This is a genomic window from Mycobacterium genavense ATCC 51234, assembly GCF_000526915.1.
Classification (GTDB): domain Bacteria; phylum Actinomycetota; class Actinomycetes; order Mycobacteriales; family Mycobacteriaceae; genus Mycobacterium; species Mycobacterium genavense.
In genome coordinates, this window is the sequence record NZ_JAGZ01000017.1 from 1 (window position 1) to 57671 (window position 57671).

Annotated in this window: 47 protein-coding genes and 10 pseudogenes (1 of these 57 running past the window's edge); 43 read left to right on the forward strand and 14 right to left on the reverse strand. The window is 67.2% G+C overall.

Going from position 1 to position 57671, the window contains the following annotated elements; genetic code table 11:
• From mmaA2 to T428_RS0123215, 5 genes and pseudogenes are all read right to left on the reverse strand, one after another.
• Positions 1–442: pseudogene (mmaA2, locus tag T428_RS0123190) on the reverse strand (cyclopropane mycolic acid synthase MmaA2); the annotation flags it as partial.
• A gap of 143 nt (positions 443–585) precedes the next feature.
• Positions 586–1446, reverse strand: a pseudogene (locus tag T428_RS0123200) (cyclopropane mycolic acid synthase family methyltransferase); the annotation flags it as partial.
• 93 nt (positions 1447–1539) lie between these two features.
• A complete protein-coding gene (locus tag T428_RS0123205; RefSeq protein ID WP_025738330.1) occupies positions 1540–2439 on the reverse strand; it encodes an alpha/beta fold hydrolase in 900 nt (299 codons plus the stop codon).
• Positions 2439–3785: an ABC1 kinase family protein gene (locus T428_RS0123210; protein ID WP_211244004.1), complete on the reverse strand. Its 1347-nt coding sequence runs from the start codon at positions 3783–3785 to the stop codon at positions 2439–2441. Before T428_RS0123210 ends, T428_RS0123205 begins: the two co-directional genes overlap by 1 nt.
• 61 nt (positions 3786–3846) lie before the next feature.
• Entirely contained in the window at positions 3847–4491 is a 645-nt protein-coding gene (locus T428_RS0123215) for a DinB family protein (RefSeq protein ID WP_025738332.1), read from the reverse strand.
• Between the two features lie 40 nt (positions 4492–4531).
• On the opposite strand from T428_RS0123215, the pseudogene T428_RS32425 reads away from it, so the two are divergent.
• From T428_RS32425 to rplL, 5 genes and pseudogenes are all read left to right on the forward strand, one after another.
• Positions 4532–8685: pseudogene (locus T428_RS32425) on the forward strand (glycoside hydrolase family 38 N-terminal domain-containing protein).
• Positions 8682–9299 carry a DUF7158 domain-containing protein gene (locus T428_RS0123245; RefSeq protein ID WP_025738337.1) on the forward strand — a complete coding sequence of 206 codons (618 nt, stop codon included), beginning with the start codon at positions 8682–8684 and terminating at the stop codon, positions 9297–9299. Before T428_RS32425 ends, T428_RS0123245 begins: the two are co-directional and overlap by 4 nt.
• 5 nt (positions 9300–9304) lie before the next feature.
• A pseudogene (locus tag T428_RS30505) lies at positions 9305–10207 on the forward strand (ROK family protein).
• 254 nt (positions 10208–10461) lie between these two features.
• On the forward strand, positions 10462–11085 hold the full coding sequence (gene rplJ, locus T428_RS0123260) for a 50S ribosomal protein L10 (protein ID WP_025738340.1): 624 nt from the start codon (positions 10462–10464) through the stop codon (positions 11083–11085).
• A 33-nt stretch (positions 11086–11118) separates the two neighbouring features.
• Positions 11119–11517: a 50S ribosomal protein L7/L12 gene (gene rplL / locus T428_RS0123265; protein ID WP_025738341.1), complete on the forward strand. Its 399-nt coding sequence runs from the start codon at positions 11119–11121 to the stop codon at positions 11515–11517.
• A 58-nt stretch (positions 11518–11575) separates the two neighbouring features.
• Here rplL and T428_RS0123270 read toward each other — a convergent pair whose 3' ends face one another.
• On the reverse strand, positions 11576–12259 hold the full coding sequence (locus T428_RS0123270) for a TetR/AcrR family transcriptional regulator (protein ID WP_025738342.1): 684 nt from the start codon (positions 12257–12259) through the stop codon (positions 11576–11578).
• Between the two features lie 94 nt (positions 12260–12353).
• On the opposite strand from T428_RS0123270, the pseudogene T428_RS30510 reads away from it, so the two are divergent.
• The 4 genes and pseudogenes from T428_RS30510 (at position 12354) to T428_RS0123290 (ending at position 22975) form a co-directional block, all read left to right on the forward strand.
• Positions 12354–13866 (forward strand): annotated as a pseudogene (locus T428_RS30510) (carotenoid oxygenase family protein).
• A gap of 173 nt (positions 13867–14039) precedes the next feature.
• The gene (locus tag T428_RS0123280) at positions 14040–15050 is read left to right on the forward strand and encodes an ABC transporter ATP-binding protein (protein WP_025738343.1); all 1011 of its coding nucleotides are present in this window, start codon (positions 14040–14042) and stop codon (positions 15048–15050) included.
• A 443-nt stretch (positions 15051–15493) separates the two neighbouring features.
• Entirely contained in the window at positions 15494–18979 is a 3486-nt protein-coding gene (gene rpoB / locus T428_RS0123285; RefSeq protein ID WP_425412074.1) for a DNA-directed RNA polymerase subunit beta, read from the forward strand.
• Between the two features lie 45 nt (positions 18980–19024).
• Positions 19025–22975 (forward strand): DNA-directed RNA polymerase subunit beta', encoded by a 3951-nt coding sequence (locus tag T428_RS0123290; protein WP_025738345.1) that lies wholly within the window; start codon positions 19025–19027, stop codon positions 22973–22975.
• Between the two features lie 24 nt (positions 22976–22999).
• Here the strand turns inward: T428_RS0123290 and T428_RS0123295 are convergent, their stop codons facing one another.
• Both T428_RS0123295 and T428_RS0123300 read right to left on the reverse strand, forming a co-directional pair.
• Entirely contained in the window at positions 23000–24391 is a 1392-nt protein-coding gene (locus tag T428_RS0123295; RefSeq protein ID WP_025738346.1) for a hypothetical protein, read from the reverse strand.
• Positions 24379–24843 (reverse strand): hypothetical protein, encoded by a 465-nt coding sequence (locus T428_RS0123300; RefSeq protein WP_156943042.1) that lies wholly within the window; start codon positions 24841–24843, stop codon positions 24379–24381. The genes T428_RS0123295 and T428_RS0123300 overlap by 13 nt, the downstream gene beginning before the upstream one ends.
• A gap of 262 nt (positions 24844–25105) precedes the next feature.
• On the opposite strand from T428_RS0123300, the gene T428_RS0123305 reads away from it, so the two are divergent.
• The 6 genes from T428_RS0123305 to T428_RS0123330 all read left to right on the forward strand — a co-directional run bounded on the left by T428_RS0123305 (position 25106) and on the right by T428_RS0123330 (position 30899).
• The gene (locus T428_RS0123305) at positions 25106–25864 is read left to right on the forward strand and encodes a deoxyribonuclease IV (protein WP_025738348.1); all 759 of its coding nucleotides are present in this window, start codon (positions 25106–25108) and stop codon (positions 25862–25864) included.
• Between the two features lie 23 nt (positions 25865–25887).
• Positions 25888–26709: an extracellular catalytic domain type 1 short-chain-length polyhydroxyalkanoate depolymerase gene (locus tag T428_RS0123310; RefSeq protein ID WP_036468765.1), complete on the forward strand. Its 822-nt coding sequence runs from the start codon at positions 25888–25890 to the stop codon at positions 26707–26709.
• Between the two features lie 47 nt (positions 26710–26756).
• Positions 26757–28385 (forward strand): acyl-CoA dehydrogenase family protein, encoded by a 1629-nt coding sequence (locus T428_RS0123315; protein WP_025738350.1) that lies wholly within the window; start codon positions 26757–26759, stop codon positions 28383–28385.
• Between the two features lie 86 nt (positions 28386–28471).
• Positions 28472–29410: a crotonase/enoyl-CoA hydratase family protein gene (locus tag T428_RS0123320; RefSeq protein ID WP_025738351.1), complete on the forward strand. Its 939-nt coding sequence runs from the start codon at positions 28472–28474 to the stop codon at positions 29408–29410.
• Between the two features lie 2 nt (positions 29411–29412).
• Entirely contained in the window at positions 29413–30135 is a 723-nt protein-coding gene (locus tag T428_RS0123325) for a PaaX family transcriptional regulator C-terminal domain-containing protein (RefSeq protein ID WP_025738352.1), read from the forward strand.
• A complete protein-coding gene (locus T428_RS0123330) occupies positions 30132–30899 on the forward strand; it encodes a crotonase/enoyl-CoA hydratase family protein (RefSeq protein WP_025738353.1) in 768 nt (255 codons plus the stop codon). The genes T428_RS0123325 and T428_RS0123330 overlap by 4 nt, the downstream gene beginning before the upstream one ends.
• 4 nt (positions 30900–30903) lie before the next feature.
• Here T428_RS0123330 and T428_RS0123335 read toward each other — a convergent pair whose 3' ends face one another.
• Entirely contained in the window at positions 30904–31383 is a 480-nt protein-coding gene (locus tag T428_RS0123335; protein WP_025738354.1) for a DUF3060 domain-containing protein, read from the reverse strand.
• A 29-nt stretch (positions 31384–31412) separates the two neighbouring features.
• Positions 31413–31778 (reverse strand): DUF3060 domain-containing protein, encoded by a 366-nt coding sequence (locus T428_RS0123340; RefSeq protein WP_025738355.1) that lies wholly within the window; start codon positions 31776–31778, stop codon positions 31413–31415.
• A gap of 196 nt (positions 31779–31974) precedes the next feature.
• Here T428_RS0123340 and T428_RS0123345 point away from each other — a divergent pair, with 196 nt between their 5' ends.
• The 11 genes and pseudogenes from T428_RS0123345 (at position 31975) to T428_RS30520 (ending at position 41765) form a co-directional block, all read left to right on the forward strand.
• Positions 31975–32622, forward strand: coding sequence for a TetR/AcrR family transcriptional regulator (locus T428_RS0123345; protein WP_025738356.1), 648 nt, complete (start codon positions 31975–31977; stop codon positions 32620–32622).
• A 249-nt stretch (positions 32623–32871) separates the two neighbouring features.
• Positions 32872–33246: a 30S ribosomal protein S12 gene (gene rpsL / locus T428_RS0123350; RefSeq protein ID WP_007167812.1), complete on the forward strand. Its 375-nt coding sequence runs from the start codon at positions 32872–32874 to the stop codon at positions 33244–33246.
• Complete coding sequence (gene rpsG, locus T428_RS0123355) at positions 33246–33716, forward strand: 30S ribosomal protein S7 (protein ID WP_025738357.1); 471 nt, start codon at positions 33246–33248, stop codon at positions 33714–33716. Before rpsL ends, rpsG begins: the two co-directional genes overlap by 1 nt.
• A gap of 88 nt (positions 33717–33804) precedes the next feature.
• A complete protein-coding gene (gene fusA / locus T428_RS0123360; protein ID WP_025738358.1) occupies positions 33805–35910 on the forward strand; it encodes an elongation factor G in 2106 nt (701 codons plus the stop codon).
• Positions 35911–36010: 100 nt separating this feature from the next.
• Entirely contained in the window at positions 36011–37201 is a 1191-nt protein-coding gene (tuf, locus tag T428_RS0123365) for an elongation factor Tu (RefSeq protein ID WP_025738359.1), read from the forward strand.
• A gap of 171 nt (positions 37202–37372) precedes the next feature.
• Positions 37373–37528, forward strand: a pseudogene (locus tag T428_RS35135) (PE family protein); the annotation flags it as partial.
• Between the two features lie 82 nt (positions 37529–37610).
• Positions 37611–38117 carry a hypothetical protein gene (locus T428_RS35575; protein WP_051465337.1) on the forward strand — a complete coding sequence of 169 codons (507 nt, stop codon included), beginning with the start codon at positions 37611–37613 and terminating at the stop codon, positions 38115–38117.
• 221 nt (positions 38118–38338) lie between these two features.
• Positions 38339–38635 (forward strand): annotated as a pseudogene (locus tag T428_RS0123380) (SHOCT domain-containing protein); the annotation flags it as partial.
• Between the two features lie 64 nt (positions 38636–38699).
• Positions 38700–39527, forward strand: a complete 828-nt coding sequence (locus T428_RS0123385) for a mycofactocin-coupled SDR family oxidoreductase (protein ID WP_025738361.1) — start codon at positions 38700–38702, stop codon at positions 39525–39527.
• Positions 39528–39552: 25 nt separating this feature from the next.
• A complete protein-coding gene (locus T428_RS0123390) occupies positions 39553–40734 on the forward strand; it encodes an NAD(P)/FAD-dependent oxidoreductase (protein WP_025738362.1) in 1182 nt (393 codons plus the stop codon).
• Positions 40735–40739: 5 nt separating this feature from the next.
• Positions 40740–41765, forward strand: coding sequence for a D-2-hydroxyacid dehydrogenase family protein (locus T428_RS30520; protein WP_051465338.1), 1026 nt, complete (start codon positions 40740–40742; stop codon positions 41763–41765).
• Here the strand turns inward: T428_RS30520 and T428_RS30525 are convergent.
• A pseudogene (locus T428_RS30525) lies at positions 41713–42765 on the reverse strand (DUF2332 domain-containing protein). The gene T428_RS30520 and the pseudogene T428_RS30525 sit on opposite strands and share 53 nt — an antisense overlap.
• Positions 42762–43358, reverse strand: coding sequence for a mycofactocin system transcriptional regulator (gene mftR, locus T428_RS0123405; protein WP_025738364.1), 597 nt, complete (start codon positions 43356–43358; stop codon positions 42762–42764). Before mftR ends, T428_RS30525 begins: the two are co-directional and overlap by 4 nt.
• 98 nt (positions 43359–43456) lie before the next feature.
• Between mftR and mftA the strand changes: the two genes are divergently transcribed.
• The 7 genes from mftA to mftG all read left to right on the forward strand — a co-directional run bounded on the left by mftA (position 43457) and on the right by mftG (position 50085).
• Complete coding sequence (gene mftA / locus T428_RS30530; protein WP_036466690.1) at positions 43457–43546, forward strand: mycofactocin precursor MftA; 90 nt, start codon at positions 43457–43459, stop codon at positions 43544–43546.
• Entirely contained in the window at positions 43531–43860 is a 330-nt protein-coding gene (mftB, locus tag T428_RS0123415) for a mycofactocin biosynthesis chaperone MftB (RefSeq protein WP_211244005.1), read from the forward strand. The genes mftA and mftB overlap by 16 nt, the downstream gene beginning before the upstream one ends.
• A complete protein-coding gene (mftC, locus tag T428_RS0123420; protein WP_025738366.1) occupies positions 43857–45056 on the forward strand; it encodes a mycofactocin radical SAM maturase in 1200 nt (399 codons plus the stop codon). The genes mftB and mftC overlap by 4 nt, the downstream gene beginning before the upstream one ends.
• Positions 45057–45058: 2 nt before the next feature.
• Positions 45059–46249 carry a pre-mycofactocin synthase MftD gene (gene mftD / locus T428_RS0123425; protein ID WP_025738367.1) on the forward strand — a complete coding sequence of 397 codons (1191 nt, stop codon included), beginning with the start codon at positions 45059–45061 and terminating at the stop codon, positions 46247–46249.
• Positions 46250–46502: 253 nt separating this feature from the next.
• Positions 46503–47234, forward strand: coding sequence for a mycofactocin biosynthesis peptidyl-dipeptidase MftE (gene mftE, locus T428_RS0123430; RefSeq protein WP_025738368.1), 732 nt, complete (start codon positions 46503–46505; stop codon positions 47232–47234).
• Complete coding sequence (mftF, locus tag T428_RS0123435) at positions 47231–48643, forward strand: mycofactocin biosynthesis glycosyltransferase MftF (protein ID WP_025738369.1); 1413 nt, start codon at positions 47231–47233, stop codon at positions 48641–48643. The genes mftE and mftF overlap by 4 nt, the downstream gene beginning before the upstream one ends.
• Before the next feature lie 8 nt (positions 48644–48651).
• On the forward strand, positions 48652–50085 hold the full coding sequence (gene mftG / locus T428_RS0123440; protein WP_025738370.1) for a mycofactocin dehydrogenase MftG: 1434 nt from the start codon (positions 48652–48654) through the stop codon (positions 50083–50085).
• Here the strand turns inward: mftG and T428_RS0123445 are convergent.
• The gene (locus T428_RS0123445; protein ID WP_245605054.1) at positions 50058–51635 is read right to left on the reverse strand and encodes an MFS transporter; all 1578 of its coding nucleotides are present in this window, start codon (positions 51633–51635) and stop codon (positions 50058–50060) included. The genes mftG and T428_RS0123445 overlap by 28 nt on opposite strands.
• Before the next feature lie 234 nt (positions 51636–51869).
• Here T428_RS0123445 and T428_RS30535 point away from each other — a divergent pair.
• Positions 51870–52429 (forward strand): annotated as a pseudogene (locus tag T428_RS30535) (TetR/AcrR family transcriptional regulator).
• On the opposite strand, the pseudogene T428_RS32430 reads toward T428_RS30535, so the two are convergent.
• Positions 52395–52584 (reverse strand): annotated as a pseudogene (locus T428_RS32430) (cytochrome P450); the annotation flags it as partial. The pseudogenes T428_RS30535 and T428_RS32430 overlap by 35 nt on opposite strands.
• A gap of 371 nt (positions 52585–52955) precedes the next feature.
• Between T428_RS32430 and rpsJ the strand changes: the two are divergent.
• The 9 genes in view from rpsJ to rplP are tightly spaced (at most 29 nt apart) and all read left to right on the forward strand, a layout consistent with a single transcriptional unit that may run on beyond the window.
• Positions 52956–53261: a 30S ribosomal protein S10 gene (gene rpsJ / locus T428_RS0123460; protein WP_003873519.1), complete on the forward strand. Its 306-nt coding sequence runs from the start codon at positions 52956–52958 to the stop codon at positions 53259–53261.
• 15 nt (positions 53262–53276) lie between these two features.
• Positions 53277–53930, forward strand: coding sequence for a 50S ribosomal protein L3 (gene rplC, locus T428_RS0123465; protein ID WP_025738372.1), 654 nt, complete (start codon positions 53277–53279; stop codon positions 53928–53930).
• Positions 53930–54586 carry a 50S ribosomal protein L4 gene (gene rplD, locus T428_RS0123470; protein WP_025738373.1) on the forward strand — a complete coding sequence of 219 codons (657 nt, stop codon included), beginning with the start codon at positions 53930–53932 and terminating at the stop codon, positions 54584–54586. Before rplC ends, rplD begins: the two co-directional genes overlap by 1 nt.
• Positions 54586–54888, forward strand: a complete 303-nt coding sequence (gene rplW, locus T428_RS0123475) for a 50S ribosomal protein L23 (protein ID WP_025738374.1) — start codon at positions 54586–54588, stop codon at positions 54886–54888. Before rplD ends, rplW begins: the two co-directional genes overlap by 1 nt.
• A 29-nt stretch (positions 54889–54917) precedes the next feature.
• Positions 54918–55760: a 50S ribosomal protein L2 gene (gene rplB / locus T428_RS0123480; RefSeq protein WP_025738375.1), complete on the forward strand. Its 843-nt coding sequence runs from the start codon at positions 54918–54920 to the stop codon at positions 55758–55760.
• Positions 55761–55778: 18 nt separating this feature from the next.
• Positions 55779–56060 (forward strand): 30S ribosomal protein S19, encoded by a 282-nt coding sequence (rpsS, locus tag T428_RS0123485; protein ID WP_025738376.1) that lies wholly within the window; start codon positions 55779–55781, stop codon positions 56058–56060.
• The gene (rplV, locus tag T428_RS0123490) at positions 56057–56590 is read left to right on the forward strand and encodes a 50S ribosomal protein L22 (RefSeq protein ID WP_025738377.1); all 534 of its coding nucleotides are present in this window, start codon (positions 56057–56059) and stop codon (positions 56588–56590) included. The genes rpsS and rplV overlap by 4 nt, the downstream gene beginning before the upstream one ends.
• Entirely contained in the window at positions 56590–57414 is an 825-nt protein-coding gene (gene rpsC / locus T428_RS0123495; RefSeq protein WP_025738378.1) for a 30S ribosomal protein S3, read from the forward strand. Before rplV ends, rpsC begins: the two co-directional genes overlap by 1 nt.
• A 3-nt stretch (positions 57415–57417) precedes the next feature.
• On the forward strand, positions 57418–57671 hold the 5' portion of the coding sequence (rplP, locus tag T428_RS0123500) for a 50S ribosomal protein L16 (protein WP_025738379.1). Its footprint extends 163 nt past the window's final position; the window shows 254 of its 417 coding nt (coding positions 1–254); the start codon lies at positions 57418–57420; its stop codon lies off the right edge, out of view.

Consider the following 57671-nt stretch of genomic DNA (forward strand, 5'->3'; position numbering starts at 1 on the left):
CGTAGCGGTCGTGGCCGAAGTGTTCGAACGCCCCGATCGACACGATGCGGTCGACGGGCTCGTCGAACTGCTCCCAGCCGGCCAGCAGCACCCGCTTGCTGCGTGGGCTGTCCATCTCGTCGAACGATTTCTGCACGTGGGCGGCCTGGTTCTTGGACAGCGTCAACCCGATCACGTTCACGTCGTATTTCTCCACCGCCCGGCGCATGGTGGCACCCCAGCCGCAGCCGACGTCGAGCAGTGTCATGCCGGGGCGCAGACCGAGCTTGCCCAGTGCCAGGTCGATCTTGGCGAGCTGCGCTTCTTCCAGCGTCATGTCGTCGCGCTCGAAGTACGCGCAACTGTAGGTCTGACTGGGATCCAAAAACAGGCGATAGAAGTCGTCGGACAGGTCGTAGTGGGCCTGCACGTCTTTGAAATGTGGTTCCAGTTTTTGAGCCATCAGTGTTGCGCCTTCCCCGCGAAACGCACCGATCATCCCCCGAGCCCGTGTGGGGCAAATTTTATTACTGAGCATCTGCCCGCATTGACGAACGGCGAAACCTCGCAGTTCAACCCGGCTGTCAGGTCGGGCGTGTCGCGCTGCTTGGTGAAGGTGAACTGCCCGACGTTGCAGATGCCCTTGCGGAACAGGGCCGCGCACCCGGTGAGGTAGCGCATGAAACGGTCGTAGACCTCTTCGGACTGAATCGCGATGGCTCGTTCGCGATTGCTTTCCAGGTTGGCCGCCCACATGTCCAGCGTGCGGGCGTAATGCGGCTGCAGATATTGAGTTTGCTCCAGCGAGAAGCCACTGGCCTGCGCGTTGTCGACGATGTCGGGTTCACCGCACATCTGGCCGCCGGGGAAGATCTCCTTGCCGAGGAAACGGAGAAAGCGCAGATCGCTCATCGTGATCGGGATGCCGTGCTCTTTCCAGTACGACTGCGGATGCGTGAAGATGCTGTGCATCAGCAACCGGCTGTCGTTGGGGAGCACCTCGTAAGCCCAGTCCCAGAACGCCGGCCACCGTTCTTTCTTGAACGCGTCGAAGGCCTCGAAGCTGATGATCCGGTCGGTGTGCTCGTCGAACTCTTCCCAGCCCTGCAGCCGGGCCTCGGCCCGGCGCTTGGTCGGGATAGCGGCCAGTCGGGACTTGCTGCGCTCGTAGTGATTTCGGCTGAGCGTGATGCCGATGACGTTCACGTCGTACTTCTCCACCGCGCGGACCAGCGCCCCGCCCCAGCCGCAGCCGACGTCCAGCACCGTCATGCCCGGCTCGAGATTCAGCTTGTCCAACCCCAGGTCCAGCTTGGCGAGCTGTGCCTCTTCCAGCGTCATGTCGTCGTTCTTGAAATACGCACAGGTGTAGACCATGTTGGGGTCCAAAAACAACCCGAAGAAGTCGTCCGAAATGTCGTAAGTCGCCTGCGACTCTTCGTAATACGGCTTCAGTTTGGTTACCATCACGTCCTCCCAAGCATCAACGCTACAACGCTGTGACACTCCGTGCGAAGTCGTGACGAATTTGAACGCCGAAGCCGCTCTGTTCGACTTGGCTCAGCTGGCCTCGGCAAAATTACCCGTCAACACGCCGATCACCGGATCCCACAGTTGCTGTGGCAGATCATGTCCCATTCCGTCGAATAACACCAATCGGGCTCCGGTTATTGCCCGCGCGATCGCACGTCCGCCGAAGGGCCGCATCAGCTTGTCGGACCGGCCGTGGATGACAACGGTCGGTGCCGTGATGCGCCGGTCGTGGTGCCGCAGGCTGCCGCTGCCCAGGATCGCGCCGAACTGCCCGGCGATGCCTTGTGGGTAGTAATTGCGGTCGTAGCCTTCCGCGGCCTCGGCGCGCACCTGCTCGTCGGGAATGCGGTAACGCGGGCTGCCGATGATCCTGCTCACCCGGACCGCGTTGTCCAGGATCACCTCGCGGGGCGAGTCCGGCGGCGGCCCCTTGAGCAGCGCCAGCAATGCGCGGGGCGTCGGGGGCGGCAGGAACGCCGAATTGTTGCTGGAGAACAGAACGCCGAGAGTCCTTGTCCGATAAGCGAATTGCGCCGCGAACACCTGGGCGATCATCCCGCCCATCGATGCGCCGACGACGTGGGCCGCCTCGATACCCAGATGGTCCAGCACGGCCGCGGCGTCGTCGGCCATGTCCTCGAGCGTGTAGGTTGCCTTGCTGCGCAGGCCGACCCAGGAGCGCCCCAACCGGGTGACCAACGGCTGACCGACACTGCGGTGCTCGGTCTTGCTGGACAGGCCGACATCCCGGTTGTCGTAACGGATTACGCGTAGGCCGTGGCGGACCATCCGCTCGCAGAACTCCGTTCGCCACAACAGCAGCTGGGCGCCGAGGCCCATGATCAGCAGCACGGGCGGGTCCGCGATGTCGCCCATGTCCTCGTAGTAGAGCTTCAGGTCGCCGGCGTAGCCGGTGCGGATGTCCATCAGACCTCCACGTCGGAGGAATGCTCGCGGCCGACCTCGACCATGAAGTTGGCAAAGTACCCGGTCAGCTGCGGGTCGGACATCATCTGCCACTTCGGTGCGAGCAACTTCATGTACCGCTCGACGTAGAGGAACTGCTTACCGATCAACACCAGCTCGCGCGGCAGCTTGACGTCGTAGGCGTCGGCCAGCGCCGACAGCTGCCGGCCGATGTCGGCATACGACATGTCGCCCAGCGTCGACATGGTCAACGGGGTGGCGAAGCGCTCCAGGTCCTTGGCGGCCTGGGCTTGGGGCTTGACCGTTCCGACGGCACCCATCAGCACGACGATCTTGCCGGCCGCGGCGTGATCCTTCTTAACCAGCAACGCGTACACCAGTTCGCGCAGCAGCCAGCGGGTCCGCGGGTCGATGCGGCCCATGATCCCGAAGTCGAAGAACACGATGCGGCCCTGATCGTCGACGTAAAGGTTGCCCGCGTGCAGGTCGCCGTGGAACAGCCCGTGCCGCAGCCCGCCTTCGAACAGCGAGAACAGCAGCGCCTTGACCAGTTCGACGCCGTCGAACCCGGCCTTGCGGATGGCGGCCACGTCGTCGATGCGGATGCCCTGCACCCGCTCCATCGTCAGCACCCGGTCGCTGGTGAAGTCCCAGTGCACCGTCGGCACCCGGATGTTGCGGCCCAGCGGCGACACGTGGAGGTGCGAGACCCACGCCTCCATCGACTGCGCCTCGAGGCGGAAGTTGAGCTCCTCGGCCAGGTTCGCGGCGAAGTCGGCGACCACGTCCTGCGCCGAGAGCCGGCGGCCCAGCTTGGCCAGCTCGACGGCCTGGGTGAACCGTTTGAGGATCTGCAGGTCGGCGGCGACCCGGCGGCGGATACCCGGGCGCTGCATCTTGACCACGACGTCCTCGCCACTGTGCAACGTGGCGTAGTGCACCTGGGCGATGGACGCCGAGGCGAACGGCGTCTCATCCCACTTGGCGAACAGCTCGGCCGGGTCGGCGCCGAGCTCCTCGACGAACAGCTTGTGCACTTGCTCGGAGTCGGCCGGCGGCACCCGGTCGAGCAGGCCGCGGAATTCGCGGGACAGCGATTCGCCGAACGCACCCGGGCTGGAGGCGATGATCTGGCCGAACTTCACGTACGTCGGACCCAGATCGGCGAAGGTTTGGGGGAGCTGCTTGATCACCTTCTGCTGCCACGGCCCCTTGCCCGGCAGCGCGGCGAGAACGCGAGCGGCGGAGCGAGTGACCTGCCAACCGGTGGCCGCGACCCGCGCCGCTTCGACCGGCAGTGGCACCCGGTCCAGCCTGGCCACCTCACGGTGTTTGGTAGAACTCATCCCAGCAGTCTGCCAAACCAGGGGTGCGGAGGCCCAAATCGTCGGGAGGTGAGCAGGCTTTTTACCGGCCCGTGTCTGGTTTCACGGTCCACGGTGTGACCCGGCCCTCGATGTGCCAGCCTTCCAGCCCGGCGATCAGGTCGTACATGGTGGCTCCGTCGATGGTTTCCCGGACGATGTCGGCGTGCCCCGCGTGACGGGCCAACTCGTTGATGACGTGCAGGATCACCCAGCGCACCGACCACGCGTCCAGGTCTTTCGGGAACCACGGAACGTCGCGGGGCACCGGCACCGCCGCGTCGAGGTCCGCGGTCTCCACCAGCCGCAGCGATGTCGCGTTCTGTTCGGCGAACGCCCGCAGCAGCCCGTCCAGCGTCTCGTCGGGCCGCATCACGTGCTGGTCGGCGAACGCTTCGGGGTCGAACGGCCGGGGGTCGGTGGGTGCCGCCTTCGGCGCGGCCGCGACCCGTGCCATCCAGCTGTGTTGCATTCGCGTCACGTGCTTGACCAGCCCGCCGACCGACAGCGCGCTCGCCGACGGCGACGACCGGGCCTGCTCGTCGGTCAGGCCGTAGCACACCGCGAAGTAGGAGCTTTGGTGGAAGGCCAGATATTCGCGCCGCGCGCTGCGTTCGTCGGTTACCGGTGGGGCGAGGCTGGCATGATCAATCCTCCTGGTTGACGGTCCCGACCAGCTTTGCAGCATGAGGCGATACGGTTGTAGTCGAGCCACGTAAGGTGCGGGCATGCAGCTGATTTCGGCGCAGTCGACCGAACTGTTCGTGGGGCCGCCGGACACGCCGCTGCAACTGGTCCGTGTTGTCGTCGGCGGGGTCACCGAGCCGACGCCGCTGCGCATCGACGGCGACGGGCTGCGGGGGGAGGCGTCGCCGAGGAGGCCGACGAGGCCGTGGAGGTCGCGGTGACGGTGCGGCGACCGGTCGTCGGTGAGCGCCGCGCCGCCCGGGTGCGCGCCGGCGAGCAGAGTGTGCGGTTCGAGTTCACCGTGGCCGAGCCCGGCTGGACGATGTTCATGGTCAGCCATTTCCACTACGACCCGGTCTGGTGGAACACCCAGGGCGCCTACACCAGCGAGTGGCGAGAGGACCCGCCGGGGAAAGGGCGGCAGACCAACGGGTTCGAATTGGTGCACGCACATCTGGAAATGGCCCGCCGCGAGCCCGAGTACAAATTCGTGCTGGCCGAGGTGGATTACCTCAAGCCGTATTGGGACACCCACCCCGAGGACCGCGCCGACCTGCGCCGCTTCATCGCCGAAGGGCGGGTCGAAATCATGGGCGGCACCTACAACGAACCCAACACCAATCTCACCAGCCCGGAGACGACGATCCGAAACCTGGTGCACGGCATTGGTTTTCAGCGCGACGTGCTGGGCGCCGATCCGGCCACCGCCTGGCAGCTCGACGTGTTCGGCCACGACCCGCAGTTTCCCGGGATGGCCGCCGACGCTGGGCTGACGTCGACTCGTGGGCCCGTGGCCCGCACCACCAATGGGGTCCGACCCACTCCGGCGGTGTCGAGGGCATGCAGTTCTGCAGTGAGTTCGAATGGATCTCGCCGTCCGGGCGCGGTCTGCTCACCCACTACATGCCGGCGCATTACGGGGCGGGCTGGGGGATGGACTCGGCGGCGTCGCTGGCCGAGGCGCGGGATGCCACGTACGCGGTGTTCGATCAGCTCAAGAGGGTCGCCCTGACGCGCAACGTGCTGCTGCCGGTGGGCACCGACTACACCCCGCCGAACAAGTGGGTCACCGAGATCCACCGCGACTGGGCGGCGCGCTACACCTGGCCGCGCTTCGTGTGCGCGGTGCCGAAGGAGTTCTTTCGCCGCGGTGCGCGCCGAGCTGGACGAGCGGAAAGCGGTGCCGTCGCCGCAGACGCGCGACATGAACCCGATCTACACCGGCAAGGACGTGTCCTACATCGACACCAAACAGGCCAACCGCGCCGCCGAAAACGCGGTGCTGGACGCCGAGCGCTACGCGGTGTTCGCCGCGCTGGCCACCGGCGCCGACTACCCGCACGCCGCGCTGGCCAAGGCGTGGGTGCAGCTGGCCTACGGCGCACACCACGACGCGATCACCGGCTCCGAGTCCGACCTAGGTCTACCTCGACCTGCTGACCGGCTGGCGCGACGCCTGGGAGCTGGGCCGCGCGGCCCGCGACAACTCGCTGGCGTTGCTGTCCGGCGCGATCGGCGGTGAGGTGGTCGTCTGGAATCCGCTGACGCAGCAGCGCACCGACGTCGTCACGGCGCGGGTCGACCCGCCGCTGCCCGCGGGGGTGCGGCTGCGCGACGCCGACGGTGCCGAGCTGCCGCGATGGTCGAGCACGAGGGGCGGTCGGTCACCTGGCTGGCCCGCGACGTCGGATCGCTGGGCTGGCGCAGCTACCGCCTGGTTCCCACGGGCGAGCGGACCGGCTGGGAGCCGCTGCCCGGGCACCAGATCCAAAACGAGCACTACCGGTTGACGGTCGACCCGGCCCGTGGCGGGGCGGTGGTGTCGTTGGTGCACGACGGACGTGAACTGATCGCGGACGGGCGGGTGGGCAACGAACTCGCCGTCTACGACGAATACCCGGCCCACCCCACACAGGGCGAGGGCCCTTGGCATCTGCTGCCCATGGGTCCGGTGGTGGGCTCGTCGGAATCGCCGGCGCAGGTGCGGGCGTACCGCGGACCGTTGGGCCAACGGCTGGTCGCACGGGGCCGAATCGGCGAAATACTGTGCTACACACAGACATTGACGCTGTGGAACGGCGTGGGCAGGGTGGACTGCCGCACCACCGTCGATGAGTTCACCGGCTAGGATCGGCTGCTGCGGCTGCGCTGGCCTGGTGCCGGGCGCCATGCCGGTCAGCGAGGTGGGCGACGCCGTCGTCGGCCGCGGTTTCGCGTTGCTGCACGACGGGCCCCGCTCCATGGACACCGAGCACCTGCCGTGGACGCTGGACAACCCGGCCTACGGCTGGTTCGGTCTCTCCACTGCTGTGCGGATTAGATTGGGCGACAAAGATATTCGCGCGGTGTCCGTGGCCGAGGTGGTATCGCCGTCGGAAGCGTCGTCCGGGCCGCTGGCGCGCGAGCTGATGGTCGCGCTGGCCCGCGCCGGCGTGACCGCCACCTGCAGCGGCGCCGACAAGCCGCGCTACGGCAACCTCGCGGTCGACTCCAACCTGCCGGACACGCGCATCGCGCTGGGCGGTCCCGATCGCAACGCCTTCACCAAAGCGGTACTGGCCGAGACTGATCCGGAGTACGCGAACGAACTCGAACGTCAGCTGTCCGAGCGGGGCCGGGCCAGGGTGTGGGTGCCCGTGGCGACGTCGTTAGCGGCGGCCTGGCTGTCCGGGGCCGATCTGAGCGGGGTGCGCGCGCTGCCGGTGCTGGTGATCGACGGCGCCGGCGAGAAGCGTCTCGACGCCGAAATCGCCGCGCTGGCAGACGATCTCGACGACGCCGAGATCGTCGTCGAACAGCGGGCCGCATCGGGTGCCGCACCCTTCGAATCCCGCACCGTCGCGCTGCTCAACCGCGGCGTCCCGAGCTTGGCCGTCGACACCGACGGCACGCTGCACACCGCGCTGTTGCGGTCGTGCACCGGCTGGCCGTCCGGCACCTGGATCGACGAACCGCGCCGCACCGCGCCCGACGGCTCGAACTTCCAACTCCAGCACTGGACACACCATTTCGACTACGCGCTTGTCGGCGGCGACGGCGACTGGCGCCACGCCCAGATCCCGGCCCGCAGCGCGCAGTTCTCCCATCCGCTGCAGGCCGTCTTGCCGGATCGGCGGCGAGGCGACCTGCCGCCCACCGGGTCGCTGCTACACGTCGAGCCGGCCGGCACGGTGCAGCTCGGGGCGTGCAAGGCGGCCGGTAACTCGCTGGCGGCCGGTCGCGCCGCGCCCGTCGACCCCGGCGCGGTGGCGCTGCGGCTGGTCGAATCGACGGGCACCCGCACCCGGGTGAAGATCGGCTCCAGCCTGGGCAAGCTGGGCGCGCTGCGGCTCGCCGACCTGCTGGAGACACCGGCGGCCCGCAAGCGATCGATCGAGCTGCACGGCTACCAGGTCGCAACCGTGCGGGCTCGGCTCGAGGTCCCAAAAGCATTCGACGAGCCCACGCCGCTGGGCCCGGAAGCCGAGACCGCCCAACCGCTCTACGCGCGCTACTGGCTGCACAACCGCGGCCCGGCGCGGCTGGGCGGGCTGCCGGCCGTCGCGCACCTGCGCCCGCAGCGCGCGACCGCCGAACCGGGCGGCCAGCTGAGCATGCGGCTCACCGCGGCCAGCGACTGCACCGACGCCGAGCTGCACGGCGTCGTCGTGCTGGCCTGTCCGGACGGCTGGGCCGCGACCCCCGCCGAGCGCCGTTCACGCTGGGCAGCGGCGAGCACCGGGAGGCCGACGTGGTGCTCGCGGTCCCGGCCGCTGCCGAGCCCGGCCAGTACCCGATCCGGGCGCAGCTGCGCGTCACCGGCGACCGGGTCCCGGCCGCTTGGTGCCAGACCGTCGAGGACGTCAGCATCGTCGCGGTCGGTGCGGACCAGGACGCCGAGCTGATCTATCTGGTCGACGGGCCCGAGGAGGTCGCGCTGCGCGCCGGCCAGACGGCCCGGATGACCGTGACGATCGGCAGCCATGCCGCCGCGGAGCTGTCCGCCGAGGCCCACCTGATCAGCCCCTGGGGCACCTGGGAGTGGATCGGTCCGGCGTCGGTGGGCGCGGTGGTGCAGGCCCGCTGCAGCGTCGAGTTCGGCTTCGACGTCAGCCCACCCGCCTGGCTGGAGCCCGGCCAGTGGTGGGCCCTGATTTGGGTCGGTTGCGCCGGGCGGCTGGTGTACTCGCCGGCGGTGCGGGTGACCGTGACATGAGCGCACCCCCGGTCGCAACCGTCGCGGGTGCGCCCGTCGCGGTCGCCGAGGTCGACGCGGCCGAGGCGCGATTGCGCAGCGGCCCCCACGCCGCAGCGCTGCCGGCCCGCGGCACCGGCGAGGGCCGCCAACTGCGGCGCTGGCTGGTACAACTGCTGGTGACCGAACGCGTGGTCGCCGCGGAGGTGGCCGCCCGCGGATTGACCGTGTGCGACGTGCCGACCGAGGCGCAGCTGCTGCCCGACGTGACGGCCCGGCTGGAGATCGGCAGCGTGGCCGCGGCGGCGCTGGCCGACCCGCGGGCCCGGGCGCTGTTTGTCGACGTGACCGCGACGGTGCGGGTCAGCGATCAGGAGGTGGCCGATTATCACGCCCGCAACCCGCTGCGGTTCGCCGCGCCGCGTCCCGACCGGAACGGTTGGCGCGCCCCGGCGTGCGTCGAGCCGCCGCTGGCACAGGTGCGCGCCGCGATCAGCGAGCATCTGCGCGGCGCCGCGCGCCGCCGCGCCTTCCGGCTGTGGCTGGACGAGCGGCGGGCGGCGCTGGTCGAGCTCGCCGTCGGCTACGAGCATCCCGGCGACCCACGCCAACCCGACAACACCCACCGGCACTGATCGCCATGCTGACCCTCTGTCTTGACATCGGCGGCACGAAAATCGCTGCGGGCCTTGTTGATTCCGACGGGGCGCTGGTCTACACCGGCACCCGGCCCACGCCGCCGAACGGCTCGGCCGAACAGGTGTGGGACGCGGTCGCCGCGATGATCGCCGAGGCCTTGGGCAAGGCCGGCGGTGCGGTGCGTGCGGTGGGGATCGCTTCGGCCGGGCCCATCGACCTGCTTAGCGGAACGGTCAGCCCGATCAACATCAAAAGCTGGCAAGGCTTTCCGTTGCGGACCGCGTCGCGGCCGCCGTGCCCGGCGTGCCGGTGCGCCTCGGTGGTGACGGCGTGTGCATGGCGCTGGGGGAGCAGTGGCAGGGCGCGGGGCGGGGTGCGGGCTTCCTGCTGGCCATGGTGGTGTCCACCGGCGTGGGCGGCGGACTGGTGCTCAACGGTGTGCCCTACACCGGGCGCACCGGCAACGCCGGACACGTCGGTCATGTGGTCGTCGACGAGGGCGGCGAGCGGTGTGCGTGTGGCGGTCGCGGCTGCGTCGAGACGGTGGCGGCCGGGCCGTGGCTGGTGCGCTGGGCGCGGGCCGACGGTTGGTCCGCACCGCCCGGCGCCGGCGCGCGGGAGCTGGCCGCCGCGGCGGTCGCCGAGGATGTGGTCGCGCTGCGCGCGTTTCACCGGGGCCACCGGGCTCGCCGCCATGATCGCCTCGGTGGCCGCGGTCTGCGACCTGGACCTCGTCGTCATCGGGGGAGGCGTGGCGCAATCCGGTGCCCTGCTGTTCGACCCGCTGCGCGCGGCGCTGGCCGACTATGCCGGGCTGGACTTTTTGGCCGGGCTGCGCGTGGTGCCCGCCGAGTTGGGCGGCCAGGCCGGCTTGGTCGGCGCGGCCCGGCTCGCGGGGGCTTAGCTGTTGTGATCCGTCGTTTTGGCTGACCACGCGTCGTCACGCTATCCTTGGTCCCGATCCACCGAAGACCGTCGGTCACCGAGCAATCGGTCGAAGGTCCGGGAACATCCCGGCGGCCCACGCAGGAGGACGAGGCATCATCGCCGGCGCGTGCGCCGGTGTACCCCAACGCCCCGTGCCGCTTCCTGCGCCGGGGCGTTCGTCGTTCCTCGGGTGATCACCGACGACACGAACTTTCAACCGAGGAGGCATGCATGGCCAGAGCCGACAAGGCCACCGCCGTGGCGGACATTGTCGAGCAGTTCAGCGCCTCGACCGCGACGGTCATCACCGAATACCGCGGTCTGACCGTGGCCAACCTGGCCGAGCTGCGCCGCTCGCTGGCGGGGTCGGCCACCTACACCGTGGCCAAGAACACGCTGATCAAGCGGGCGGCTTCGGAAGCGGGCATCGAGGGTCTCGACGAGCTGTTCGCGGGGCCGACGGCCATCGCGTTCGTCAGCGGCGAGCCGGTCGACGCCGCCAAGGCCATCAAGACCTTCGCTAAGGCGAACAAGGCGCTGGTCATCAAGGGTGGCTACATGGACGGCCACCCGTTGACGGTGGCCGAGGTCGAGCGCATCGCGGACCTGGAATCCCGGGAGGTGCTGCTGGCCAAGCTGGCCGGTGCCATGAAGGGCAACCTCGCCAAGGCTGCCGGCCTGTTCAACGCGCCGGTTTCGCAGTTCGCCCGCCTCGCGGCCGCCCTGCAGGAGAAGAAGGCCGCCGACCCGGCTGCCGCGGCCGCCCCGGCCGCAGAACCCGCTCCCGAAGCAGCCGCTGCGGAAGCACCCGCCGAGGCGGCAGCACCCGCCGAAACACCGGCTGACGCCGAATAACCCAAAAACCCACATTAGGTAAGGACCCACACCATGGCAAAAATCTCTACCAATGACCTGCTCGACGTCTTCAAGGAAATGACGCTGGTCGAGCTGTCGGACTTCGTGAAGAAGTTCGAGGAGACCTTCGAGGTCACCGCGGCCGCCCCGGTTGCGGTCGCCGCTGCCGGCGGGGGTGCCGCCGCCGGTGGCGCGTCCGCCGAGGCCGCCGAGGAGCAGTCGGAGTTCGACGTCATCCTCGAAGCCGCCGGCGACAAGAAGATCGGCGTCATCAAAGTGGTCCGCGAGATCGTCTCCGGCCTGGGCCTGAAGGAAGCCAAGGACCTGGTCGACGGCGCACCCAAGCCGCTGCTGGAGAAGGTCGCCCAGGAAGCCGCCGACGAGGCCAAGGCCAAGCTCGAGGCCGCCGGCGCGACCGTCACCGTCAAGTAGTTCGACTCACGCGAACCCCCGGGGCCCCAGTCAATCGGGCCCCAGGGGTTTCGTGTGTTCAGCCGGAAAACGCCGCCTGTACCGACTGGGCTACCCTCTCCGCCGTATCTCCCAGGGCGACAAGCAGATTCGAGATCATCGCGGTGAGCACCGGGGCGACGGCCGAGCCGTCGTCGCCGTAATAGCCGGCCAGCTCCAGCATCACGAACCCGTGAATCAGCGCCCAGAACTGCGCCGCGGTGGCCACCACGGACGCGTCGTCGTCCGCGCCGCCGGCGGTGATCCGGCCAGCCAGCATGCACCGGCGCACCACGCGCACCACGTGCGTGAAGCTGGGGTGGTGCTGCTCGATCTCGGCCACCGTGAGCGTCAGGACGTTACCGGCCGGCGCGTTGATGCCGTGCGCGCTGGTGCTGCCGAACATCAGCCGGTACATGTGCGGCCGCTCGATCGCGTAGCGGCGATAGGCGGCGCCGGTGACGAACAGGTCGGCGACCGGGTCGTCGGTCCGCGGCACGGTCTGGGCCTCGTCGAACTGCCGTAACCCCTCCTCGGCGACCGCCGCGATCAGCCCCCGCATGCCGCCGAAGTGGGTGTACACGGCCATTGTCGAGGTCCCCGCGGCCCCGGCCACCTTGCGGGTCTGCAGGGCATCGGGCCCGTCGCTGTCGAGCAGGCCGACCGCGGCGTGCAGCATCTCATGACGAACACTGCGCACATTGCGCTGAACTTCCGAAGTCATCGCTCCCACTATCTCCGATGAGGCCTTGCCATCTATTCATCGCCGGCGTACGGTCGCAATAACGCTGAAATATCAATGTTATAGGAGCTCAGCGATGACTTTCACACAGACGGCCAAATCCGCCAACCCGTATCTCGAAGGCTTCCTGGCGCCCGTGGGCGCCGAGGTGACCGCAACCGATTTGCGCGTCAGCGGGCAGATCCCCGCGCACCTGGACAGGCGCTACCTGCGCAACGGGCCCAACCCGGCCGCGGAGGTCGACCCGGCCACCTACCACTGGTTCACCGGCGATGCGATGGTGCACGGGGTCGCGCTGCGCGACGGCAAGGCCTGCTGGTATCGCAACCGCTGGGTCCGCATGCCGCCGACGTGCGCCGCGCTCGGCGAGCCGGAGCCCCGGGGGCTCAACCCGCGCGCCGGGATGCTGTCGGTCGGGCCCAACACCAACGTGCTGACCCACGCCGGGCGGACGCTGGCGCTCGTCGAGGGCGGCGGGGCCAACTACGAGCTCACCGACGACCTGGACACCGTCGGGACCTGCGACTTCGACGGCACCCTGGTCGGCGGCTACACCGCCCACACGCACCGCGACCCGCACACCGGTGAGCTGCACGCGGTGTCCTATTGCTTCGCGCGCGGGCGCAGCGTGCAGTACTCGGTGATCGACACCGAAGGCCGCGCCCGGCGCACCGTCGACATCGACGTGACCGGATCGCCGATGATGCACGACTTCTCGCTGACCGACAAGTACGTGGTGATCTACGACCTGCCGGTGACGTTCGACCCCATGCAGGTCGTGCCGGCCAACGTGCCCGGCTGGCTGAGTTCGCCGGCCCGCCTGGTGTTGCAGTCGGTGCTCGGCCGGGTCCGGATTCCCAGCCCGCTGACGACGGCGCTGAACCGGAACCGGGAGCCGATGCATCGGATGCCCTACAGCTGGAAAAACACCTATCCCGCGCGGATCGGCGTCATGCCCCGCGAAGGCGGCAACGATGACGTGCGCTGGTTCGACATCGAACCCTGCTACGTCTTCCATCCGCTCAACGCCTACTCGGAGATGCGGAACGGCACCGAGATGCTGGTGCTCGACGTGTGCAGCTACTCGCGGATGTTCGACCGCGATCTGCGCGGTCCCGGCGACAGCCGGCCGACGCTGGATCGCTGGACGATCAACCTGACCACCGGTGCGGTGAGCACCGAACGTCGCGACGACCGTCCCCAGGAGTTCCCGCGCATCGACGAGACCCTGCTGGGCGCCCGGCACCGGTTCGGCTACGCCGTCGGGTCGGACGGCGGCTACCTGTCCGGTGGCGCGACCGAGATGACCTCCGCGCTCTACAAGCACGACTACGCGACGGGATCAAGCGCCGTCGCGCCGCTGGACGCCGATCTTCTGCTCGGCGAGATGTGCTTTGTGCCCAACCCCACGAACGGGTCGGGGGAGCGCCGAGGACGACGGCGTCCTGGTGGGCTACGCTTATCACCGCGGCCGTGACGAGGGGCAATTGCTGCTGCTGGACGCGCAAAGCCTCGCGTCGATCACCACCGTGCACCTACCGCAGCTGGTCCCGATGGGTTTCCACGGCAACTGGTCGCCTTCGGTCTGACCCCTTTACCGGTACTGCCAGGACCATTAGCCTGCTGCAGGGGTGGGTCTCAGGTCGGCGAAATTTTCGCTCCGGTGCTGTGCAACCATGCTGTGTGCTCCCAGGCGTGCGCTACAGTGACTCATGCCACACAAAGGGGCAGGTGGCAGCATGTGTCGACGGAAGGATTCCCTATGGGCGTCGCTATCGAGGTCAGTGGGCTGACCAAGTCCTTCGGCTCCTCGAGGATTTGGGAAGACGTGACCCTGGATATCCCCGCCGGGGAGGTCAGCGTTTTGCTGGGCCCGTCGGGTACCGGCAAGTCGGTGTTCTTGAAGTCGTTGATCGGCCTCCTTCGTCCGGAACGTGGCTCGATCGTGATCGACGGCACCGACATCATCGAGTGCTCGGCCAAGGAGCTCTACGAGATCCGCACCCTGTTCGGGGTGCTGTTCCAGGACGGCGCGCTGTTCGGCTCGATGAACCTCTACGACAACACCGCGTTCCCGCTGCGTGAGCACACCATGAAGAAGGAAAGCGAGATCCGTGACATCGTCATGGAGAAGCTGAGCATGGTGGGCCTCGGCGGCGACGAGAAGAAGTTCCCCGGCGAGATCTCCGGTGGTATGCGCAAGCGTGCCGGCCTGGCCCGCGCGCTGGTGCTGGACCCGCAGATCATTTTGTGCGACGAGCCCGACTCCGGTCTGGACCCGGTCCGTACCGCCTACTTGAGCCAGCTGATTTTGGACATCAATGCCCAGATCGACGCGACCATCCTGATCGTGACGCACAACATCAACATCGCCCGCACGGTGCCGGACAACATCGGCATGCTGTTCCGCAAGCACCTGGTCATGTTCGGGCCGCGCGAGGTGCTGCTGACCAGCGACGAGCCGGTGGTGCGCCAGTTCCTCAACGGCCGCCGCATCGGGCCGATCGGGATGTCCGAGGAGAAGGACGAGGCGACCATGGCCGAAGAACAGGCCATGATCGACGCGGGTCACCACGCCGGCGGTACCGAGGAGATCGAGGGCGTGCCCCCGCAGATCACCGCGACGCCCGGGATGCCCGAACGCAAGGGTGTGGCCCGCCGTCAGGCCCGCGTGCGCGAGATGCTGCACACCCTGCCCAAGAAGGCGCAAGCCGCCATCCTCGACGACCTCGAGGGCACGCACAAATACCAAGCGCACGAGTTCGGCGACTGACCATCGTCCGACCCACCGGCCCGATCACCCCGGCTCGCGGTGGTCGGGCCTGCTTGTGCCTGCCGGAAGCCGCGGTCAGAGGAATTCACTGACAACTTGCCGCCCCTTCCTCTTGACGAATACGCCTGCACAGGTCAATCTGTTGGGCAGCATGTACCCACGGGCAATTCGAGATGCCAGCCAGCGTCTATCCCCCGGGATGGGTAGTTGAGGAATGCGCGCGCCTGCGCTATTGTTGGACTTTGCGCTGGCTATTTCCTGCCCACCTCACCCGCCACCTGACACCGTGGTCTTAGCCTGAGCCCCCTCTGCGGTTCAGCTATTTAGTTGCGCGCGTGAGGCTTGAGCAGTTCGTTCGCCGGCTTAAACCGAAATAATTTGCGGCGAACAAGGTCCGGTGGCCCGGTTCTCGTCAGTCGCACGAGGTGCTGGAAGGATGCATCTTGGCAGATTCTCGCCAGAGCAAGACGGACTCCTCTAGTTCTAACAACTCCGTGCCGGGAGCACCTGACCGAGTATCTTTCGCCAAGCTTCGCGAACCGCTCGAGGTTCCGGGGCTTCTCGACGTGCAGACCGACTCCTTTGAGTGGTTGATCGGTTCGCCGCGTTGGCGCGAGATCGCTGCCGCCCGCGGGGACGTCAACCCGGTCGGTGGCCTCGAAGAGGTGCTGTACGAGTTGTCGCCCATCGAGGACTTCTCGGGCTCGATGTCGCTGTCGTTCTCCGACCCCCGCTTCGACGAAGTCAAGGCGCCGGTGGACGAGTGCAAAGACAAGGACATGACGTACGCGGCGCCGCTGTTCGTCACGGCCGAGTTCATCAACAACAATACCGGTGAGATCAAGAGCCAGACGGTCTTCATGGGTGACTTCCCGATGATGACCGAAAAGGGCACGTTCATCATCAACGGGACCGAGCGCGTGGTGGTCAGCCAGCTGGTCCGCTCGCCCGGCGTGTACTTCGACGAGACGATCGACAAGTCGACCGAGAAGCTGCTGCACAGCGTCAAGGTGATCCCTAGCCGCGGCGCGTGGCTTGAGTTCGACGTCGACAAGCGCGACACCGTCGGTGTGCGTATCGACCGTAAGCGTCGTCAGCCGGTCACGGTGCTGCTCAAGGCGCTGGGCTGGACCAACGAACAGATCCACGAGCGGTTCGGCTTCTCCGAGATCATGATGTCGACGCTGGAGAAGGACAACACCGCCGGCACCGACGAGGCGCTGCTGGACATCTACCGCAAGCTGCGTCCGGGCGAGCCGCCGACCAAGGAGTCCGCGCAGACCCTGCTGGAGAACCTGTTCTTCAAGGAGAAGCGCTACGACCTGGCCCGCGTCGGCCGCTACAAGGTCAACAAGAAGCTCGGGCTGAACGCCGGTGAGCCGATCACGTCGTCGACGCTGACCGAAGATGACGTCGTCGCCACCATCGAGTACCTGGTGCGCCTGCACGAGGGTCAGTCGACCATGACGGTGCCCGGCGGGGTCGAGGTGCCGGTGGAGACCGACGACATCGACCACTTCGGCAATCGCCGGCTGCGTACCGTCGGCGAGCTGATCCAGAACCAGATCCGGGTCGGCATGTCCCGGATGGAGCGTGTCGTCCGGGAGCGGATGACCACGCAGGACGTCGAGGCCATCACGCCGCAGACCCTGATCAACATCCGGCCGGTCGTCGCCGCGATCAAAGAGTTCTTCGGCACCAGCCAGCTGTCCCAGTTCATGGACCAGAACAACCCGCTGTCCGGGCTCACCCACAAGCGCCGCCTGTCGGCGCTGGGACCGGGCGGTCTGTCGCGTGAGCGCGCGGGCCTCGAGGTCCGCGACGTGCACCCGTCGCACTACGGCCGGATGTGTCCGATCGAGACCCCGGAGGGGCCGAACATCGGTCTGATCGGCTCGCTGTCGGTGTACGCGCGGGTCAACCCGTTCGGGTTCATCGAGACGCCGTACCGCAAGGTGGTCGACGGTGTGGTCAGCGACGAGATCGAGTACCTGACCGCCGACGAGGAGGACCGCCACGTCGTGGCGCAGGCCAACTCGCCGATCGACGCCGACGGCCGGTTCATCGAGCCCCGCGTTCTGGTCCGCCGCAAGCAGGGCGAGGTCGAGTACGTGCCGTCGTCCGAGGTCGACTACATGGACGTGTCGCCGCGCCAGATGGTGTCGGTGGCCACCGCCATGATCCCGTTCCTCGAGCACGACGACGCCAACCGTGCCCTGATGGGTGCCAACATGCAGCGCCAGGCGGTTCCACTGGTGCGCAGCGAGGCGCCGCTGGTCGGCACCGGCATGGAGCTGCGTGCCGCGATCGACGCCGGCGATGTGGTGGTGGCCGACAAGGCCGGGGTGATCGAGGAGGTGTCCGCCGACTACATCACCGTGATGGCCGACGACGGCACCCGGCACACCTACCGGATGCGCAAGTTCGCCCGGTCCAACCACGGCACCTGCGCCAACCAGTCGCCGATCGTCGACGCGGGTGACCGGGTCGAGGCCGGCCAGGTGATCGCCGACGGTCCGTGCACCGAAAACGGTGAGATGGCGCTGGGTAAGAACCTGCTGGTGGCGGTCATGCCGTGGGAGGGCCACAACTACGAGGACGCGATCATCCTGTCCAACCGCCTGGTTGAGGAGGACGTGCTCACCTCGATCCACATCGAGGAGCACGAGATCGATGCCCGCGACACCAAGCTGGGCGCCGAGGAGATCACCCGGGACATCCCGAACGTCTCCGACGAGGTGCTCGCGGACTTGGATGAGCGCGGCATCGTGCGGATCGGGGCCGAGGTTCGAGACGGCGACATCTTGGTCGGCAAGGTCACCCCGAAGGGGGAGACCGAGCTGACGCCGGAGGAGCGGCTGCTGCGGGCGATCTTCGGTGAGAAGGCCCGTGAGGTCCGCGACACCTCGCTGAAGGTGCCGCACGGTGAGTCCGGCAAGGTGATCGGCATTCGGGTGTTCTCCCGTGAGGACGACGACGAACTGCCGGCCGGCGTCAACGAGTTGGTCCGCGTCTACGTCGCCCAGAAGCGCAAGATCTCCGACGGTGACAAGCTGGCCGGACGCCACGGCAACAAGGGCGTCATCGGCAAGATCCTGCCGGTCGAAGACATGCCGTTCCTGCCGGACGGCACCCCGGTGGACATCATCCTGAACACCCACGGTGTGCCCCGGCGTATGAACATCGGCCAGATCCTGGAAACCCACCTCGGGTGGGTCGCCAAGGCCGGCTGGAACATCGAGGGTGCGCCCGAGTGGGCGGCGAACCTGCCGGAGGGCCTGCGGCACGCGCAGCCGGACCAGACGGTGTCGACCCCGGTGTTCGACGGCGCCAAGGAGGAGGAGCTGCAGGGTCTGCTGTCGTGCACGCTGCCCAACCGGGACGGCGACGTCATGGTGGACGCCGACGGCAAGGCGAGGCTGTTCGATGGCCGCAGTGGTGAGCCGTTCCCGTACCCGGTGACCGTTGGCTACATGTACATCATGAAGCTGCACCACCTGGTGGACGACAAGATTCACGCCCGCTCCACCGGTCCGTACTCGATGATCACCCAGCAGCCGCTGGGCGGTAAGGCGCAGTTCGGTGGCCAGCGATTCGGTGAGATGGAGTGCTGGGCCATGCAGGCCTACGGTGCGGCGTACACGCTGCAGGAGCTGCTGACCATCAAGTCCGACGACACCGTCGGCCGGGTCAAGGTGTACGAGGCGATCGTCAAGGGCGAGAACATCCCCGAGCCGGGGATCCCCGAGTCGTTCAAGGTGTTGCTCAAGGAGCTGCAGTCGCTGTGCCTCAACGTCGAGGTGTTGTCGAGCGACGGCGCGGCCATCGAGCTGCGCGAGGGCGAAGACGAGGACCTGGAGCGCGCCGCGGCGAACCTGGGAATCAACCTGTCTCGCAACGAATCCGCGTCCGTTGAGGACCTCGCTTAACTCACGTTTTTAGGTATCTAAACCCGCAAGGGGAAAGGGAGTTACGTGCTCGACGTCAACTTCTTCGATGAACTCCGTATCGGCCTGGCCACCGCGGAGGACATCAGGCAATGGTCTTACGGCGAAGTCAAGAAGCCGGAGACGATCAACTACCGCACGCTGAAGCCGGAGAAGGACGGCCTGTTCTGCGAGAAGATCTTCGGACCGACTCGCGACTGGGAGTGCTACTGCGGCAAGTACAAGCGGGTTCGCTTCAAGGGCATTATCTGTGAGCGCTGCGGCGTCGAGGTCACTCGCGCCAAGGTGCGTCGCGAGCGGATGGGCCACATCGAGCTGGCCGCACCGGTCACCCACATCTGGTACTTCAAGGGCGTGCCTTCGCGCCTCGGGTACCTGCTGGACCTGGCGCCGAAGGATCTCGAGAAGATCATCTACTTCGCCGCGTACGTGATCACCGCGGTCGACGACGAGATGCGGCACAACGAGCTCTCCACGCTCGAGGCCGAAATGGTGGTGGAGCGCAAGGGTGTCGAGGACCAGCGCGACGCCGACCTCGAGGCCCGTGTCCAGAAGCTGGAGGCCGACCTGGCCGAGCTGGAGGCCGAGGGCGCGAAAGCCGATGCGCGACGCAAGGTTCGCGACGGTGGCGAGCGCGAGATGCGTCAGATCCGCGATCGGGCCCAGCGTGAGCTGGACCGGCTCGAGGACATCTGGACGACGTTCACCAAGCTGGCACCCAAGCAGCTGATTGTCGACGAGAACCTCTACCGCGAACTCGTCGACCGCTACGGCGAGTACTTCACCGGGGCGATGGGCGCTGAGTCGATCCAGAAGCTGATCGAAAACTTCGACATCGACGCCGAAGCCGACATCCTGCGTGACGTCATCCGAAACGGCAAGGGGCAGAAGAAGCTTCGCGCCCTGAAGCGGCTGAAGGTCGTTGCCGCCTTCCAGCAGTCGGGCAACTCGCCGATGGGCATGGTGCTCGACGCCGTTCCGGTGATCCCGCCGGAGCTGCGCCCGATGGTGCAGCTCGACGGTGGGCGGTTCGCCACGTCCGACCTCAACGACCTGTACCGCCGCGTGATCAACCGGAATAACCGCCTCAAGAGGCTGATCGACCTCGGCGCGCCCGAGATCATCGTCAACAACGAGAAGCGGATGCTGCAGGAGTCGGTGGACGCCCTGTTCGACAACGGCCGTCGGGGCCGCCCGGTCACCGGGCCGGGCAACCGTCCGCTCAAGTCGCTGAGCGATCTGCTCAAGGGTAAGCAGGGCCGGTTCCGCCAGAACCTGCTCGGCAAGCGTGTCGACTACTCGGGCCGTTCGGTCATCGTGGTCGGCCCGCAGCTCAAGCTGCACCAGTGCGGTCTGCCCAAGCTGATGGCGCTGGAGCTGTTCAAGCCGTTCGTGATGAAGCGGCTGGTCGACCTCAACCACGCGCAGAACATCAAGAGCGCCAAGCGCATGGTCGAGCGCCAGCGTCCCCAGGTGTGGGACGTGCTCGAAGAGGTCATCGCCGAGCACCCGGTGCTGCTGAACCGCGCGCCCACCCTGCACCGACTCGGCATCCAGGCTTTCGAGCCAATGCTGGTGGAGGGCAAGGCCATTCAGCTGCACCCGTTGGTGTGTGAGGCGTTCAACGCCGACTTCGACGGTGACCAGATGGCGGTGCACCTGCCGCTGAGCGCCGAGGCGCAGGCCGAGGCCCGCATCCTGATGCTGTCGAGTAACAACATCCTGTCGCCGGCGTCCGGCCGGCCGCTGGCCATGCCGCGTCTGGACATGGTGACCGGGCTGTACTACCTGACCACCGAGGTCGCCGGGGCCGACGGCGAATACCGCGCGGCCGCCAGGGATGAGCCGGAGCAGGGCGTGTACTCCTCGCCGGCCGAGGCGATCATGGCGTCCGACCGCGGCCTGCTCTCGGTGCGCGCGGCGATCAAGGTGCGGCTGACTCAGCTGCGTCCGCCGGCCGAGATCGAGGCGGAGCTGTTCGGCCAGAACGGTTGGCAGCCAGGCGATTCGTGGATGGCCGAGACGACCCTCGGCCGGGTGCTGTTCAACGAGCTGCTGCCGCTGGGCTACCCGTTCGTGAACAAGCAGATGCACAAGAAGGTGCAGGCCGCCATCATCAACGACCTGGCCGAGCGCTACCCGATGATCGTGGTCGCGCAGACCGTCGACAAGCTCAAGGACGCCGGCTTCTACTGGGCGACCCGAAGCGGCGTCACGGTTTCGATGGCCGACGTGTTGGTTCCGCCGCGGAAGAAGGAGATCCTCGACCACTACGAGGACCGGGCCGACAAGGTCGAAAAGCAGTTCCAGCGTGGTGCTTTGAACCACGACGAGCGCAACGAGGCGCTGGTGGAGATCTGGAAGGAAGCCACCGACGAGGTCGGTAAGGCGCTGCGCGAGCACTACCCGGCCGACAACCCGATCATCACGATCGTCGACTCGGGCGCAACGGGTAACTTCACCCAGACCCGAACGCTGGCCGGCATGAAGGGTCTGGTGACCAACCCGAAGGGTGAGTTCATCCCGCGTCCGGTGAAGTCGTCGTTCCGCGAGGGCCTGACCGTGCTGGAGTACTTCATCAACACCCACGGCGCTCGAAAGGGTTTGGCCGACACCGCGTTGCGTACCGCCGACTCCGGGTACCTGACCCGTCGTCTGGTGGACGTGTCGCAGGACGTGATCGTCCGCGAGCACGACTGCGAAACCGAGCGGGGCATCATCGTCGAGCTGGCCGAGCGTCAGCCCGACGGCACCCTGATCCGCGACCCGTACATCGAAACCTCGGCGTACGCACGGACTTTGGGTGCCGACGCGGTTGACGAAGCCGGCAACGTCGTCGTCGCGCGTGGTGAGGATCTGGGCGACCCGTCGATCGAGGCCTTGCTGGCCGCGGGGATCACGCAGATCAAGGTGCGTTCGGTGCTGACGTGCACCACCGGTACCGGTGTGTGTGCGACCTGCTACGGGCGTTCGATGGCGACCGGCAAGCTGGTCGACATCGGCGAGGCCGTCGGTATCGTGGCCGCGCAGTCCATCGGTGAGCCCGGTACCCAGCTGACCATGCGCACCTTCCACCAGGGTGGTGTCGGTGAGGACATCACCGGCGGTCTGCCGCGGGTGCAGGAGCTGTTCGAGGCCCGGGTGCCGCGAGGCAAGGCGCCGATCGCCGACGTAACCGGGCGGGTTCAGCTCGAGGACGGTGAGCGCTTCTACAAGATCACCATCGTCCCCGACGACGGTGGCGAGGAAGTCGTCTACGACAAGCTCTCCAAGCGGCAGCGGCTGCGGGTGTTCAAGCACGAAGACGGTTCTGAGCGAGTGCTGTCCGACGGCGACCACGTCGAGGTGGGCCAGCAGCTGATGGAAGGCTCGGCCGACCCGCACGAGGTGCTGCGCGTGCAGGGCCCCCGCGAGGTGCAGATCCACCTGGTCCGCGAGGTCCAGGAGGTCTACCGCGCTCAGGGTGTGTCGATCCACGACAAGCACATCGAGGTGATCGTTCGCCAGATGCTGCGCCGCGTCACCATCATCGACTCCGGCTCGACCGAGTTCCTGCCGGGTTCGCTGATCGACCGCGCGGAGTTCGAGGCGGAGAACCGCCGGGTGGTCGCCGAGGGCGGCGAGCCGGCGGCCGGACGTCCGGTGCTGATGGGTATCACGAAGGCGTCGCTGGCCACCGACTCGTGGCTGAGTGCGGCGTCGTTCCAGGAGACCACGCGAGTGCTGACCGATGCGGCGATCAACTGCCGCAGCGACAAGCTCAACGGTCTGAAGGAGAACGTGATCATCGGAAAGCTGATCCCGGCGGGTACCGGCATCAACCGGTATCGCAACATCCAGGTTCAGCCGACCGAGGAGGCCCGCGCCGCGGCGTACACGATCCCGTCGTACGAGGATCAGTACTACAGCCCGGACTTCGGTCAGGCCACTGGTGCCGCGGTTCCGCTGGACGACTACGGCTACAGCGACTACCGCTAGTCGACAAACGAGAAAGCCCCGGGCTTACCCCCGGGGCTTTCTCGTTGCGCGCACTGTGCCGACTGCCCGGTCAGCCGGGCGTTCGCGGCCGAACCAGGTCGCCATCGTGCGGATTAGATCGCAGAAATCCGCCGGCGTGTAATTGCGGTGCCAGTGCCGAAGGTAAACGTCTTTGGGCAGGATCAGCACATCCACCTCATCCGCCGCGACGACCGTGGAGTTGCGGAAATCGCCCCGGATTACGCCCGTGACGCCCAACGGCTCCCAGGGGTGGACCCGAAAGTAGTCGTATCCGCCCGACGGCCGGCCGCGCAGCCCGGACGTCAGCGGGACATAGACGAAGCTCGCCCGGGCGCCGACTTCGGTCAGGCATTCGCCCGGCGAAAGATGGGCCAGGCGGGTGCTTTTGAAGCCGAGGTCGGGATCGATGTGGTCCGTTCGGTAGCCGCGGTCGGCGACATTACGCAGGAAGGCGACGCGCTTCTCGTAGACCCAGTCGATCGCGCTGGCCGCCAGGAAGCGTTGCCGCTCCTGCTCGGGCGCGTTGCGCAACGCCGGGACGCAGACGACACGATCCTTGATCGACGGGGCGCGGGCGACCACCAATTCGGCTACCAGCGGGGCGAATTCGGGATTGTCTTCGGTGTGTTCGAGCAGCAGGCAGGTACGCCGGCCGCCGTCTTGGCCCGTCCCGCCGATGAAGCTGTCGACGACGTCGGCCTGGATGTCGTCGACGATCACCGACGCGTTGTGCGCGGCGCGGCGCACGGCGTCGTCCGACCCGAAGCTGCCGCGGAAGAAGGCGATGCGCAGGTCGCCCTCGTGGGTGACCTCGGCGATCTCGAGGTTGGCCTCGCCGGCATTGATCGGGTTGTCGCCCTCGAGAAGGTATGTCCGCCCGTCCCGGTCGTGCAAGGCGTAGACCACGTTCGCGGTGCGCTGGTCGATGAAAATCTGATAGTTGCCCGAGGTTCTCAGGTGGGTGCCGCGCTGGCGCAAGGTATCCGCGCAGCGTAGGCAGCGGATGGTGTCCACGACATCGGTGACGAACTCTTGAGCTTGCGGTGCAACGACTTCCAGCCAAGCAAAGGCCGTGTTCTCGAAGTCGTCGTAGTGGGGAGCGAGCAGCTGCGCGTGGTGCTCTTGCAATGACTCGGGGCTCGCCGCGCGCCGCAGTGCGGCCTGGTGGTCAGCGCGTTGCTCGTCGGTGCGACTCTTCTTCAGCTGCTTGGCGTGGTACAGCGCCTCCAGCGGGTGGCTGAGGATATGGAGCATCCTGTCGCGCAGGGCCGTCGCGTCGTTGAGCACCGCGGCCGGCACGGAGCTTTTGCTGTGGGCATAGCCCAGTGCCGCGAGCTCGCGCAGGATTCGTTGTGAGGGCCCGGCGAACACGGCCGCACTGGTCAGGCGCAGCACCCGCCAGGCCAGGTTCCCGATGTTGTCCTCCCATAGAATGTCGACGATCTCGTCGAACGGCTCGCCGAAAGCCTACTGCCCGCGAACTCCGCATGGACCAGTCGTCCAAAGGGATTCAGGTCGGACATCCCGATGTCGTGGGCGCAGGCAAGCAGGCAGCCGTAGCTCGTCATGAAGTCCAGGCGCTGCCGCGGTCGCTCGGCGATCTTGACGCCCGACACGTTGGCGATCATGTCGACGATGCGATGGGCGACATCGCGCATGTGCATCACGCCGTGATCGGTGAACAGGGCGAGATGGCTGATCGGATCCTCGAGGAAGGTCGGATCCTTGGCCACCTCCTCGAGGGTCAGGCTCCCGTTCACCTTTGAGTAGTAATTGCGTTCGATGATTTCGCGGATGCGTGCCGGCAGTACCAGGTCCAGCGTTGCTTCGGCGTCCGTCGGCGTCATTATCATCTCCGCGAGTTGTCCGGTGGCCAGATCGTTTATCTTCGAAATCGACTGTACCGAAAAGGAACTGAGTTTGCAGACGGCGCGATCGGCATTCGTGAGCCGATGTGGGGCAGGAAAACCGGGTGCGGTCAGATCCTGAGGCATTCGAATTCACCGCCGAATCCGTCGACCATCCGTGTTTGCACCGACGATCTCATGTTCGGGCCGCGGGGTCCAGCGGTGTACTCGCCCGTCGGCCCTGGAAACTAGACTGGCCGACGTGCTAATCGGTTCGCACGTCAGTCCGCAAGACCCGCTGGCCGCAGCGGAGGCCGAGGGCGCTGACGTAGTACAGATATTCCTCGGCAACCCGCAGAGCTGGAAGGCGCCCAAGCCCCGCGAGGACGCCGCCGTGCTGAAGGCCGCGGCGCTGCCGATCTATGTGCATGCGCCCTACCTGATCAATGTCGCGTCGGCGAACAACAAGGTACGGATCCCTTCGCGCAAAATCCTGCAGCAGACCTGCGACGCGGCCGCCGACATCGGCGCGGCGGCGGTCATCGTGCACGGAGGCCACGTCGCCGACGACACCGACGTCGACGAGGGTTTCCAACGCTGGCGTAAGGCGCTCGATCAACTGGAGTCCACCGTGCCGGTGTACCTGGAAAACACCGCGGGCGGCGACCATGCGATGGCCCGCCACTTCGACACCATTGCCAGGCTGTGGGATGTCATCGGCGACAGCGGAATTGGCTTCTGCCTGGACACCTGTCACACCTGGGCCGCCGGTGAGGCACTGATCGGCGCCGTTGACCGGATCAAGGCGATCACCGGCCGGATCGATCTGGTGCACTGCAACGACTCCAAAGACGAAGCGGGCTCGGGTCGGGACCGCCACGCGAATCTGGGCACCGGCCAGATCGATCCCGACCTGCTGGTCGCCGCGGTCAAAGCCGCCGACGCGCCGGTGATCTGTGAAACCTCCGACGACGGCCGCAAGGACGACATCGCGTTCCTGCGGGACAAGACCACCGGCTGATCGCGGGCCCATGCGCTGCCGGCTTGCCGCGCTTTTGCGGGATAGTCCTCCTGGCCGCGGGATGGTCGTCGTCGACGCCGCCGTCGGGCTTCGTGGCCGGCACCAGCGTTCACAGCATCACGGTGGGCGGACGCGAGCGCAGCTACCGGCTCTACAAGCCGGCGAGCGTGGCCGCGCCCGCCCCGCTGGTGGTGATGCTGCACGGCGGCTTCGGTAGCGCTGAGCAAGCCGAACGAGCCTACAAATGGGACGAATTGGCCGATTCGGACAAGTTCATCGTCGCCTACCCCGAGGGTCTGCACCGGGCCTGGAACGTCAACGGGGGAGGGTGCTGCGGTCGGCCCGCGCGTGAAGGCGTCGACGACGTCGCCTTCATCGGCGCCGCCGTCGCCGACATCGCCAAGAACATCGCCATCGACCTCGCGCGGGTCTACGCCACTGGGATGAGCAACGGCGCCATCATGGCCTACACGCTGGCGTGCGATACGGATACGTTCGCCGCGATCGGCCCGGTGTCCGGTACTCAACTCGACGCGTGCCGGTCACCGCGTCCGGCGTCGGTCTTCCACATTCACGGCACCGCCGATCGTCTCGTTCCCTACCAAGGCGGACAGGGATTCAGCGTCATCAATGGCCCCTCCGTGCCGGACGTGAACGCGTTCTGGCGCAACGTCGATCACTGCGGCGCCCCTGCCGTCACGACCGATGGCCCGGTGAGCACCTCGACGACGGCGTGCCCCGGCAATCGCGGCGTCGTGCTCGCCACGGTCGACCAGGGCGGCCACGATTGGCCGGCGTTCGCGACCCGGACGCTGTGGGAGTTCTTCGCCGCACACCCACGTTAGGCATTACACCTCTTGTGCGATTGTTGGAAAACTGTAATATGAGTGGCATGTCGGACACGCATGTCGTCACCAACCAGGTTCCACCGCTGGAAAACTACAACCCGGCTACCTCGCCGATGCTGGTCGAGGCCCTGATCCGCGAGGGCGGGCAGTGGGGCCTGGACGAGGTCCACGCGGTCGGGGCATTGTCGGCCAGTCAGGAGGCGCAGCGCTGGGGTGAACTCGCCGACCGCAATCGGCCGATCCTGCACACCCACGACCGCACCGGGCACCGGGTCGACGAGGTCGAGTACGACCCGGCCTACCACCAGTTGATGCGCGTGGCGATCGCGCACGGCATGCACGCCGCGCCGTGGGCCGACGACCGCCCGGGCGCGCACGTGGTGCGGGCCGCCAAGACCTCCGCGTGGAACGTCGAGCCGGGACACGTCTGCGCGATCTCGATGACCTACGCCGTCGTCCCGGCGCTGCGCTACAACCCCGAGCTGGCGGCCGTTTACGAACCGCTGCTGACCAGTCGCGAGTACGACCCGGAGCTCAAGCTGGCCACCACGAAGGCCGGCATCACCGCGGGCATGTCGATGACCGAGAAGCAGGGCGGCTCCGACGTGCGCGCCGGCACCACCCAGGCGACCCCCAACGGTGACGGCACCTACAGCCTGATCGGCCACAAATGGTTTACCTCGGCGCCGATGTGCGACATCTTCCTGGTCCTCGCGCAGGCACCGGGCGGGCTGTCGTGCTTCATGCTGCCGCGCATCCTGCCCGACGGCAGCCGCAACCGGATGTTCTTGCAGCGCCTCAAGGACAAGCTCGGCAACCACGCCAACGCCTCCAGCGAGGTGGAGTACGACGGCGCGATCGCCTGGCTGGTGGGCGAGGAGGGCCGCGGGGTGCCGACCATCATCGAGATGGTCAACCTCACCCGCCTGGACTGCACCCTGGGCAGCGCCACCAGCATGCGCACCGGCCTGACCCGCGCCATCCACCACGCGCAGCACCGAAAAGCCTTTGGCGCCTATCTGATTGACCAGCCGCTGATGCGCAACGTGCTGGCCGACCTGGCCGTCGAGGCCGAGGCCGCGACAATCGTCGCGATGCGGATGGCCGGTGCCACCGACAACGCGCTGCGCGGCGACGACAAGGAAGCGCTGCTGCGCCGGATCGGCCTGGCGGCCAGCAAGTACTGGGTGTGCAAGCGCTCCACCCCGCACGCCGCCGAGGCGCTGGAGTGCCTGGGCGGCAACGGCTATGTCGAGGAGTCGGGCATGCCGCGCCTGTACCGCGAGGCGCCGCTGATAAGCATCTGGGAAGGCTCCGGCAATGTCAGCGCGCTGGACACTTTGCGCGCCATGGCAACTCGGCCCGAATGCGTCGAGGTGCTGTTCGCCGAGCTGGGCGAGAGCGCGAGGCAGGATCCGCGATTGGGCAGCCACGTCGAACGGCTGCGGCAAGACCTCAGCGGCCTGGACACGATTCAGTATCGCGCCCGCAAGGTCGCTGAGGACATCTGCCTGGCGCTGCAGGGCTCGCTGCTGGTGCGTCACGGTCATCCCGCCGTCGCCGAGGCATTCCTGGCGACCAGGCTGGGCGGAGCGTGGGGCGGCGCGTTCGGCACCATGCCGACCGGGCTGGACCTGGCCCCCATCTTGGAGCGGGCACTCGTAAAGGGCTGAGCCGCAACGTGACACGCGCCGTCGACGATGCAGAGCGAAGCGATGAGGTGGGGGGCACCGCCCGCTTGCGGGGAAGAGCGGCGCCAGTGACACACGCGATCAGGCCGGTCGACTTCGACAACCTGAAGACGATGACCTACGAGGTCACCGACCGGGTTGCGCGGATCACCTTCAACCGACCGGAAAAGGGCAACGCGATCGTCGCGGACACCCCGCTGGAGGTCTCGGCGCTGGTCGAGCGGGCCGATCTGGACCCTGACGTGCACGTCATTCTGGTGTCCGGTCGCGGCGAAGGTTTTTGCGCGGGCTTCGATTTGTCCGCCTACGCCGACCGCACCGGCTCGGCGGGCGGCACCGGGGCGTACGCGGGCACCGTGCTCGACGGCAAGATCCAGGGCGTCAACCACCTGCCGAATCGCCCGTGGGACCCGATGATCGACTATCAGATGATGAGCCGATTCGTGCGCGGGTTTTCCAGCCTGATGCACGCCGACAAACCGACGGTGGTCAAGATCCACGGCTACTGTGTGGCCGGCGGCACCGACATCGCGCTGCATGCCGACCAGGTGATCGCCGCCGCCGACGCCAAGATCGGTTACCCGCCCACCCGGGTGTGGGGTGTGCCGGCGGCGGGCCTGTGGGCGCATCGACTCGGCGATCAGCGCGCCAAACGCCTTCTGTTCACCGGTGATTCGATCACCGGTGCGCAGGCCGCCGAATGGGGCCTGGCCGTCGAGGCGCCGGATCCGAAAGACCTCGACGAGCGCACCGAGCGGCTGGTGGCTCGCATCGCCGCGGTTCCGGTTAACCAGCTGATCATGGTCAAGCTGGCGCTGAATTCCGCTCTGCTGCAACAGGGTGTGGCCACCAGCCGGATGGTCTCCACGGTGTTCGACGGTGTCGCCCGGCACACGCAAGAGGGGCACGACTTCGTCGCCGACTCCGTCGAGCACGGCTTCCGCGAAGCGGTACGGCATCGCGACGAGCCGTTCGGTGACTACGGCCGCCGGGCCTCGCAGGTGTAATCATGCCGACCATGACGGCCCGGTCCGTGGTGCTGAGCGTGCTGCTCGGCGCCCACCCCGCCTGGGCGACCGCGGGCGACTTGATCAGGCTGACAGCAGATTTCGGTATCAAGGAGACGACGTTGCGGGTTGCGCTGACCCGCATGGTGGGCGCGGGCGACCTGATCCGGTCCGCCGACGGCTACCGGCTCTCGGATCGTCTGCTGGCCCGTCAGAGCCGACAGGACGAGGCGATTCGGCCGCCGACCCGGGCCTGGCACGGAGATTGGCACGTCGTGATCGTCACCAGTGTGGGCACCGATGCCCGCACCCGGGCCGCGCAGCGGGCCAGTATGTACCGCAAGCGTTTCGGTGAACTGCGCGAGGGTGTTTGGATGCGCCCCGACAACCTCGACCTTGACCTGGAGCCCGACGTTGCCGACCGGGTGCGGGTACTCAAGGCGCGTGACGACGCGCCCGAGCAGCTGGTCTCCGAGCTATGGGACCTGCCCGCGTGGGCGCAAGCCGGCGACCGGTTGCTCGACGAGATGGCCGATGCCGCCGATATTCCCGGCCGGTTTGTGGTGGCCGCCGCGATAGTGCGGCACCTGCTCACCGACCCGATGCTGCCTGCCGAACTGCTGCCCGACGACTGGCCGGGCGCGCGGCTGCGTAGCGTCTACCACGACTTCGCGACCGAACTGCTGGAGCGGCGCGACGCAACTCAACTTCTGGAGGCGAGATGAGTGATCCGGTGCGAGTAGAGCGTAAGGGTCCGGTGACCACGGTGATCCTGGACCGGCCGAACGCGCGTAACGCCGTGAACGGCCCGACGGCCGCCGCGCTGTACGCGGCGTTCGACGAATTCGACCGCGACGATTCCGCTTCGGTGGCCGTACTGTGGGGCGACGGCGGAACCTTCTGTGCGGGAGCCGATTTGAAAGCTTTCGGGACACCGGACGCCAACGCGATCCACACCACCGGGCCGGGCCCGATGGGCCCGTCTCGAATGGTGTTGTCCAAACCCGTGATTGCCGCAGTGAGCGGCTACGCCGTCGCGGGAGGGCTGGAGCTGGTCATCTGGTGCGATCTGCGGATGGCCGAAGAGGACGCCGTGTTCGGCGTGTTCTGCCGTCGCTGGGGAGTGCCACTGATCGACGGCGGCACCGTGCGGCTGCCGCGCCTGATCGGGCACAGCCGGGCGATGGACATGATCCTCACCGGCCGCGGGGTCAAAGCCGACGAGGCGCTCGCAATGGGACTGGCCAATCGCGTTGTCCCCAAAGGTGAAGCGCGACAAGCCGCCGAGCAGCTGGCTGCCGAATTGGCCGCCCTGCCGCAGCAGTGCCTGCGCGCGGACCGGCTTTCGGCGCTGCAGCAGTGGGGGTTGTCGGAGTCGGACGCGATCGACCAGGAATTCGCCAGCATCTGGATAGTTGCCTCGGAGGCCAACGAAGGGGCGGGGCGGTTCGCGGCCGGCGCGGGCCGGCACGGCGCGCCCGCCGGCTAGCCGGTCAGCCGCCCTTGTTGACGGTGTTGCCGGAGCCGAGTTTGTCCACCTTCGGTTCACCGTCCTTGTAGGTGATCGTGTTGTCGAGCCCGAGCACCGTGATGCGGGTGTCGACCTTGTCGATGGTGATCTTGTTGTTGGTCCCGCCGACGTTCACCGTCACGCAGCTGCCGGTCACGGTCAGGGTGTTGTTGGAACCGGCGACGTTCAGCGATTTGCCGCTGGCGCAGTCGAGCGTGGCCGTTGTCCCCATCGATCCGTAGTTCAGTGTGTTTCCGATTTCGACTGAGGCGGTGGTGCTTTCACCACTCGAAGTCGTGGGCGCCGCCGCGCCGGTTGTCGTCGTGGTGGTGGGTGCGCTGCTCTTGGTCGTCGCGCTCGGGTTCCCGGGCGGGTTGGCGGTCGAACTGCAACCGGCTAGCACCACAGCCGCCAGGGCGAGCGTCGCGAGCTTGGACGGACGGTCGGTGATGTGGACGCGCAAAATCCCCTCCTCGGTAGCGCAACTGCACCTCAGGCGGGCACCTGTTGCAGCCGATTGACCATGCCCAGTTCGCGGCCGCGATCCCAGAGGATCGGTGCGCCGTTGTGAAAGAAGACGGTCTGGTCGTAGCCGTACACCGTGATGTCGTGCGTGACCGAGTCCGCGATGATCGTGTTGCCCGACCCCATCACGGTCACCGCCCAGCAGTTGCCGAGCGCGTTGACGTAATTCCTGGTGCCGTTGACGATCAGCGTCGCGTTGTTGCAGTCCAGGGTCTGCTGGATGCCCTGCCCGGTGACGTGGGTGTCGCCGTTCTTGGCGTGCGCGGCCGGCGCCGCGGCCGCCATGGTGATGACACAGGTTGCAAGCGATCCGGCGACGGTTCTCCAATGCACCGCGGCCCCCTTCGCTCGGCATCTGTCTGGCGGGATCTGCTGGACTGAGCCTACGTGCATTGGCCTGCTCGATGGCAAATTTTTTCGACCCGGCCAACCGCGACCCGCCCCCGGTCCGTCCGAGGAGATCGGCGACTCCGTCAACTAGAGTCATTAGTTGACCTTCACCAACGACTGCAATCGAAGGGCGATCGCCATGGCAGTTCATCCGGAACAGCCGTCGGCGGCGGGGCGCCAACGTGGCATCAGATCCGGATCCCGGCCGGGGAAGCTGAGCCGAGACGGCATCGTCGACGGTGCGCTGACGTTTCTAGACCGGGAGGGCTGGGACTCGCTGACCATCAACGCGCTGGCGACGCAGTTGGGCACCAAGGGGCCGTCGCTCTACAACCACGTGGACAGCCTGGAGGACCTGCGCCGCGCGGTGCGGATCCGGGTCATCGACGACATCATCATGATGCTGAACCGCGTGGGGGAGGGACGTGAGCGCGACGACGCGGTGCTGGTCATGGCCGGCGCCTACCGCAGCTATGCCCATCACCACCCCGGCCGGTACTCGGCGTTCACCCGGATGCCGCTGGGCGGCGACGACCCCGAATACACCGCGGCGACCCGGGCCGCCGCCGCACCCGTGATCTCGGTGTTGACGTCCTACGGCCTCGACGGCGAACAGGCCTTTTTCGCGGCGCTCGAATTCTGGTCCGCGCTGCACGGGTTCGTGCTGCTGGAAATGACCGGCGTCATGGACGACATCGACACCGATGCGCTGTTCACCGAGATGGTATTACGGCTGGCAACGGGCCTGGACAGGCGCACCGCGCGGGGGGCCGCCGACTCGGACTGACAGCGGAGCGCGCGGCGGTGGCCGCCGCTTTGACCTGCCAGACCAGCGGCGGGTATTGTGGTGGCTCGTGCCTGGCGGCTTACGGCGCCTGACGTAAGGAAGTGGATGCCGGGCTAATTCGCATGTCCACCAAGCATCGGATATTTCCGGTGCTGAGCGGGTGCGACACACCCGGCCGCGGGGGTAGTGCGGCGGGGCAAAACTGCAGTACAGAGGCTTGACACAGAACGAAACACAGAAAGCCGGTAGATGCCAACCATTCAGCAGCTGGTCCGCAAGGGTCGCCGCGACAAGATCGCCAAGGTCAAGACCGCGGCCCTGAAGGGCAGCCCGCAGCGCCGTGGCGTATGCACCCGCGTGTACACCACCACTCCGAAGAAGCCGAACTCGGCGCTTCGGAAGGTCGCGCGCGTGAAGCTGACGAGCCAGGTCGAGGTCACCGCCTACATCCCGGGCGAGGGCCACAACCTGCAGGAGCACTCGATGGTGCTGGTGCGCGGTGGCCGGGTGAAGGACCTGCCCGGTGTGCGGTACAAGATTATCCGTGGTTCGCTGGACACCCAGGGGGTCAAGAACCGCAAGCAGGCTCGCAGCCGTTACGGCGCCAAGAAGGAGAAGAGCTGATGCCGCGCAAGGGGCCCGCGCCGAAGCGTCCGCTGGTCAACGACCCGGTTTACGGATCGCAGCTGGTGACCCAGCTGGTCAACAAGGTCCTGCTGCAGGGGAAGAAATCGGTCGCCGAGCGCATTGTCTATGGTGCGCTCGAGCAGGCTCGGGACAAGACCGGCACCGATCCGGTGATCACGCTCAAGCGCGCTCTCGACAACGTCAAGCCCGCCCTCGAGGTGCGCAGCCGCCGTGTCGGTGGTGCGACCTACCAGGTGCCGGTCGAGGTGCGGCCGGACCGGTCCACCACCCTGGCGCTGCGTTGGCTTGTCAGCTTCTCGCGGCAGCGCCGGGAGAAGACGATGATCGAGCGGCTGGCGAACGAGATCCTGGACGCCAGCAATGGCCTCGGGGCTTCCGTCAAGCGGCGCGAGGACACCCACAAAATGGCCGAGGCCAACCGCGCCTTTGCCCACTATCGCTGGTAGGCCGGCGCTAGGCGGCGAAACCGGCAGCGTGGCCGGGCGCAAACCGACAGCGAACTAACTACGCAATCGAAAGAGTGGGAAGACTTCTGTGGCACAGAAGGACGTGCTGACCGACCTGACCAAGGTCCGCAACATCGGCATCATGGCGCACATCGACGCCGGCAAGACGACGACGACGGAGCGCATCCTCTACTACACCGGTATCAGCTACAAGATCGGTGAGGTTCACGACGGCGCCGCCACCATGGACTGGATGGAGCAGGAGCAGGAGCGCGGAATCACCATCACCTCCGCGGCCACCACCTGCTTCTGGAACGACAACCAGATCAACATCATCGACACTCCCGGCCACGTCGACTTCACCGTCGAGGTGGAGCGCAGCCTGCGCGTGCTCGACGGTGCCGTTGCCGTGTTCGACGGCAAGGAGGGCGTCGAGCCGCAGTCCGAGCAGGTGTGGCGCCAGGCCGACAAATACGACGTCCCCCGGATCTGCTTCGTCAATAAGATGGACAAGATCGGCGCCGACTTCTACTTCTCCGTCAAGACGATGGAAGAGCGGTTGGGCGCCAACGTGATTCCGATCCAGCTGCCGGTCGGCTCCGAGGGTGACTTCGAAGGCGTCGTCGACCTGGTCGAGATGAAGGCCAAGGTGTGGAGTGCCGAGGCCAAGCTGGGCGAGAAGTACGACACCGTCGACATCCCGGCCGATCTGCAGGAGAAGGCCGACGAGTACCGCACCAAGCTGCTCGAGGCCGTCGCCGAGACCGACGAGGCGCTGCTGGAGAAGTATCTCGGCGGTGAGGAACTGTCGGTCGCCGAGATCAAGGGCGCCATCCGCAAGCTGACCATCAGCTCGGAGGCCTACCCGGTGCTGTGCGGCAGCGCGTTCAAGAACAAGGGTGTCCAGCCAATGCTGGACGCCGTCATCGACTACTTGCCCTCGCCGCTGGACGTGCCGCCGGCCATCGGCCACGCGCCGGGCAAAGAGGACGAGGAGATCACCCGCAAGCCGTCGACCGACGAGCCGTTCTCCGCGTTGGCGTTCAAGGTCGCCACACACCCGTTCTTCGGCAAGCTGACCTACATCCGGGTGTACTCCGGCAAGGTCGACTCCGGCAGCCAGGTCATCAACGCGACCAAGGGCAAGAAGGAGCGCCTCGGCAAGCTGTTCCAGATGCACTCCAACAAGGAGAACCCGGTGGAGACCGCCTCGGCCGGGCACATCTACGCGGTGATCGGCCTCAAGGACACCACCACGGGTGACACCCTGAGCGACCCGAACCAGCAGATCGTGCTCGAGTCGATGACCTTCCCCGACCCGGTGATCGAGGTGGCCATCGAGCCCAAGACGAAGAGCGACCAGGAAAAGCTGTCGCTGTCGATCCAGAAGCTCGCCGAAGAGGACCCCACCTTCAAGGTGCACCTGGACCAGGAGACCGGCCAGACCGTCATCGGCGGCATGGGCGAGCTGCACCTGGACATCCTGGTGGACCGGATGCGCCGCGAGTTCAAGGTCGAGGCCAACGTTGGCAAGCCCCAGGTGGCCTACAAGGAGACCATCCGGCGCGCGGCCAACAACGTCGAGTTCACCCACAAGAAGCAGACGGGTGGCTCGGGCCAGTTCGCGAAGGTGATCATCAACCTCGAGCCGTTCACCGGCGAGGACGGTGCGACCTACGAGTTCGAGAACAAGGTCACCGGTGGCCGCATCCCGCGCGAATACATCCCGTCGGTGGACGCGGGTGCCCAGGACGCGATGCAGTACGGCGTGCTGGCCGGCTACCCGCTGGTGAACCTGAAGGTCACCTTGCTCGACGGCGCCTACCACGAGGTTGACTCCTCGGAAATGGCGTTCAAGATCGCGGGGTCACAGGTGTTGAAAAAGGCTGCGCAGCAAGCCCAGCCGGTGATCCTCGAGCCGATCATGGCGGTCGAAGTGACCACACCCGAGGACTACATGGGTGACGTGATCGGCGACCTGAACTCTCGCCGTGGCCAGATCCAGGCCATGGAGGAGCGGGCGGGTGCGCGCGTCGTTCGGGCGCACGTGCCGCTGTCGGAGATGTTCGGCTATGTCGGCGACCTGCGGTCCAAGACTCAAGGCCGGGCGAACTACTCCATGGTGTTCGACTCGTATGCCGAAGTCCCGGCAAACGTCTCGAAGGAGATCATCGCGAAGGCGACGGGCGAGTGAACATCAGCTCGGAGTAACCTAGCCCGGTTACCACCGCGGCACTTACAACAACATCAACACTGCTTTTCAAAAGCACCAACAAGTCCAGGAGGACACAGAAGTGGCGAAGGCGAAGTTCGAGCGGACGAAGCCGCACGTCAACATCGGGACCATCGGTCACGTTGACCACGGCAAGACCACACTGACCGCGGCGATCACCAAAGTCCTGCATGACAAGTACCCGGACCTCAACGAGCCGCGCGCCTTCGACCAGATCGACAATGCGCCCGAAGAGCGTCAGCGTGGTATCACCATCAACATCTCCCACGTGGAGTACCAGACCGACAAGCGTCACTACGCCCACGTGGACGCCCCGGGGCACGCCGACTACATCAAGAACATGATCACCGGCGCCGCCCAGATGGACGGCGCGATCCTGGTGGTCGCCGCGACCGACGGCCCGATGCCGCAGACCCGCGAGCACGTGCTGCTGGCGCGTCAGGTCGGCGTGCCCTACATCCTGGTCGCGCTGAACAAGGCCGACATGGTCGACGACGAGGAGCTGCTCCAGCTCGTCGAGCTGGAGGTTCGCGAACTGCTGGCCGCCCAGGAATTCGACGAGGAGGCCCCGGTCATCCGCGTCTCGGCGCTCAAGGCGCTCGAGGGTGACGCGCAGTGGGTCAAGTCCGTCGAGGACCTGATGGACGCCGTCGACGAGTCGATTCCGGACCCGGTTCGCGAGACCGACAAGCCGTTCCTGATGCCCGTCGAGGACGTCTTCACGATCACCGGTCGTGGCACCGTGGTCACCGGCCGTGTCGAGCGCGGTGTGATCAACGTGAACGAGGAAGTCGAGATCGTCGGCATCAGGCCGACCAGCACCAAGACCACGGTCACGGGCGTGGAGATGTTCCGCAAGCTGCTGGACCAGGGCCAGGCCGGCGACAACGTCGGGTTGCTGCTGCGCGGTATCAAGCGTGAGGACGTCGAGCGCGGCCAGGTCGTGGTCAAGCCCGGCACCACCACTCCGCACACCGAGTTCGAGGGCAGCGTCTACATCCTGTCCAAGGACGAGGGCGGCCGGCACACGCCGTTCTTCAACAACTACCGTCCGCAGTTCTACTTCCGCACCACCGACGTGACCGGTGTGGTGACGCTGCCGGAGGGCACCGAAATGGTGATGCCCGGTGACAACACCAACATCTCGGTGAAGCTTATCCAGCCCGTCGCCATGGACGACGGTCTGCGGTTCGCGATCCGCGAGGGCGGCCGTACCGTCGGCGCCGGCCGGGTCGTCAAGATCATCAACTAGCTGCACAGGTCAAAGCCCGGACTCGCCGGTTTCGGCGGTCCGGGCTTTGAGCATTTCGTGCCCGCGGAAGCTGCACGACAGGTTTGCCAATTTCCGGTAAGACCTGTCGATGTCCAGTCTGAAATTGACGGTAGGGGTAGTTGACCGTCGCGGCCTGGCCGGGAGGTTCGGATGTCGTTCGTAAATGCGACGCCGGAGTATGTGGCGGCCGCGGCATCAGACCTGGCAAAAATCGGGGCCGCCATCAACTACGCCAACTCGGTGGCGTCGGGCGCGACGTCGGCGGTGCAGGCCGCCGGCGCCGACGCGGTGTCGGCGAGCATCTCGCACCTGTTCGGCGTTCACGCCGCGGCCTATCAGGCGATCAGCGCTCAGGGCAGCGCTGTTCCACCAGCAATTCGTCGAGCTGATGAGTGGTGGTGCGAACCAATACGCGGACACCGAGGCCATCAATGCGGCGCCGCTGGTGGCCGCACCGCAGGCCGTGCTGGGCGCGGCCAACGTGTCCGGCCAGGCGATGAGCTCGCAGCAATTCATCGGCGCCGCGGCGCAGGCGGGTGGCGTGGCGTCGGGGGTGCCGGCAGCGGCGACGGTGACCCCGATGGCGGCGACCACCTCGGTGGCGGCCGCTCCGGCGGGGTCGGTGGCGCAGGGTGACCCGGCCGCGGCGCCGCACGCGCAAACACCGGCGTACGCCCCGCTGGCGGCGGTGACGGCCGCGGCGGCAGCAACCACGGCAGCGGCGCCGGACGCGTCCAGCGTCGTAACCGCCTCGGCGGCCCCGGTGGACGCGGCAACCGCGGAACTCTCGTCGGCCACGATGCTGCCCGCGGCGATGCCGACCCCGTCGAATGAGCCGGCCCCGCCGCCCCCGTCGGCCACTGGCAAGGGCCGGCCGCCAACCCCGTCGCGCTGACTGTCCTGGCCCGATGCCCCGGACGCCGGTTATGGATCAGGCGCCCGCGTCGGGGCTAAATCTGACACGAACTTCCCGGCGAACCGAGGAGACACACGTGTTGGCGCGTTATGTGAAGACGCAGTCGGTGGTTTTGCTGTGTGGCGGTTTGGTCGGGCCGATCTTTCTGGTCGTCTATTTCACCCTCAACCTCGGCAACGTGCTGCAGTAAATGTTCTATGTCGGGACCGCTGATGGAGATCCTGCAGATCCTCAAGGACAACAACGTCCCGCTCAACCGGATGGTCGACATCCGGTCGAATCCGGCGCTGCGACAGCAGATCCAAGCGGTGGTGCGCCGGGCGGCCGAGCAGGCACCCGCGCCGCAAGGCGCCCCGGCCGGGGCGGGCTCCGTCGGCACACCCCCGCAGACCTCGATCGCCGAGCGGCTCCAGCAGCTCGAGACGCTGCGCGCCAGTGGCGCTTTGACCGACGAGGAGTACAGCGCGCGCCGGACCCAGATCATCTCGGAGATCTGAACCTGTCACCTAGAACACGTTTCAGTTTCGCTGCTAGCCGGTGATTCGGCGAAAGGGGCGTGCCGTGTCGGGACGTGACGGATCACTGCAGGGCCGGGTGGCCTTCATTACCGGTGCCGCCCGCGCGCAAGGGCGGGCGCACGCGGTGCGGCTGGCCCACGAGGGTGCCGACATCATCGCGCTGGACATCTGCGGGCCGGCCTCGAGCACGATCACCTACGCCCCGGCCACCCCCGAAGACCTCGACGAGACCGTCCGCCTGGTGGAAGCCGAGGGCCGCAAGATCCTGGCCCGCGCCGGCGACATTCGCGACGACCCCACCGTGCGCCAACTGGTGGCCGACGGCGTCGAGCAGTTCGGCCGCCTGGACATCGTGGTGGCCAACGCGGGTTTGCTGGGCTGGGGTCGGGTCTGGGAACTCTCCGACGAGCAGTGGGACACCGTGATCGGGGTCAACCTGACCGGCACCTGGCGCACTTTGCGCGCGGCGATTCCCGCGATGATCGAGGCCGGCAACGGCGGGTCGATCGTGATCGTGAGCTCGTCGGCCGGTCTGAAGGCCACGCCGGGCAACGGCCACTACTCGGCCAGCAAGTTCGGGCTGACCGCGCTGACCAACACCCTGGCGATCGAGCTCGGCGAGTACCACATCCGGGTCAACTCGATTCACCCGTACTCGATCGACACCCCGATGATCGAACCGGAAGCGATGATGGAGATCTTCGCCAAGCATCCCCGCTTCGTGCACAGCTTCCCGCTAATGCCGATGCAGTACAAGGGATTCATGGCGGCCGAGGAAGTTTCCGACGTCGTCGCGTGGTTGGCCGGCGACGGCGCGAGCACGGTGACCGGCATGCAGATCCCCGTCGATAAGGGTGCCCTAAAGTACTGACCGCCCCGCGTGCTAAGAACTCCACGTGAGCAATAACGGAATCGTCATCGTCGGGGGTGGGCTCGCCGCGGCCCGCGCGGCCGAGCAATTACGCCGGTCGGGATACACCGGGCCCGTCACGATCGTCAGCGACGAGGTCCACCTACCGTACGACCGGCCGCCGTTGTCCAAGGAAGTGCTGCGCAAAGAGGTCGACGACGTCGTCCTCAAGCCGCGTGAGTTCTACGACGAGAACGACATCACGCTGCGGCTCGGTGCGGCGGCCGCTGCCCTGGACACCGCCGCGCAGACCCTGACCCTTTCCGACGGAACGTCGCTGGGCTACGACGAGCTGGTGATCGCGACCGGGCTGGTCCCGCGGCGCATTCCGGCGTTCCCGGATCTCGACGGCATCCGGGTGTTGCGCTCGTTCGACGAGAGTTTGGCGCTGCGCCAGCACGCATCCGAGGCGCAGCACGCCGTGGTGGTCGGCGCCGGTTTCATCGGCTGCGAGGTCGCGGCCAGCCTGCGCACCCTGGGGGTCGACGTGGTGCTGGTGGAGCCGCAGCCGACGCCGCTGGCATCGGTGCTCGGTGAGCAGATCGGCGAGCTGGTGTCGCGGCTGCATCGCAGCGAAGGCGTCGACGTGCGCACCGGCATCGGCGTTGCCGAGGTGCGCGGTGAGGGTCGGGTCGACACCGTGGTGCTGTCCGATGGCACCGAGTTGGCGACCGACCTGGTGGTCGTCGGTATCGGATCGCGGCCGGCCACCGAGTGGCTGGAGGGCAGCGGCGTCGAGGTCGACAGTGTTGACAAAGGCGTTATGTGCGACGAGGCCGGACGCACCAGCGTGCCCAACGTGTGGGCGCTCGGAGACGTCGCCTCGTGGCGTTATGCGACGGGACATCAAGCGCGCGTGGAGCATTGGAGCAACGTGGCCGACCAGGCCCGAGTTATCGTGGCCGCGCTGCTCGGTCAAGAGGTCCCGTCTATCACGGTTGTGCCGTATTTCTGGAGCGACCAGTACGACGTCAAGATCCAGTGCCTGGGCGAGCCGGAAGCCACCGACATCGTGCACCTCGTCGAGGACGACGGACGGAAGTTCCTGGCTTACTACGAGCGGGACGGGGTGGTGGTCGGCGTGGTCGGCGGCGGTTTGCCGGGCAAAGTCATGAAGGCCCGCGGCAAAATCGCTGCCGCGACACCGATTTCGGAGATGCTAGGCTGACGCCCATGCCCCGGGTGGCGATACTCGACGACTACGCCGGCATGGCACTCGAGCTCGCCGACTGGTCGCCGGTGTCGAACCGATCCGAGATCACCGTCTTCGACCGGCATCTGTCCGAGGCGCAAGCAGCGGAGGTACTGCAGCCTTTCGACGTGATTTGCACGATGCGCGAACGGATGTCGTTGCCGCGCAAGCTGATCGAACGGCTGGAAAACCTGAAGCCGATCACGATCGTGGGCATGAGCCTGCCGACCCTGGACATGGCCGCGGCCAGAGAATCCGGTGTCCTGGTAGCACATTCCGATTTCGCCAACCCGCGATTCGCCGCGGTCCGCGACGCCACACCCGAACTCGCGTGGGGCCTGCTGATCGCGACGGTTCGCAATTTGGCCGACGAGCATCGCCGGATGCGCGACGGCGGGTGGCAGCGCAGCGTCGGAATGACGCTGGCCGGTAAGACGCTCGGGCTGCTGGGGCTGGGCAGGACTGGCAAGCGGATGGCCGAATACGGACGCGTCTTCGGCATGGAAGTCGTTGCGTGGAGCCAAAATCTGACCGAGCAGGCCGCGTGTGAGGTCGGCGCGCGCCGGGTCGAAAAGGCCGTGTTGTTCGAGCGTTCCGATGTGGTCTCCATCCACCTGGTGCTCTCCGAGCGGACGCGCGGTTTGGTCGGCGAACCCGAGCTGGCCCTGATGAAGCCGCACGCCTACTTGATCAACACGTCGCGGGGCCCGATCGTCGACGAGTCGGCGCTGATCTCGGCGCTGCGGGCCGGGCGCATCGCCGGAGCCGGCCTCGACGTCTTCGACATCGAACCCCCGGCGCCCGACCATCCGTTGCGGCAGCTGCCCAATGTGACGCTGTCGCCGCACCTCGGGTACGTCACCCGCGAGATGCTGGCCGCCTTCTATGCGGACACCGTCGAGACCGTGGCGGCCTGGCTGGACGGAACGCCCGTCCGGATCGCCAACCCCGAAGCTAGTGCCAGTTCACGGGTGGGCCATGCGGGTGGCATTCACCCAGAACCATGAGCTCGCCGCCCGGCCAGCGACGGGCGCGCACCAGAAACTTGACCGGACCGCCCGGGCCGTCGCGGGCCGGTTCCATCGTCACGTGCGCCAATGGTGCGGCGGCAGTGGCGCATTCGCCGAGCGCGGTGATCGCGGCGCGCACCGCCGTGCGTTCCGCCTGCGACAGGTACTGCCAGGTGATCGAATGCCACAACACGGTCAGCGCGCCCTCGGCCAGGGTCAGGCCGGCGACCGCGGCGCCGGCGTTTTGCCGCACCAGCTGTGCCGGCACCGCGCGGGCAACCGCGATGGCGGCCCGCAGCCGCGCCAGCCGGGCGGCCTGATCGGGCCAGACATAGCTCAATGCGGCCATCTCACCGTCGGCGCCGGTGACGTCCAAGGGCGCGATGTCGAACCCCCGCCGTTCGACGATCCGCACCGACCCGGCCGGCGGCATACGGCCGTGCCACGCGTCGTCGATGACCACCGCCGCGCCGGCCGGCCCCCACTGGCCGCCGTCGTAGCGGTAGCGGTACCGGTCGGCGCGCAGGTTCAACCCGGCGCTCGAACCGACCTAGAAAAGCCGTATCGGGGAATTGATTTCGTGATTGACACACAGTAACGCGCCGATCAGCGCGGCGGCTCGGCCGACCTCGTTGGTTTGCGGTGGCTGCTTTAGCGCAGCACGCAGCGACTCGGCGTGTTGAGCCGCGGCGAGGCTGATCTCGGGCCACGCGGCGTCGGCGTCCCAGCTGCCGCCGGTGCTGGGATACCAGCGGCGCAACACCGCTGCCCGCCCGTCGAGCACCAACCGGTGCAAACCGCCCAGCAGCCGCAGCGGTACCGCGTCGCGCGGCGGATCGTCCTCGTGGCCGGACAAGATCGCCGCAAAAATGCCGCCCGCCTCGACGTCGCGGGCCACCAGCTCGAACAGCTCGTCGTACATGGTGGAGCCGCGGGCGCCGCAGAACCGTCCTTGCGACCGCAGCGTGTGCAGCAGGTGTCCGGCGTCGGCGGTCATGGTTTGAGATTGTTCAGCCCCGCGCCGACGAGATCGAAGGCGTTGCCCAGCGCCGCCCGCAGCGTGACGGATTCGTCGCGCAGCCAGTGCTCGTAGGCCGACAGCGCGACCCCGAGCAGGGTCCAGGCGACGGTCTGGGGCGCCAAGTCGGTTGTCTTGGCTCCCGAGCGCCGGGCGACGAACTCCGCGATCACCTCGCGCCAGCCGGCGTACATCGTCATCGAATACGCCTGCAGTTCGGCGGTCTGCAGGATCACCCGCATCCGCTGGCGGTGCCGGACGGTCTCGGAGTCGTCAAAGGTGTTGAACGCCAACAGCGCTTCCCGCAGCGCATCGCCCAGCCGGACGCGCGGACCGACCGCGTCGAGCAGCTCGCGCAGCCGGGCCAGGTGGCTGTCGAAGTCGCCCCAAAGGATGGCGTTTTTGGAGGCGTAGTAGCGGAACAGCGTGCGCCGCGAAATCCCGGCCGCTTGCGCGACGTCGTCGACACTCACCTCGGCAAAACCCCGGGCGGTGAACAACGCGATGGCGACGTCGGTGATGTGCCCCGGCGTCGTCGAGCGGCGCCGGCCGACCCGCGACTGCGCAAGCATCAGACCCACCCTTCCATTTCGGCACTCGATGCCATATTCTGACGACGATTGTGACAAGATCGACCATCGTTGTCGAGACCGTAGGAGAGGCAATTCATATGGACCGCGAGATCGAAACCGACGCCGAGCTGGTTACCGAGACTCTGGTTGAAGAGGTGTCCATCGACGGAATGTGCGGAGTCTACTGACCGTGCCGGCGCCCGCGCAGGCGCGACCGACCCAAAGCCGGTTCGACCCTGATCGCGGTTGGCGATTGCACCCACAGGTCGCGGTTCGACCCGAACCGTTCGGCGCCCTGCTCTATCACTTCGGCACCCGCAAGCTTTCATTTCTGAAGAACCGCACCATCCTTGCGGTGGTGCGGTCGCTGGCCGATCATCCCGACGTTTGGTCGGCGCTGCGGGCCGGGGGCGTCGACGACTCCGAGCAGGGGCCGTACCTGCACGCGCTTGGTGTACTCGTCGATTCCCGCATGCTGGTGCCCCAGGAGGACCATCAATGACTGCCCTTTCCCAAGCCGCCGTACCACGGCTCATCGAGCAGTTCGAGCACGGGTTGGACGCTCCCATCTGCCTGACCTGGGAACTCACCTACGCCTGCAACCTGGCCTGCGTGCACTGCCTTTCCTCGTCGGGCAAGCGCGACCCACGCGAGCTGTCCACCCGCCAGTGCATGGACATCATCGACGAGCTGGAACGCATGCAGGTGTTCTACGTCAACATCGGCGGCGGGGAACCCACTGTGCGACCTGACTTTTGGGAGTTGGTCGACTACGCCACCGCCCACCATGTCGGGGTGAAGTTCTCGACCAACGGAGTGCGCATCACCCCCGAGGTCGCCGCCCGACTGGCGGCCAGCGATTACGTGGATGTCCAGATCTCGCTGGACGGCGCCACCGCCGAGGTCAACGACGCGGTCCGCGGGCCCGGGTCGTTCGCGATGGCGGTGCGTGCGCTGGAAAACCTCGCCGCGGCCGGGTTCAAAGACGCCAAGATCACCGTCGCGGTCACCCGGCACAACGTCGACCAGCTCGACGAATTCGACGCCCTGGCAAGCCGTTACGGCGCGACGCTGCGGATCACCCGGCTGCGGCCCTCGGGGCGCGGGGCGGATGTCTGGGAGGACCTGCACCCCACCGCCGCCCAGCAGGTCGCGCTCTACGACTGGCTGGTTGCCAAGGGCGAGCGGGTGCTCACCGGCGACTCCTTCTTCCACCTGGCCCCACTCGGTGCCTCCGGCGCGCTGTCCGGCCTGAACATGTGCGGAGCCGGCCGGGTGGTGTGCCTGATCGACCCGGTGGGCGACGTGTACGCCTGCCCGTTCGCCATCCACGAGCGCTTCCTGGCCGGAAACGTGTTGTGCGACGGCGGTTTCGACAACGTCTGGAAGAACGCCCCGCTCTTCCGCGAGCTGCGAGAGCCGCAATCGGCGGGCGCCTGCGGCAGCTGCGGACATTACGACAGCTGCCGGGGCGGGTGCATGGCGGCCAAATTCTTCACCGGTCTGCCGATGGACGGGCCGGATCCCGAATGCGTCCAGGGGCACAGCGAATCCGCGTTGGCCCGTGACCGGCAGACGCCGCGCCCGCGTGCCGACCACTCGCGCGGACAACAGGTGCGCCAGCCAGTGCCGCTGACCCTGTCGGTGCGGCCGCCGCAGCAACCACCGGCGGGGCTGTGTAATGAAAGCCCGGTCTAGCGATGGCCGACGAATGGTTCGAAACAGTCGCCATTGCTCAGCAGCGCGCCAAGCGCCGGTTGCCGAAATCCGTTTATTCATCCTTGCTTGCGGCTAGCGAAAAAGGAATTACGGTCTCCGACAACGTCGAAGCTTTCGGTGAACTCGGTTTCGCACCGCATGTGGTAGGTGCACAGGAAAAGCGTGAATTATCGACCACCGTTATGGGACAAGACATTTCCATGCCGGTGCTGATCTCGCCGACCGGCGTCCAGGCCGTCGACCCCGACGGCGAGGTCGCCGTCGCGCGGGCCGCCGCGGCACGGGGAACGGCGATGGGTCTGTCCTCGTTCGCCAGCAAGCCGATCGAGGAAGTGATCGCGGCAAACTCCAAGCTGTTCTTCCAGGTGTACTGGTTGGGCGGGCGCGACGCGATCGCCGAGCGGGTGGAGCGGGCTCGCGCGGCCGGCGCGGTCGGCTTGATCGCCACCACCGACTGGTCCTTCTCGCACGGGCGTGACTGGGGCAGCCCGAAGATTCCCGAAGAGATGAACCTGCGGACCATCCTGCGGTTGTCCCCGGAGGCGGCCTTCAAGCCCCGGTGGTTGTTGAAGTGGGCGAAGACCATGCATCCGCCGACGCTGTCGGTGCCGAACCAGGCCCGCCGCGGCGAGACCGGTCCGCCCTTCTTTCAGGCCTACAGGGAATGGATGGGCACGCCACCGCCGACCTGGGAAGACATCGCCTGGCTGCGCGAGCTGTGGGGCGGGCCGTTCATGCTCAAGGGCATCATGCGCGTCGACGATGCGAAAAGGGCTGTGGATGCCGGTGTTTCGGCGATATCGGTGTCGAACCACGGCGGCAACAACCTGGACGGGACACCCGCATCGATCCGGGCCCTGGCCCCGGTGGCGGCCGCGGTCGGCGACCAGGCCGAGGTGTTGCTGGACGGCGGCATCCGACGCGGCAGCGACGTGGTGAAGGCCGTGGCCTTGGGGGTACGGGCGGTGATGATCGGCCGTGCCTATCTGTGGGGGCTGGCCGCCAATGGTCAAGCCGGCGTCGAGAACGTTCTCGACATCCTGCGTGGCGGCATCGACTCGGCGCTCATGGGGCTGGGGCACGCCTCGGTGCACGATTTGTGCCCGGACGACATTCTGGTGCCGGACGGCTTCACCCGGGCACTCGGCGTTCCTCCGGCCGGGCCGGCGTAGTCGATCTCGGCGGCGCCCGAGTTAATCCTCAGCATGCTGGGTGGCTTTGCCGCAATTCGCTGCTGGGAGGGGGCGTCGCAGCCCGTCGCAACGCCGCCGAAATCCCGCGGATGAGGGATTGCGAGCGAAAATCGACGTGTGCGAAAATTGTGATACGCGCGTGGCAACCGTGACGGACGAGCCGAATTTCGGCGCCCCGATGAACAGCCCAGAAAAAATTAACTTTGAACGCTCAACAATTGGTGCACGCCAGGTGAATTCGGCCTACCATCACCGAGTGCCCGTACTCGGCGAATTAGGAGCTGCGACGTCGAGCGAGCTATATCCCACCTCGCCGTCGATAATGACCCCGCTGGGGTCCACCGAGCAACATGGTCCGCACCTGCCGTTGGACACCGACACCCGGATCGCGACAGCGGTCGCGAAGGGCGCCCAGGCAAGCCTCGAGCAGGCATGGTTGGTCGCGCTGGCTATCGCCTACGGCGCCAGCGGCGAGCACCAGAGCTTCCCCGGGACGATCTCCATCGGCACCGACGCCCTGACCACGCTGCTGGTCGAGTACGGCAGGTCGGCCGGCTGCTGGACCCAGCGCCTGGTCTTCGTCAACGGCCACGGCGGCAACGCGGAGGCGCTGCACCGCGCCGTGACCACACTACGCACCGAGGGTCGCGACGTCGCCTGGTGCCCCTGCGCCACAGCCGGCGCCGACGCGCATGCCGGTCATACCGAAACATCGGTGTTGCTGCATATCTCGCCGTCCGAGGTGCTGACCGACCGCTGGCTCGCCGGGAATCGGGCACCGCTGCCCGAGTTGCTCCCGACGATGCGCACCGGTGGCGTCGCGGCGGTCAGCCCCGTCGGGGTTTTGGGGGACCCGACCACTGCCACCGCGGCCGACGGCAAGCGCATCTTCTCCGAGATGGTCGACGGTTGCGTGCGCCGGATCGTGCGTTGGGTGCCCGGCCCCGACGGGATGCTGACATGAGTCAGCCTCGACTGCCGGACGGGTTCGCCGTACAGGTCGACCGCCGGGTGCGGGTGCTCGGTGACGGCTCGGCGTTGCTGGGCGGGTCACCGACCCGACTGCTCAAGCTCGCTCCCGCCGCCCAGGACATGCTCTCCGATGGCCGGCTGAAGGTCCGCGACGACGTCAGCGCCCAGCTGGCCCGCACCCTGCTGGACGCCACCGTCGCCCACCCCCGCCCCGCCGGCGGCCCGTCGCACCGCGACGTCACCGTGGTGATCCCGGTGCGGGACAACGTTTCTGGCGCACGACGGCTGGTAAGCTCGCTGCGCGGGCTGCGCGTGATCGTGGTGGACGACGGCTCGGTGTCGCCGATCGAGGCCGAAGACTTCGCCGGCACGCACTGCGACATCGAGGTGTTGCACCACCCGCGCAGCAAGGGGCCCGCGGCGGCACGTAACACCGGGCTGGCGGCATGCACCACCGACTTCGTCGCGTTCATGGACTCCGACGTGTCGCCGCGCCGGGGTTGGCTGGAAGCGCTGCTCGGCCACTTCTGCGACCCGACCGTGGCCCTGGTGGCCCCGCGCATCGTGGGCCTGGCGCACAGCGAGAACGTGGTGGCCCGGTACGAGGCGGTGCATTCTTCGCTGGACCTGGGGCAGCGCGAGGCGCCGGTGCTGCCGCACAGCACGGTGTCCTACGTGCCCAGCGCGGCCATTATCTGCCGCCGCTCGGCCATCTGCGAGGTCGGCGGGTTCGACGAGACCATGCAGTCCGGCGAGGACGTCGACCTGTGCTGGCGGCTGATCGAGGCGGGCGCGCGGCTGCGCTACGAGCCCATCGCGCTGGTCGCGCACGATCACCGCACCCAATTGCGGGATTGGCTCGCGCGCAAGGCATTCTACGGCGGTTCCGCGGCCCCGCTGTCGGTGCGCCACCCCGACAAGACCGCCCCGGTGGTGATCTCCGGATGGGCGCTGATGGCCTGGATCCTGATGGCGCTCGGCACCAGCCTGTCGCAGCTGGCATCGATCGTGATCGCAGTCCTGACCGGGCGGCGCATCGCCAGGGCGATGCGCAGCGCCGATACCGCCTTCTCCGATGTCGTGGTGATCGCGTCCCGCGGTTTGTGGTCGGCGGCGCTGCAGCTGGCCTCGGCCATCTGCCGGCACTACTGGCCGGTGACGTTGCTCGCGGCCATCGTGTCGCGGCACTGTAGACGCGTCATCGTCGTCGCGGCCGTGATGGACGGTGTCGTCGACTGGCTGCGCCGCCGGGACGCCACCGGCGACGAGGCCGAGCCGATCGGGTTGCTGACGTATTTGGTGCTCAAGCGCGTCGACGATCTCGCCTACGGCCTCGGGCTGTGGTGGGGCGTGGTCCGCGAACGCAACCTGCGTGCGCTCAAGCCACAAATCCGGAGCTAGCCGCCGCCTTGCCAAGCGCGCACAGCGATGTGCTGGTCGTCGGCGCGGGAAGTGCTGGATCGGTTGTCGCCGAACGTCTTTCCGCCGATCCCGCCCGCACCGTGACCGTCCTTGAAGCGGGCCACGCGCTGGACGATCCGGCGCTGCTGGCCCAAACCGCCAACGGGCTGCAGCTGCCGATCGGGGCGGGGAGTCCGTTGGTGCAGCGCTACACGACCCGACTCACCGAGCAGCCCGCGCGCGAGTTGCCGATCGTGCGGGGGGCAACGGTCGGGGGGTCGGGCGCGGTCAACGGCGGCTACTTCTGTCGCGGGCTGCCGCGCGACTTCGATCGCGCCGCGATACCGGGCTGGGCGTGGTCGGACGTTATCGAACATTTCCGCGCCATCGAGAACGACCTGGATTTCACCGGCCCCGCTCACGGCGACAGCGGCCCGATATTGGTGCGCCGCACACACGAAATGACCGGCACCACTGAACGTTTCGTCGACGCGGCGCGCGCTGCCGGGTTTTCTTGGATCCCCGATTGCAATGACTGTGGGCCCGAGCTGGTCTCGGGCGTCGGCGCGGTGCCGCTCAACATCGTCGACGGCGTCCGCACCGGATCGGGTGCCGGATTTCTGCTCCCGGCGCTGGGACGACCCAACCTGAGGCTGCTGTCGCAGACGCGGGCCGTGCGATTGAGGTGCATCGGCACCGCGGTTGCCGGCGTGGACGCGATGGGGCCGCACGGCCCAACGACGCTGACTGCCGATCGAATTGTCTTGTGCGCCGGTGCTATTCAGTCAGCGCAGCTGCTGATGCTGTCCGGCATCGGTGACGAGAAGATGCTGCGGGCGCTCGGGGTGCCGGTGGTGGCGCCGCTTCCGGTGGGCAGGTTCTGCAGCGATCACCCCGAATGGGTGCTGCCCACCGACTGGACGGCGGCCACCGGCCGGCCGGTGCTGGAGGTGGTGCTCAATGCCCCCGACGGTATCGAGATCAGACCGTACACGGGTGGCTTCGTCGCGATGACCGGCGACGGCAGCGGGGGCCATCCCGACTGGCCACACCTCGGCGTCGCGCTGATGCAGCCGCGGTCACGCGGGCGAATCTCGCTGGTGTCGGCGGATCCGGCCGTGCCCCCGCACATCGAGCACCGCTACGATACCGAGCCCGCGGATGTCGCGGCCCTGCGGCGCGGCAGCGAGCTGGCACGTGAACTCATCAGTGCGGCAACATATGTCGGAGATCCGGTATGGGCCACTTCGCAGCACCTGTGCGCCAGCGCCCCGATGGGCTCCGACGGTGACCCGCACGCGGTCGTGGACCCGCGGTGCCGGGTGCGCGGCATGGACAACTTATGGGTGATCGACGGCTCGATCCTGCCCGCCATCACCAGCCGAGGCCCGCATGCGACCATCGTGATGATCGGTCACCGTGCCGCGGAATTCGTTGTCTGAACGATCTTTCGAGACCGTCGACGCGACAGCGCTCGGCGCACCGGGCGTAGCTGCTGGCCGCCTCGTCCCGGAGCCCACAGCCCGATCAGGATCGAGATCACGGCGACGATCACCGCCAGCGCGATCGTCGACGCGTGCATGGCGGACAGGAATGCGCCCTTGGACAGCTCGGCGAGCTTGGCCCCCTGCGGCCCGAGTTGGCCGGCCACCTCGACGGCCTTGGCGAGTGAGTCGGTGGCCGGGCCGCGCACCGCCGGCGGGAAGCTTCCCAACTGTGGCGCAAGCTCGTGGGAATAGCGCCCGGCCAGGATCGAACCTGCCACGGCGATGCCCAGCGCCCCGCCCATCTCGCGTGAGGTGTCGTTCACCGCGGAAGCCACGCCCTGCTTTTCGTCGGGAACCGCACCCATGATCGCCGAAGTCGTTGGTGCCGTGCAGATCCCGATACCGGTGGCCAGGATCAACGTCGGCCAGGCGAACTGCCAGTAGCTCGATTGCAAGTCCAACAGGTACATGCAGGCGAACCCCAGCGCCATCAGCAGCGTGCCGACGAACAGGACCAATCGCAGCCCGAGCTTCGGCACATACCAAAACGACAGTGCCGAGCAGATGCCTAGCGGCATCAGGAATGGGCCGAAGGCAACTGCCGTCGTCAGCGGTGAGTAGCACATGATCTGCTGGACGTACTGCATGCCGATATAGAAGAACCCGAACGTCGCGCCGAACAGCACGACTATCGCCGCCACGCCGGTGGCGAAGTAGGGATCGGCGAACAGCCGCACGTCGAGAAGTGGGTGCTGTCGCCGGCATTCGACGACGCCGAACAGCGCCGCGATGATCACACCCGCACCGATTCCGCTACACACCACCGGATCCGCCCAGCCCCGATTGGGCGCTTCCAGGATGGCGGCCACCGCGATCGCGACGGCTGCTCCGATCAGAATTGCGCCCAGCGCGTCGATGCGGGGAGCTGTGTGGTCGCGCGACGGTGCGATAGTGCACGCCAGCGCGAAGATCACCAGCCCGGCGATGCCCAGCGACCAGAAGATCGCGTGCCAATCCCAAAAGCGAAGCAGCAAGCCGGAACCGATCAAGCCGAAGACCCCGCCGGAGCCGGCCGTTCCGGCCCAGATGCCGACGGCCTTCATCCGGTCGTCTTTCGGATAGGCCACCGTCAGCAGCGACAACGTCGCGGGCATCACGAACGCCGCGCCGACACCGGCCACCGCGCGCCCCGCAATGATCTGCACGGGAGCGTGCAGGACCGCCGGTGTCGCCGAGCCCAGGGCGAACACCACCAAACCGGTCAGCAGTGCGCCGCGCCTGCCGTAGCGGTCACCGATCGCGCCGGCCGGCAGCAGCAGGCAGGCCAGCGCCACCGTGTAGCCGTCGACGATCCAGTTCAGCTGCGACTGCGTCGCCGACGTGGCGACCGCCAGGTCACCCAGTGCCGTGTTCAGCGCCGTCGTCGACGCCACCACCAGCGCCACCCCCATACAGGCGACCGCCAGCGTCCAGGCTCGCGCTCGAGGGCTACCGCCAATGCTCACCGCATCAGTACGCTGGTCAGGCCGGAGCAGGACATCGACCATCAGATGCGCCTCCCTTCGGGGGCGTACGAAGTTTTGAGACCGATAGTCTCGTAGTAAGACGGATAATCTCTTTCGTAAACAGGGAGGTGAGTCACAATCACCGAGGGAAGCTCGGATCCCCGGCCCGCGCGGTCGCGGGCTCGTTTGCTGGAAGCAGCCGCGACATTGCTGCGCTCCGGCGGCCCCAGTGCGGTGACCGTGGAAGCGGTCACCCGTACCGCCAACGTGGCCAGAGCCACCCTGTATCGCCACTTCCCGAGCGGAAACGATTTGCTGGCCGCGGCGTTCAACAGCCTGATACCGCCGTCCCCGATCCCGCCCGAGGAGGGCTCGCTGCGGGATCGGCTGGTCGCCCTGGTCCTTGCCCAGCCGAATCGGTGGCCCAAGCGCCCGCCCTGATGACGGCGATGTCCTGGTTGGCCCTGGGGCGCGATCTGGAAGGCTTGCCGGAACCGCACCACGCCAGCTGCACCGACAGCCCCGCGATCACCACCCTTCGCGAAGGCATCGCCCAGCAGTACGCGGCGCCGTTCGACGCCCTGTTCGACAGTCCGGAGGCCGCGGAACTCGGTGAGGTGGACCGCTCGCAGGCCATCGCTCTGCTGATCGGCCCGCTGGTGCTGGGGCGCCTGTCCACGCTGCCGGATTTCGACTATCGGGAATGCGCGCTTGCGGCCGTCGACGGTTTCCTGCACGTCCAGCGCGCGCAGAACAGGGCTAGCGCAGCGAGTATCGAATCGGCAGGTGCTTGAACCCACCGACGAACGTCGTGGCGATCAGCTCCGGTTCACCATTCAGCTCAATGGATTTTCAGCCGCGGCAGCAGTTCGGTGAAGAGGCCGTTCACCTCCATGCGGCCAGCGCCGCCCAGGCAGCAGTGGACCCCGTAGCCGAGTGCCAAGTGCTTTGTTCGAAATCGCCTATCCGGCCTGGTCGCGAGATTCCGGACGGGATTTTGATTAGGCCATGATCTAGGGCATACTGTTCGGGTTGCCGTGAGCCGGGTTTGCGCCTGGCCGGGCATACGACCAGCGCCCAAACGGGCGCGTCCGGTCCCATCCTTGGAGCGACTACTTTTGGCCTTCAAAACGGCCGCGCCAAGGCTGTGTGAGGGTGACACGCCCGACCGCGGGGGCCGGTGAACCACGACAGGTAAACAGCGGCGCAGTATCCGGCGCGGCGCTCGATCGGTCCCAGACGGGCCGGGTCGAGTCGGCGCGGCGGGGGCACCAGGCCCGGACATCCGGGCCTTCAATGAGGAGTGAGGGTAGGAGAAGCGTGGCGGGACAGAAGATCCGCATCAGGCTTAAGGCCTACGACCATGAGGCTATTGACGCCTCGGCGCGCAAGATCGTCGAGACCGTCGTCCGTACGGGTGCCAGCGTCGTAGGGCCGGTGCCGCTGCCGACCGAGAAGAACGTGTACTGCGTCATCCGCTCCCCGCACAAGTACAAGGACTCGCGGGAGCACTTCGAGATGCGCACCCACAAGCGGTTGATCGACATTCTCGATCCGACGCCGAAGACCGTTGACGCACTGATGCGCATCGATCTGCCGGCCAGTGTCGACGTCAACATCCAGTAGGGGATCGGCGAACTCATGGCAAGAAAAGGCATTCTGGGTACCAAGCTGGGCATGACGCAGGTGTTCGCCGAGAACAACCGGGTCGTGCCGGTGACGGTGGTGAAGGCGGGACCCAACGTCGTCACGCGCATCCGCACCCCGGAACTCGACGGCTACAGCGCCGTGCAGTTGGCCTACGGCGAAATCAGCCCACGGAAAGTCAACAAGCCCGTCACCGGCCAGTACACCGCAGCGGGCATCAACCCGCGCCGGCACCTGGCCGAGCTGCGGCTGGACAACCCGGAGGCGGCCGCCGAGTACGAGGTCGGCCAGGAGCTGACGGCGGAGATCTTCGCCGACGGCGCCTACGTCGACGTGACCGGCACCTCCAAGGGCAAGGGCTTCGCGGGCACCATGAAGCGGCACGGTTTTCGTGGCCAGGGCGCCAGCCACGGTGCCCAGGCGGTGCACCGTCGTCCGGGTTCCATCGGCGGTTGCGCCACGCCCGCGCGCGTGTTTAAGGGCACGCGGATGGCGGGCCGGATGGGCAACGACCGGGTGACCGTGCAGAACCTGGTGGTGCACAAGGTCGATGCCGAGAACGGCGTGCTGTTGATCAAGGGTGCGGTCCCCGGCCGCACCGGCGGACTCGTCGTGGTTCGCACCGCGATCAAACGAGGTGAGAAGTAATGACAGCGGTAAAGATTGATGTGAAGACGCCGGACGGCAAGGTCGACGGCTCCATCGAGCTGCCCGCCGAATTGTTCGACGCGCCGGCCAATATCGCGTTGATGCACCAGGTGGTCACCGCGCAGCGAGCGGCGGCCCGCCAGGGTACGCACTCGACCAAGACGCGCGGCGAGGTCAGCGGTGGCGGCCGTAAGCCGTACCGGCAGAAGGGCACCGGACGCGCGCGGCAGGGTTCGACACGCGCCCCGCAGTTCACCGGTGGTGGCACCGTGCACGGTCCCAAGCCGCGCGACTACAGCCAGCGCACGCCCAAGAAGATGATCGCTGCCGCGTTGCGCGGTGCGTTGTCCGACCGGGCCCGCAACGGCCGCATCCACGCGGTCACCGAGCTTGTGTCGGATCAGACACCATCGACCAAGAGCGCCAAGGCATTTCTGAACACGCTGACCGATCGCAAGCAGGTCCTGGTCGTCATCGGCAGCACCGACGAGGCCGGCGCCAAAAGCGTGCGCAACCTGCCCGGCGTGCACATCCTGGCGCCCGGTCAGCTCAACACCTATGACGTGCTGCGTTCCGACGACGTGGTGTTCAGCATCGAGGCGCTCAACGCCTACATCGCGGCGAATACGGGTAGCACCGAGGAGGTTTCGGCCTGATGGCGACCGTCACTGACCCACGCGACATCATCCTGGCTCCGGTCATTTCGGAGAAGTCGTACGGCCTGCTCGACGACAACGTGTACACCTTCGTGGTGCACCCCGACTCGAACAAGACGCAGATCAAGATCGCTATCGAGAAGATCTTCTCCGTCAAGGTCGCGTCAGTGAACACCGCGAACCGGCAGGGCAAGCGGAAGCGTACCCGGACCGGGTTCGGCAAGCGCAAGGGCACCAAGCGCGCGATTGTCACCCTGGCCCCGGGCAGCAAGCCGATTGACCTGTTCGGAGCACCGGCCTAGCCGCGTCCGAGAGAAAGACCTGATAAGACATGGCAATTCGCAAATACAAGCCGACGACCCCGGCTCGTCGTGGCGCGAGCGTGTCCGACTTCGCCGAGGTCACCCGTTCGGAGCCGGAGAAGTCGCTGGTGCGCCCGCTGCACGGGCACGGTGGGCGTAATGCCCACGGCCGCATCACCACTCGTCACAAGGGTGGTGGTCACAAGCGTGCCTACCGGGTGATCGACTTCCGTCGCAACGACAAAGACGGTGTCAACGCCAAGGTCGCGCACATCGAGTACGACCCGAACCGCACCGCCAACATCGCGTTGCTGCACTTCCTGGATGGGGAGAAGCGCTACATCATTGCCCCGCTTGGACTCTCGCAGGGCGACGTGGTGGAGTCGGGCGCCAACGCCGACATCAAGCCGGGCAACAACCTGCCGTTGCGCAACATCCCGGCCGGTACGTTGATCCACGCCGTGGAGCTGCGCCCGGGCGGTGGCGCCAAGATGGCGAGGTCGGCCGGATCCAGCATCCAGCTGCTCGGTAAAGAGGGTAGCTACGCGTCGCTGCGTATGCCCAGCGGTGAGATCCGCCGCGTCGACGTCCGCTGCCGTGCCACCGTCGGCGAGGTGGGCAACGCCGAACAGGCGAACATCAACTGGGGCAAGGCTGGTCGGATGCGTTGGAAGGGCAAGCGCCCGACCGTGCGTGGTGTCGTGATGAACCCGGTAGACCACCCGCACGGTGGTGGTGAGGGCAAGACCTCCGGTGGTCGCCACCCGGTCAGCCCGTGGGGTCAGCCCGAGGGTCGCACCCGGCACCCGAACAAGGCCAGTAACAAGCTCATCGTCCGACGCCGGCGCACCGGCAAGAAGCACGGTCGCTAGGAAGTCGAGGAGTAAGACATGCCACGCAGCCTGAAAAAGGGACCATTCGTAGACGACCACCTGCTCAAGAAGGTGGACGTGCAGAACGAGAAGAACAGCAAGCAGGTCATCAAGACCTGGTCGCGTCGTTCGACGATCATTCCCGACTTCATCGGCCACACCTTTGCGGTGCACGACGGCCGTAAGCACGTCCCGGTGTTCGTGACCGAGGCGATGGTCGGTCACAAGCTCGGTGAATTCGCGCCGACGCGCACGTTCAAAGGCCACATCAAGGACGACCGAAAGGCCAAGCGCCGATGACCACCACGACGACTGAATATCCGTCGGCCGTCGCTAAAGCGCGGTTCGTGCGGGTTTCGCCGACCAAGGCGCGCCGGGTCATCGACCTGGTGCGCGGCAAGTCGGTCGCCGACGCGCTCGACATCTTGCGCTGGGCACCGCAGGCCGCCAGTGAGCCGGTCGCCAAGGTGATCGCCAGCGCGGCGGCCAACGCGCAGAACAACGACGGCCTGGACCCGGCGACCCTGGTGGTCGCCACGGTCTACGCCGACAAGGGTCCCACTGCCAAGCGCATCCGTCCGCGCGCGCAGGGGCGTGCGTTCCGGATTCGCCGGCGCACCAGCCACATCACCGTCGTGGTGGAAAGCCGCCCGAGCAAGGACCAGCAGTCGTCGAAGTCGTCGCGGGCTCGCCGCGCCGAGGGCAGCAAGGCCGCCGCGAAGGCACCGGCCAAGACGGCACCCGCCAAGAAGGCGCCCGCGAAAAAGGCTGCGCCACAGGCCGAAGCCAAGACGTCTGAGACTTCTGACGCGAGGGGAGGCTCAGACTAGTGGGCCAGAAGATCAATCCGCACGGCTTCCGGCTGGGGATCACCACCGACTGGAAGTCCCGCTGGTACGCCGACAAGCAGTACGCCGACTACGTCAAGGAAGACGTGGCGATCCGCCGGCTGCTGTCCACCGGCCTGGAGCGCGCCGGCATCGCCGACGTCGAGATCGAGCGCACCCGCGACCGCGTTCGGGTCGACATCCACACCGCGCGTCCCGGTATCGTCATCGGCCGCCGCGGCACCGAGGCCGACCGGAACCGTGCGGACCTGGAGAAGCTGACCGGCAAGCAGGTCCAGCTGAACATCCTCGAGGTCAAAAACCCGGAGTCGCAAGCACAATTGGTGGCTCAGGGGGTGGCCGAGCAGCTGAGCAACCGCGTGGCGTTCCGTCGCGCGATGCGCAAGGCCATCCAGTCGGCGATGCGCCAGCCCAACGTCAAGGGCATCCGGGTGCAGTGCTCGGGCCGCCTTGGTGGCGCCGAGATGAGCCGCTCGGAGTTCTACCGTGAGGGCCGGGTCCCGCTGCACACGCTGCGCGCCGACATCGACTACGGCCTGTACGAGGCCAAGACCACCTTCGGCCGGATCGGCGTGAAGGTGTGGATCTACAAGGGCGACATCGTCGGCGGCAAGCGCGAATTGGCTGCTGCCGCACCGGCGGGCGCCGACCGTCCGCGCCGCGAACGGCCGTCGGGCACCCGCCCGCGCCGTAGCGGTGCATCCGGGACCACGGCCACCAGCACCGAGGCTGGACGGGCCGCGGACGCCGGTGAACCCGCGGCCGACAGTGCGCCTGCACCCGAACCGCAGAGCACGGAGAGCTGAATCATGTTGATTCCCCGCAGAGTTAAGCACCGCAAGCAGCACGATCCCTGCCAGCGCGGCATTGCCAGCGGTGGCACGGAGGTGAACTTCGGCGACTTCGGCATTCAGGCCCTCGAGCATGCCTACGTCACCAACCGGCAGATCGAGTCGGCGCGTATCGCGATCAACCGGCACATCAAGCGTGGCGGCAAGGTGTGGATCAACGTTTTCCCCGACCGTCCGCTGACCAAGAAGCCCGCGGAAACCCGGATGGGTTC

Excerpts from the sequence above, each read along its gene's own strand:
- rpsL (WP_007167812.1), top strand. The coding sequence starts at position 32,872 with ATGCCAACCATTCAGCAGCTGGTCCGCAAGGGTCGCCGCGACAAGATC.
- T428_RS30520 (WP_051465338.1), top strand. The coding sequence starts at position 40,740 with ATGCCCCGGGTGGCGATACTCGACGACTACGCCGGCATGGCACTCGAG.
- rplL (WP_025738341.1), top strand. The coding sequence starts at position 11,119 with ATGGCAAAAATCTCTACCAATGACCTGCTCGACGTCTTCAAGGAAATG.
- mftD (WP_025738367.1), top strand. The coding sequence starts at position 45,059 with ATGGCCGACGAATGGTTCGAAACAGTCGCCATTGCTCAGCAGCGCGCC.
- rplW (WP_025738374.1), top strand. The coding sequence starts at position 54,586 with ATGGCGACCGTCACTGACCCACGCGACATCATCCTGGCTCCGGTCATT.
- T428_RS0123345 (WP_025738356.1), top strand. The coding sequence starts at position 31,975 with ATGGCAGTTCATCCGGAACAGCCGTCGGCGGCGGGGCGCCAACGTGGC.
- rplC (WP_025738372.1), top strand. The coding sequence starts at position 53,277 with ATGGCAAGAAAAGGCATTCTGGGTACCAAGCTGGGCATGACGCAGGTG.
- T428_RS0123300 (WP_156943042.1), bottom strand. The coding sequence starts at position 24,843 with ATGACGCCGACGGACGCCGAAGCAACGCTGGACCTGGTACTGCCGGCA.
- T428_RS0123270 (WP_025738342.1), bottom strand. The coding sequence starts at position 12,259 with ATGACTTCGGAAGTTCAGCGCAATGTGCGCAGTGTTCGTCATGAGATG.
- T428_RS0123215 (WP_025738332.1), bottom strand. The coding sequence starts at position 4,491 with ATGCTGCAAAGCTGGTCGGGACCGTCAACCAGGAGGATTGATCATGCC.
- T428_RS0123245 (WP_025738337.1), top strand. The coding sequence starts at position 8,682 with ATGAGCGCACCCCCGGTCGCAACCGTCGCGGGTGCGCCCGTCGCGGTC.
- rplV (WP_025738377.1), top strand. The coding sequence starts at position 56,057 with ATGACCACCACGACGACTGAATATCCGTCGGCCGTCGCTAAAGCGCGG.
- mftC (WP_025738366.1), top strand. The coding sequence starts at position 43,857 with ATGACTGCCCTTTCCCAAGCCGCCGTACCACGGCTCATCGAGCAGTTC.
- T428_RS35575 (WP_051465337.1), top strand. The coding sequence starts at position 37,611 with ATGAGTGGTGGTGCGAACCAATACGCGGACACCGAGGCCATCAATGCG.
- rplD (WP_025738373.1), top strand. The coding sequence starts at position 53,930 with ATGACAGCGGTAAAGATTGATGTGAAGACGCCGGACGGCAAGGTCGAC.
- T428_RS0123210 (WP_211244004.1), bottom strand. The coding sequence starts at position 3,785 with ATGAGTTCTACCAAACACCGTGAGGTGGCCAGGCTGGACCGGGTGCCA.
- mftF (WP_025738369.1), top strand. The coding sequence starts at position 47,231 with ATGAGTCAGCCTCGACTGCCGGACGGGTTCGCCGTACAGGTCGACCGC.
- mftR (WP_025738364.1), bottom strand. The coding sequence starts at position 43,358 with ATGCTTGCGCAGTCGCGGGTCGGCCGGCGCCGCTCGACGACGCCGGGG.
- rplB (WP_025738375.1), top strand. The coding sequence starts at position 54,918 with ATGGCAATTCGCAAATACAAGCCGACGACCCCGGCTCGTCGTGGCGCG.
- T428_RS0123280 (WP_025738343.1), top strand. The coding sequence starts at position 14,040 with ATGGGCGTCGCTATCGAGGTCAGTGGGCTGACCAAGTCCTTCGGCTCC.
- rpsS (WP_025738376.1), top strand. The coding sequence starts at position 55,779 with ATGCCACGCAGCCTGAAAAAGGGACCATTCGTAGACGACCACCTGCTC.
- rplJ (WP_025738340.1), top strand. The coding sequence starts at position 10,462 with ATGGCCAGAGCCGACAAGGCCACCGCCGTGGCGGACATTGTCGAGCAG.
- T428_RS0123315 (WP_025738350.1), top strand. The coding sequence starts at position 26,757 with ATGTCGGACACGCATGTCGTCACCAACCAGGTTCCACCGCTGGAAAAC.
- rpsG (WP_025738357.1), top strand. The coding sequence starts at position 33,246 with ATGCCGCGCAAGGGGCCCGCGCCGAAGCGTCCGCTGGTCAACGACCCG.
- T428_RS0123205 (WP_025738330.1), bottom strand. The coding sequence starts at position 2,439 with ATGGACATCCGCACCGGCTACGCCGGCGACCTGAAGCTCTACTACGAG.
- T428_RS0123325 (WP_025738352.1), top strand. The coding sequence starts at position 29,413 with ATGCCGACCATGACGGCCCGGTCCGTGGTGCTGAGCGTGCTGCTCGGC.
- T428_RS0123330 (WP_025738353.1), top strand. The coding sequence starts at position 30,132 with ATGAGTGATCCGGTGCGAGTAGAGCGTAAGGGTCCGGTGACCACGGTG.
- mftA (WP_036466690.1), top strand. The coding sequence starts at position 43,457 with ATGGACCGCGAGATCGAAACCGACGCCGAGCTGGTTACCGAGACTCTG.